Here is a 57,671-nt window from a genome sequence, read left to right as displayed (position 1 = left end):
GGTTGGAGGACAAAGTGGGTTTATTGATAATCCACAGAAATCGCAATTGAAATGGATAATGCTGGAGCTATTGTTCGATCCGTCTACTTGTAGACGGTTTTTTAAGTTGAGCCAGCAGGAAAGGGGAGATTATCTCTTATTGCACTAATAGATGAAGTCACTCTGACTTCATTAAGGAATAACGGCGATTGTGATTTATGCCAAATTCTTAGGTTTATCACCGATCAAGCCCATCAAAAACATTTGAGAATAAGCGTAGCCTTTATAAGTCTTGGATAAACACGAAGGAATCGTAAGATCCAGATCCATATAGGTAGTCAAGATCAACTGCGTGAACTCCTTCTGATTCGTCAAGGAATGCTCCTGCAATTGTTTAGCGAATTCCTTGGTGACATGATCCCTTCCTCCAAGTGCTTGCTGCAATTGGAATCCTGCCAAATATAACTCGGCAGCAGAATCTTCATCCGTCTTTCGATGCTCCGCTACATAGTTGCCAATCCAGTCGCGAACCAGAGAAGAAGGGTCCGTATTATTGCCCTTCGCTATCTCTTGAAAGCTCTCCTTAAGTTCTTTGTTTAGACGGATGTGCAGATTAGTGTCCATTGGCAAAAGCCTCCTTAACGTTGTAGATCAATTGTACTCTAAGTGACTACATATTGTAAACACAATGTATACACAACAAATACACAATGCATATACGATTCAAACAAGATAGCCTAGCGGATGCTCTCATATCCTATCAAGGTCTGATGCCGACTGAAACCCCGCGTATCTTACAGTCGTATATGATACATTGTCATCTCTGACATCGTTAACAGGAGGAGATAAACCCGTGGCCATGAAGCGCAAAGATAAACCCAGTCGTACAGGTATCCATACATATAAGCAGAAAGCGAGAAAACAACGTAAACGATCCAAAGACACCCGCTTCGATCGGTTCTGGTTTTGGATTATGGAAGCGATCGGATGGATCATCCTGCTCGGATCGCTTCTAATGTATTGGGATTCCGCCCGGCTCACGACCATTATAAACAAAGCTCAGCCGGTCCAGCAGTTGACATCCGAAACGACTGGCTATGTACGTCTCGAAGGTCAGGCAGGAGGAGAAGCGGCATATACGGATGAAGGCAAGCTTCAGGGTCGTTACGCTCTGCTCCAGAAAGAGCCATTCCGCTGGGAATGCGGCAAGGGTGGTTGCGATTACAAGCTGGATGATAACGGAAGCCACCAATCTTGGGGAAGTTCAGAGTTAAACGGAGTAACGGTTCAGGCGGAACGGATCAGGTTTTACACGGACTGGCTTCCGCTGAATGTTGCGACGGTTGATCCTAAACATGTCTCCCTGATTTACGAAGGAAATTCATCCCGACCGCTGCTGATGGAAAGTCCCAAGGGTACGGCTTACGGGTATTATGCCGTCTCCCCTGGAGATTGGGTGACGGTAATTGGCAGGGCTAGCAAAGGTCAGCTGGAAGCCTTCAACTTACCGGGGGACGATGCGAAGCAGCCTGTCCTGCTCATCGGTACGAGTGTAGAACAGATGTTGTCGGAAGAGAATGGAGTCCAGATCGTGTATTTGATCATTTCTTGTATCGTCGCATTGATGCTGCTCCCTAAGATGATCGGAAGAGCCAAGCGAATCACTCAATGGATAAAGACTAGAAGATCGAGATAGTATGAAGCCGAGGAGCATGGCTGCGGCGAAGGCCGCGGCTCTTGATCCAAGGGTGCAGACACATTTGACATGAATAAAAACGAGGAGTAAAATGAATTCGCAGCTGCTTGAACAATTGTTCAAAACGAACGTTCAAATTAAAGAATCAACTTAACGAATAATTGGAATAGCAAATACATGTAGACAGGTAATGGATGTCAAATGGTAAACGAAGAACAGGTACAGGATCAGGAAAAGGACGTAAAGCAGAAGATTTTAGACGCAGCGAAGAAGCTATTTGCCGGAAAAGGGTTTGAAGGCACCAGCGTCAGGCAAATTTGTGACGAAGCAGGCGTTGCATTAGCGCTGGTATCCTACCATTTCGGAGGAAAGGACAAGCTGCTCTATGCATTGTTCGAACCGCTTAATGAACATTTTGCTAAGCTGTCCTTCAACTTGGAGGAGCCGATCAAAGCGCTTGAAGCGTTTATCCGTGGTTTTGTTGCATACCGTTACGATAACGAAGAGCTGATTCATATCCTGCAACAGGAAATGATGATGCAAAGTCCCCGGCTCAAGATGCTTTCAAATGCCTATTATCCTTCTTGGGTACATCTAAGAGCCATACTGGAATCAGGGAAGAGCCAAGGCGTGTTTCAGTTCGAATCGATTGTGCATGCCGTCCATTTTGTAATGGGGGTCGTTATCTTTTCCAGACAGAACCCGTTCCTCGAGCCAGTGTTCAGCGATTTGCCCCCTGCGGAGGACAATGCCACGCAGGCAGCTGAGCATATCATTCGCCTTGTCTTGAACGGTTTGCATTCATCGTGAACAGCAAAGGGGATAACATCATGAGAGCTGCGAAAATATACGGAACTAAAGACATCAGGGTTGAAGAAACAGCCATTCCTCCTCTTGAAGCGGGAAAGGTACTCGTCAAAGTGGATTATGCAGGCATATGCGGAAGCGACATGCATGAATTTGTAGCAGGTACATTTCCAATCCGCACGCAGCCGGTTCTCGGACATGAATTCTCCGGTACGGTCGTTGAAGTAGGAGAAGGCGTAACCACCGTGGAGCCCGGTGATCAGGTGGCCGTTGAACCACTCATCGCTTGCGGCCATTGCTCCAATTGCCGAAGAGGGATGGCGAATCTGTGCTCGAACAGTGGCGGTTACGGTTATTCCATTTCTGGCGGGTTCGCGGAATACGCCGTAGTTAAAGAGGAGAATGCGTTCAAGCTTCCAGCTGAAATGGACGTTAAGCTAGGAGCACTCGTCGAGCCTACGGCCGTAGCGGTTCATGCGGTACGGCAAAGCACACTGCGCCTTGGCGATACGGCAGCTATCTTTGGAGCTGGTCCGATCGGTCTTTTGCTCCTGCAAGCGGTGAAAGCGGCGGGAGCAAGCGAAATAATCGTCGTTGAAGTATCCGATGACCGCCGGGAGAAGGCGCTGGAGCTAGGTGCAACCCACGTGCTTAACCCGGTTGAAGTCGATGCAGTTGCACGAATCAAGGAGCTGACGGACGGAGGAGTGGACGTAGCCTTTGATGCGGCGGGTGTGCAGGCTACATTCTTGAGCGGCGTAAGTGCGGTGAGAAAAGGCGGGGAATTCAAGGTTGTGAGCTTGTGGGAACAGCCGGTCACCTTTAGTCCGAACAGCTTTGTAAAGACCGAAGCCAAAATCACCGGTTCATACGCTTACGCAAACCTGTTCCCCGAGGTGATTCGATTACTCGCCGGAGGCATCATTGATGGGAACAAGGTCATCACAAGCCTCATACCGCTCAGTGATATTGTCGAGAAAGGCTTTGAAACATTGGCCAATGATCGAAAACAATGCAAAATTTTAGTTGATATGCACTTGTCCTAATGAATCAGCCCTACCAAGATCTTGGTAGGGCTTTTCTATATTGAACCTTACGCCGAATTTAATGAAAGATAGATATATTATCCAATCAGCCTTCAACCAATGCGCTTTATTATATATAATTAAATTCTTACATATTTCCATAAACCACTCTTAGGTTAATAAAAGCAGAGCGAGGTGAGCGTGATGGAGGATACCATCAACATTGTAGAATATGACCAAAGCTGGGCGGAAGCTTTTGAATCCGAAAAAGAAGCGCTGCTTTCGGGACTTGGTGCCGAAGCGGTAGCCATCGAGCATGTGGGGAGTACCGCGATTCCCGGGCAGGCATCCAAGCCGGTGATCGACATTTTTGTCGGCTTGACGCCGCTCCGGCCGGTCGCCTATTACGAATCTAGGTTTGATCCGGCTAGCTATACGCATATTCCAACCGGAATGCAGGGGAGATATTTATTTGCCAAGCGTACGGAAGGAAAGTGGACCCATAATGTTCACCTTATGATGTATGATGCGTTGTTCCCTACGAGAAATGAAATTTTGCTGCGAGATTATTTGCGTAGACATCCGGAGCTTGTCACGCAGTACGGCGCAGTAAAAAGGGCGGCTGCCCTAAACGCAAGTTCCATGGAAGCCTACACGAAGGAGAAAACCGCTTTTATTCAGATGGTTGTGGACGCGGCCCGAAGTGAGCTGGGCCTTCCGCTGCAGAATGTATGGGAAGATTAAAAACAGCGCGACCAGCGCTATCAAGGTATACACTGGTCGCATGAAATTTAATGGGGATATGCCGTATCAAATTCGACGCCGCACGGACCGCCATTCGGATTGATGTCGAGATTGACTTCCGTGCCGTCCTCCCGGAATAATGGCCGATAGAAAGCACCGATCTTGACAGCCGAGGCGTTGGCGTAGTGGCAGATGAAGGCTCGGCGAAAACGGTTGGATTTGTTACGGTAGGAGCCGTGGATCAGGTTGCCGTTAAAGAACAGGACATCGCCTTTGTCCATGATCGCCGGGAGGGCCTTGCTGTCCTTGGGCGGCTTTACGAAATGGGTGGTGAACGACTCGTTCGAATCGGCTTCCTCCGGGCACACCAGAGCATAATCACTTGTTTTCGGAACGACGAGCAACCCGCCGTTCTCTTCATTAGACGCATCGATTGCGGTCCACGCCGCGATACAGTTACCCGGCTCGACCTGCAGGTAAAAGTTGTCCTGGTGCAGCGCTTGTCCGCGGGAACCCGGGGGTTTGTAATAGAACATGCTTTGAGCCGCGAGTGCCGGCTCCCCATACAAATCGGCCAGTACATCCATAACAGGCTTGTGCAGCATATATTTCTTCGCGGTCGGATTAATGCGGTGCGGATGCATCACACGGGGATAACGCTTCAGCGGTTCGACAATTTCCTCATCCAACACCGGCTCAAAGTGGCCAGGAACGGTGGTATGACTGATCTCCTCAAACGTTGCTTCGATTTCCGACACCTCCTCCTGGCGGAAGAGCCCTTTTACGATTAAATAACCTTCCGTTTCGAACAATTGTAACTGTTCTTGAGTCAATACTCTTGGCTGTTTTTGCATGGGAATGCCTCCTGTACGTTTATTGTTTTTCCTATTGACAATAGAATATCGCCTGCTTAACTTGAGAGGAAGTCAGTATTCTGCTTATTAATACCGGGATTCTGCTATTCTGTTATTACAGGTACAAAAGGAGGAGAGATTCATGCGAACGCCGGCGGGCAGGCACGTGAAACCCTTAGAAAGTACCGGCACCATATTCGGCGACCATTTCGACCAAGACGATGCTTATCGCTTACGTCGCCCTCATGGCATGAAGGACTGGCTGCTTGTTTATACGCTGCATGGAGAGGGTTATGTCCGGACGCCTGCCGGAGAGAAACGCTGCGGGCCTGGACAGCTTGGCCTACTGCGCGCCAATATCGCGCATGAATACGGAACTGTGCAGGGGAAACGCTGGAATTTCCTGTGGATTCATTATCCCGGACTTCCAGAAAACAGGATGCTGCGACATGAGGAGTTTCTGGTCGAAACGCTGCCCGATGAACGTGTCCGTGGGCGAGTCGAGCAAACATTTCGGAATGTACTTCAAGATTCGCTGGATCGTTTGGATCTATGGGAGGCACTGTGTGAGAATTCGGTGCGTGAAATTTTGCTCTTGCTTGCGCAGCGGATGAACAAAAGACTCGATCCCAGAGTCGAGCAGACCCTTGGCTTGCTGTCCCGATCGTTAAAAGAAGATATTCGAATTGATGCGATATCGCGAGAGGTCGGAATATCGGGGTCAAGGCTGGCCCACTTGTTCAAGCAAGAAACGGGGTACACCATTGTAGAGCATCTGAATCAAATGAGGATTCGCCATGCCGCCTTATTGATGACCCATTCCGGCCGTACGGCGAACGAAGCCGCGCAGGATGTAGGGTTTAACAGTTACAATCATTTTGCCGATCAGTTTCGCAAACAATACGGGGTTTCGCCGAGGCAGTACCGCCAGGCGTGCAAGCCTACATGAAGGCTGCCAGGCTTACGTTATCCATGAATCGTACAAATAGAGCTGCCTGCAAGAGCGCTGTGTAGAATCACGCTGTACAACCTCCATGATGAGATGTTAACTTATAAGGATGTCCCTAATATAGAAAGAAGGTATTAAGTTGGCACGATCCTTATATGTTTCACTCATCCTCCTAAGTCTCATATGGGGAGGTTCGTTCTTTTTCGTCAAAAATTTGCTGCACGATTTCGGCCCGTGGGGGATCGCCTTTCTGCGATCAACCTTTGGATTTCTCTTCATCACAGTCGTTATGCTCATCATGCGAAAGCCGTTTGCCCTGCGGCAAATCCGCTGGCTGCCCACCATCGTGATCGCGATGATCAATATGGCCCTGCCATGGACCTTAATCGGGTTTAGTGAGACCAGGCTGGCCAGCAGCATGGCTTCGGTATTGAATGCAACGACGCCGATCTGGACCATGATCGTCGGGTTGCTGTTCTTCGGCTCTGTGTTTAGGCGGATTCAATGGATGGGCATGGGCGTCGCGCTTGTCGGACTGATCATTCTGCTCGGCATTCGACCCGGATCATTTATTACCGTCGATTTCATTGGGTTTGCGACGATGATAGGTGCTACTTTATGTTATGCCGTTGGTTCGCAGTTATCCAAACGTTTATTGGGCGGACTGAGTATGTATCAGTTAACGTTCGCAACATTGCTTGGGGCAATGGCAGGGAGTGGAGTAATCGCTCTTACAACGGAAAAGGTTGAACTTGCCAAGATCGCGGAGCCTGCCAATATAGGTTCTCTTGTTGGCCTGGGCATCTTTGGCTCTGGTGTAGCATATATTCTGTTCAATTATATGGTCTTGAAAGGGAGCCCCGAGTTCGCGACATCCGTCACTTATCTCGTTCCTGCAACGGCGATGATCTGGGGATATACACTGCTGGATGAACCGATTGGATGGAGCCTGATCCTCGGCCTAATTCTCATTTTATCCGGGGTGTTTATCACCAATCGTGGCGGACGAACACAAAAAGAAAGAGTTGCTGCTGTACCTAAGTAACATTCAATAAGACCAAGAAGGACTGCTAAAGAGGCAGTCTTTTATTTTTTTATCCCCGCGTTGTACCTTAACTGAAGCATTCAAGTAATTAAGGGAATTTCGATATAAACGAAAATGAAGAATTTCCTAAAGAGCTTCCTAAAGAAGGAAGGATGCCGCGTGTGATACGAATTTATACTTTGCTCCGGGCCGCTTAAATTGCGGCTTTTTTCTTGTTAACCTTCGGGTTTAGTTATTTATCTATTGGGTTCTAAGCTTGAAATTTTCGATGAAGATTTTGCGATTATTCTACCACTTTTGCAAAATCCACTTTGACCGATAACGAGATAAATGTAAGAAAACAAAATAAATATCGATTGACACCACCTTGCTATTTGCCTAATATACGGGCCAGACGACCCGGGTCCAAGTTCTGGATTCTACTTACAAGGGCTTGTCAATGCATTGAAAAAGGAGGATCCGTACACAAAAACCGAGACCAAGGCCCGTTCGATACCCGCATGCATGCGCAGTGGTCTTTCGGGAAGACAACGATTGATTCCAAGGAGGTTATTTATGAGATTTAGAAAAGGTGGCAGGTACCAGGTCTTGATGCTTGCAATTTGTTTTATATTGGCATGCTCGGGAGGCAGCGGTGTCGCAGCTGCTTCCGGGGAGAGCAGGCTGGCTCAAAAAACATATGGAACACCGGAAGAAATTCTGGTCCCTAACAACTATACGGTGGCCGTGTTCAACGGTACCACTGGCAAGGAAGAGGGCCGCAACGTGCTTTACGCGACCAGTAAAGGAAAACCGGGGCATCTTAATGTCATTGATCTGGAGGATTATAAACTGCTGCGGAGCATTCCGATCGGACCCTCCGAAAGCTCATGGGCACATACGACGGCACCGGACGGAACATTGTTCCTTGCGGCTGACGGTGGCGGGGCAAGGCTGTGGAGTTACTCACCGGTTACTCATGTCCCTGTGCAAGTGGCACAGTTCGACGGCCAGTCGGTTCCGAACAGCATTACCACGGATGAACAGGGCCGCGTGTATGTCGGAACCTATCCCGGCGGCAAAGTGTATCAGTATGACCCGGCTACCAAGCAAACCAAAGATTATGGCCGCGTCATCGGGCTGCTTGACCAGGAATATGTACGCTCCATTGCTTATCAGGGCGGCAATATATATGCAGGTACCGCGCATAAGCAGATCGTACGCGTGAATCTAGCCACAGGTGAGAAAACAAATATTGCTGCTTCCCTGCCGGTTAAAGAAGACACCGTATATGACCTGAGCACGATTGATAACCGTTATTTGTTTGCCCGATATACGGACGGAAGCGGCATTCCTGGAGAGGCGTTTATCTACGATACGCAGACGGAAAGCTGGCTGGATGTTGTGCTGGAGAACGTAACGGGGCTGCACGCAACGGACTCGCTTGACGGAAAACTGTATTATATGTCCGACAAGAAGCTGAAAACGTTTAATCTTGCCACGCATGAGGTCGAGTTAACCGGAATGGAGTACAACAGCGGATTTCGGGGAGTAGATTGGGTTGAATTTCCCCATAATCCGGAATACCCGGGCAAAAATCTGGTGACCGTCCGTTATGACGGCGGCGTTACAATCATGAATATCGAAACGAAGCAAGTGCACCTGTTGCCGCCGGTCATTCCAGGTCTGCCCGGGGTTGTCAACCGGTTGAAAAGCGTATCCCATACGGAGCTGATCACCACCGGCTCGCAGGCGCGATCCTCGCTCGTCGATCTGACGGATAACATCGCAACGCCGTTCAGCATCGGCCAGGCGGATAGCGTTCATGCCGTGGGCAATAAAGTCTATATGGGCGTGTATCCGGAGGGCGGACTGTACGAGTTCGATTTATCGACGGAGCCTGGAATGAACAATCCGATGCGACTGGCCGTACTGGGCAACGATCAGGAGAGGCTGGTGGATATCTCCAGTTCCAAAGGCAAGCTCTACATTTCGACGATATCTGGCTACGGCACATTGGGCGGCTCATTGACCGTTTATGATACCGTCACCGGAGAAATCAACTTGCATCGCAATGTCGTCCAGAATCAGAGCGTGCTCAGCACGACGGTTCATGACGGCAAGGTGTTCGGCTCCACCACGATTCGAGGCGGACTGGGTTCTGAGCCGACGGAAGCGGAAGCGAAGATTTTTGTCTGGGATGAGGAGACACAGCAAAAAATAGCAGAGTTTCCGCTCCGGGTTCCCGGTCTGGATAAGCCGATATTCATCGGCGATCTTTCCTCCGGTCCGGACGGTTTGATCTGGGGGGCTTCCTATGAGTATATTTTTGCGATCGATCCCGATACGTATCAAGTTGTGAAGAGCAAAAAAGTGTATCCAAGCTTAAACTTCAGCCAATGGGCTCACCACCCGCTGCGTTGGTCGGAGGATGGACTGCTCTATGTGCTGTTTAACAACAAACTGACGGTCATAGACCCTGAAACGCTGGAACATCGGACATTGGCCGACACCTCCAGATTCGATTTGCATGCTGACGGGAACCTGTACTTCACAGATATGCAAACCAATACGATCCTATATCGGATGGAAGTTGACGGAGAGGTTATTGAAGAACCGCCGCATACGGCTGTTCCGGTTACCAATCCGGGCTTTGAAGAGGAATTAAAGGGATGGAGTCCATTATTCGCTCCAGGCAACGGGTATCGCTATGATCGCAGCAGGGAACGCAGTTTCACGGGAACACACAGCTTGAAGATTACGGACACGCTGAGAACGGCATCCGTTGCCGTTCAGAGTGATCCGATTCCCATCATTCCGGGAGAGGAATATACGGCAGGCATGAATCTTTATATTGAATCCGGTCAGCCTGGCTTTATGTTCCGTTTCTTTGATAGCAATAACGCGACCATCTCCACCTTGGAAACCCATTTGGATGAATCGCGATTGGCACAATGGCAGAAAGTGACGCTAAGAGGGAAGGCTCCGTCTAATGCAGCTTACGCGAAACTGATTGCGGTAACTTCCAGATACAATGTGGCAACGGCCTATTATGACGATTTCTTTGTAACGGTAAAAGACAGTGTGCCGCCTGTCTCCACGGTTAGTCTATCGCCTTCTCCCAACGAGAACGGCTGGGTGAAATCCGATGTGTCCTTGTCCATTTCTGCCGACCGCGCGTACTCCATTGCACACGCTGCGGAAGGGGCACAGCCGATAGAGAAGACTACAACAAAAGGGAATACGGCCCAGCTTGAAATCACGAAGGAAGGCGTCACGACGGTCACCTATTCCGCCACTAACTTCTCAGGCGTGACTGAGGTTCCGGGGACGCTGAAGGTGCAGATCGACAAGACGGCACCTGTCGTTGAATTCACCGGTGAGCGTACGTACACAGTAACCGACTCTGTATACGTTTCGTGCAGTGCCGTCGACAGTCTGTCCGGGTTAGCTGACAATCCTTGTTCTCATGCACTAATTGAACGTCCTGCCTATTTCTTCGAGCCGGGATCCCACGATATCTCGGTCACGGCAATCGATTTGGCGGGAAATAAAACGGAAGCGGTCTTTCGTTTCGAGGTGATTGTAACGTACGATAGCTTGTCCGAGCTTGCAGCGCATTTCGCCGCGAGCGATCCAGGACTCGCACGATCGCTCTCAAGTAAACTCCTCCAAGCGAAAGAGGCCGACAATAGAGGTAACACCTCTGCCAAGGAAGGCATGCTGAACGCTTTTTCCAATCAAATTAGCGCACAATCCGGCAAAATATTGACGGGTGAACAAGCAGAAATACTTACCAAACTGGCAGGTTACCTGTAAGCAAACGAAAGCTTTAGCCATTTTAATAGCACGACACTTTTCTTCTATATCAATGTCCATATTGTAGGAACAGCCGCGTGAATTACGCGGCTGTTTTTGTTGTCCACCACATGTATGGAATGGATTGTTTCTCATCATTAAGAATGGCTGTACCGTCGAAATTTGTCATAACAAAAGTGCAATTTATACTTCTAAAGTAGCAATTTTTCGATGTCATATTGACTGGAAATTGAATGCTAACTAGAATGTGTTATAACAAATAATCAATACATTCAAAATTGTCAATACAAGTAAGTACGAGCAGGAGGTGGTGCATTGCCAACGGAAGCCGATATTAGTCGTCCACCGTGGCTAATATTCACTTACGCAATTTGATCGAGAAAAAGGAGGTCATGACAAAGCATGGACGCCCGATTAAACTCGGCATCCCCACAGCCCGCTCCAAAGTCCAACAAATGGACGCATGTTAAAAGGCAGCTTAAGCGAAATATCGGGTTGTATATCATTATCTCGCCGGCGGTGCTTTATTTTTTGATCTGGCATTATTGGCCGATGTACGGCGTTCAGATCGCCTTCAAGGATTTTATGCCTGGCCTTGGCATTTGGAACAGTCCATGGGTCGGGTTCGAGCACTTCGAGCGGTTATTTGACGCTTATTATTTTTGGACGATTCTGAAGAATACGATCGGGATCAGTTTATACGGTCTGTTGGTTGGCATTCCCGCTCCGATCCTGCTTGCGCTTTTGTTCAACGAGATTCGAAATCGTAAATTCCGCTCATTCGCCCAAAGCATCTCCTACGCACCGCACTTCATTTCGGTTGTGGTCGCGGTCGGTATTCTGTTCTTCTTTATCTCGCCGACGAATGGCGTCTTCAACTCCATCCTTGTTTCCTTGGGGAGGGAACCGGTCGATTATTTGGCAGAGCCATCGAAATTCTGGCATCTGTACGTCTGGTCGGGCGTATGGCAAGGAGTTGGCTGGTCTTCGCTCATCTACAGCGCTGCCATCTCGGGCATCTCGCCTGACCTGTACGAGGCGGCTTATATGGACGGGGCCAGCAAATTTCGGCGAATTTGGCATATAACGATTCCCGGTATCGTTCCGACCATCGTGATCCTGTCCATCTTGAGCGCCGGCGGCATCATGAGTGTCGGCTTCGAGAAAATTCTGTTGATGCAAAACGCGATGAACCTGGAAACCTCCGAGGTGATCTCCACTTACATGTACAAGAGCGGACTGCTTAACACCCAATACAGCTTTTCGGCGGCAGTCGGCCTGTTCAACAATGTGATCAATTTTATCATCCTGATTATCGTCAATGCGGTTGCACGCAAAGCGGGGGAGACCAGCTTATGGTAGAAGTCGTCGATGCAGGATTAAGGAGGGAATGTAAGAAGTGCTGCTGAATATCAAACGAACGCCTGGAGAAAAGCTGGCCGATATCATCATTCTAGTGCTGTCCATTCTGGTAATCATCGTCATTTTGTACCCGCTTCTCTTTGTTTTGTTTGCTTCATTTTCCGATCCGCGCCAAATTTGGGACAAGCCGCTGCTGCTGTTCCCGGCAGGCTTCAATCTTGACAGTTATGCCAAAGTGTTCGAGAACAGCGAGATCTGGAGAGGGTATGCCAATACGCTTCTGTACGCATTCATAGGGACGGCGATCAATATTATGATGACGGTATTTGGCGCTTATCCGCTCTCCAGAAAGCGTTTTTACGGCAAGGGACTGTTTACGCTGCTGTTTGCTTTCACCATGTTTTTCGGCGGTGGACTGATCCCTCTTTATTTGGTAAACAAGGAGCTCGGACTTCTGAATACGATGTGGGCCTTGGTACTGCCTGGTGCGATCAGCGCCTACAACATGATTATAATGCGAACCTACTTCCAGACCCGGATTCCGGTGGAGCTCGAAGAGAGCGCCTACGTCGACGGCTGCAATGATTTTCATATGCTGTATCGAATTGTGCTGCCTTTGTCGATGCCGATCATTGCCGTAATGATCCTGTTTTACGGGGTCGGCCATTGGAACTCTTATTTTGACGCTATGATTTATTTGACGGATCGAAATAAATTCCCGCTGCAGCTGATTTTAAGAGAAATACTGGTTCAGAACGACTTCAAGGAAATGGCCGGAATATCGGTCGGTGCCGAATATGCGGATCAGATGATGGTCAAGGAAGGCTTAAAATATGCGATCGTCGTATTATCCGCGCTGCCGCTGCTCCTGTTGTATCCGCTGTTGTCGCGTTTCTTTGAGAAAGGCATCATGGTGGGAGCTATCAAAGGGTAAGCCGATATAGAGGGCGGTCATTACCGCTTGGAACTCATAATCATGAAAAGAGGGGATATGGATATGAGAAAAGGAATGAAACTTCTGCTTGCCTTAACGATGTCATTTTCGTTGACGCTTTCCGCCTGCGGCGGTTCAGGGGGTAAGGCGGAACCGGAACCGGCCGGAACGGATGGAGATCCCGGGAACATCAAGCTAAGGATTGTCAAGCGCGGGTATACCGATGTGCATCCTCCGGCCGATCAATTATGGATGTGGCAAAAATACGAAGAAATGTCCGGCATTCAAGTCGAATTTGAGGAGCTGGCGGGTTCCGCCGTCAACGAACGAAAAAATGTCATGCTCGGCTCCAACGACCTGCCGGATGCATTCTATCGCATTGCTTTCGGCACCGATGAGCTGATGAAATACGGCAAACAAGGTTTATTTGTTCCGCTCGAGGAGCTGATTGAGCAGCATGCTCCGAATTTGAACAAACTCCTGAAGGACAATCCGGACATTAAGGGAGCCATCACGATGTCGGACGGGCATATTTATGCCCTGCCTTACGTCGATTTCTCTAAAGCGTTCAATTCCGTTCGCCTGTATATCAATAAGGATTGGCTGGATGAAGCGGGGCTTGAAGTGCCCAAGACGACCGAGGAGTTCCGACAAGCGCTCATGAAGGTTCGGGAGAAGGACAGCTCCCGTCTCGGGTGGGTGCTTGAATCGCAGTATTGGACTTTCCTGGAGAGTTTCCTGGCTGGCAGCTTCGGCATGGGGGAAGGTGGTGCCAAGGCATTCGGTCAATATCTATATAAGGACGCGGACGGACAGGTCAAGACAACGTTTAATGATCCGAAGTACAGAGAGCTGCTCCGTTACATGAGCGATCTGTACAAGGACGGGTCACTGGGCCAGCAAAATTTTACGACAGGCTATGATTATGCGAAGTGGTCTACGGACGGCTCCAACAATCTGATCGGTTCGTTTGTATGGGAAGGACCGGGATATATCGGTAAGGATGCAGCCGAGAACTATGTAGGCATTCATGCCCTCGAGGGGCCGAACGGGGATAAAGTCGCCGGGGTGCTGGGGCCGCCTGCCAAAGGGATTTTCGGTTTCGTTATCACCAACAAAAACAAATATCCGGTTGAAACCATCAAGTGGATCGATTATTTCTATGGGGAGGAAGGGATTAACTTTGCCACCTTTGGACTTGAGGGCGAAACCTATGATATGGTTGACGGCAAACCGAAATACAAGGACGAGATTCTAAATTACAAGGGCGGCGTGCAGCTGGGCGCTTTCCAATATGTTGATAATGTGTATGGTGCTTATTATCCATATGTTGAGCCAGACGACGATTTGCGGATGGCGGCGCGTGGGACGACGGTAGCCGCCGAGATTAAGGCGGATCCGGCTGAGCTGGATCAGTTGGCGCCCAAAGAGCTTTGGCCAGATTTTGTTCCTACGGATGAGGAAGCCAATCAAACGAGCGCGATCCTGACCGATATTAATAAATACATTGAGGAGATGCGTGTGAAGTTTGTGACGGGGAAAGCCAGCCTGGACACGGACTGGGATAACTACGTAAAGACTCTGGACAAAATGGGAGCCCAGAGCTACTTGGATATCAAACGAGCGCAGTATGAACGTTATACAAATGTAAAGTAATCGAAATGACTCGAAGTAGGAAGATAGGAGCGGTTTACATGCCAATGATGCAAACGCTATAATTTTAGTACGACAAGATTTACACTGGAAAATAGATATAGATGGGATGAGAACCAAGTTGACCAAAGACAATAAACCACCGCTGTATCGCGTGATGATGGATGAGCTGAAATCGCAAATTTCTTCAGGCCACTATGCTCCTGAAGCCCAGCTTCCTACGGAGGCCGAGCTAAGCTCCACCTTCGGCGTGAGCCGTATTACAACAAGAAGAGCGCTTGAGGAGCTGGAGCGGGACGGGTTTATCTACCGTGTCAAGGGAAGCGGCAGCTTTGTTAAACCCCGGCAACGTGGCCAGGAGCAGCGGTCGGTTGGAATGGATAAAATGATATCGCTGATCCTGCCTTCCGAAGACGATCGCGGCACGATGGGATATATTCGCGGAGCTTCGGACTGGCTCAACGCGAACGGTTACTATTTGAGCATTCACCAAAGCGACTACGATTCCCAGAAAGAACGCGATCTGCTGGAAATGCTGATCCGAAAGGGCATTGCGGCCATTATATTGTATCCGCGGAACGATCAGACGAACTACGACATTCTGCATCGACTTTGCCTTGAAGATTATCCGATCGTGACGATCGATAAATATTTTGACAGTCTGCCGCTAGGGGCGGTGGTTTCTGACAATTTCAGTGGATCCTATCAAGCCGTATCCAGGCTGATTGAGCTCGGTCATCGAAAGATCGCGTTTCTTACAGCAGTCAGCATTGAATCAACCTCTTCGGTGCGCAACCGGTATTTCGGATACTGCCAAGCGCTGAAGGACCATGGACTTCCCGTTGATAGCCGTTATATCAGGCTAAATATGAAGGATTATCGGGAGAAGGTTGGCTTTGAACGATTTTATAATGAGCTGCTGGACTCTTACCGGACGGAAGGGGTAACGGCTGTTCAGACGGAGAATGATCTGATCGCCGCCAACCTGTTGAACCGCTGTTTGGAACGAGGGATCCGTATTCCGGAGGATATTTCGATCATAGGTTTTGATAATAATCCTGTCACAGAGCATGTCATAATTCCGCTGACCACCGTTGAGCAGAATTTTTACGAGATTGGACGCCAAGCTGCCGAACATGTTGTAAACTGGCTCGAGAGAGGGAAACAGACACCGGACCGGACACTGATCCCCGTCAAGCTGGTGGAGCGTGATACAACCGCAGCTGCTCCTAGAGGGAAAGTCACGGAGTAGATAGGATATGAAAGGATGATATGAAGGCTGATTGCCGGGAAGGGCTTCTTACCTGCTGCAATCAGCCTTTTTATAGGTATGTAAAAGTTGAGTATAAAAATTCTCTACTTACTCAATCACTCCGCAAGGATGGTACATTATTTAGAGGCACGGAGGAGGTGAATAACATGTGTACCATTCATATGCTGGTGGGGATACCCGGCAGCGGAAAAAGCTATTATGCCAAACAATTATGCAAAAGCGAGCGGGCCGTCATCGTTGCGACGGACTCGATCCGTGAAAGACTGTTCGGCAGCGAATCCAAACAGAAAAATACGTATCTGGTATTTGATGCAGCTTTCGCCGAGATCGAACAGGCGCTTGCGTCCGGACGAAATGTCGTTTTTGATGCCACCAATGTCAGCCGGGAGCGGAGACAGAAGTTCCTGAAGCGATTTGGCGATCGATCGGTGGAATGCCATATCTGCACAACCCCTTATGAAGTGGCTCTGGAAAGAGTCAAGGGACGCAAACGCCGGCTCGACGAGAAGATCATGACAAAATATGCCAAGAACCTTGAATTTCCTGTCATGAGAGAAGGATTCAGTGATCTGCATCTCGTTCATGAGCAGAGCGAAACGCAGCTTACAAGAGAAGAACTGGAGGTGCTGTTAACACGCAGACCGGGTCATGATGAGTTATTTCTCTACTTGTCTCAATCTCCCTATTTCAATGTGATGCTGGGATATGATCAGGAGAATCCGCATCATTCCAAAACATTGTCGGAGCACACGTATGCCGTGCTGGAATATATCAATGCTTTCTATGAAGGCGAGCATCTGCTGGCTATGCAGTTAGCAGCACTGTTTCATGACGCGGGCAAGCCGTTTTGCAAAGTATGGAAGCAAGCAAGAGGGTACTATTCCTATTATGGGCACGAGCACGTATCGGCAAGCATAACCTGCCATACATTGCAGGACCTTGGATATGATGATGCATTCATTCAGCACGTCGTTCAACGTGTGAGCTTTCATATGGAAATTTTGCATGGAGGGGATGCAGGGGCATCCAAAATCTATCATTTGTTAGGCGAAGATATGCTGGCAGAGCTGTATTTCTTCGCGGAAGCCGATACCTTCGGCAAATAAGGAGGTGAACAACGATGAAAATAAAGTATCCCAAAACGATGCATTTGCCTTGGTCCAGAGGATATACGGATGACGATAAGATTTTACGAAACACGGACCATTTTACGGGACAGGAGGTCGTCATTACCGAGAAAATGGACGGGGAGAACACCACGATGTACCCCGGTTTCATTCATGCTAGATCGCTGGACAGCAAGGATCATCCTTCCCGTCATTATGTGAAGACGCTGCATGGGGGCATCAAGTATTTGATTCCGGAGGGTTATCGTCTCTGTGGGGAAAACGTATATGCCAAGCATTCGCTTTTGTACTCGGCGCTGCCGTCCTACTTCATGCTGTTCTCCGTGTGGAATGAGTTGAATGTGTGCCTGTCATGGGATGAGACGGAGGAATGGGCGCAACATTTGGGGCTGGTTACGGTTCCTGTCTTGTACCGGGGCATCTGGGACGAGGATGTTGCCAAGGCTTGTTATACGAAGCAGTCAGACTGCGGCGGGGAGCAGGAAGGTTATGTGGTTCGGCTGGCTTCCGTATTTGCATATGACGACTTTAAGGGCAGCGTTGCCAAGTTCGTTCGCAAGAATCACGTACAAACCGATGAGCATTGGCTAAGCAAACCGATCGAACCGAATCGTTTGGCTGCTGCGGAATAGACGATGGGTGATTGTAATAAACACTAAGTTTTAGAAAATGAGGTGCTGATCATGTAATTCCAGATTGCTTTTTATATGAGATAATGTAAATAGATAAAGACAGGAGCTGCCGCTTAAATCGGGGCTTTTTTTATTGTTGTTTGTACATAGGGTTACCACATTTTGTTAGTTCAAGTATAATGAACCTATACATATGGATCAGAATTCAGACCCTCATTATTTCATGATAGGAGAAAAGATGAATATGAAGATGTTTCGAGTTTCTGCTCCTTCAGGGATCAGATTGATGATTTCGATGTTGATTTTAATCGCTATTCTTCTTGGTAATATAATAAGAGGCCATGAAGAAAGGGACTTCTTTTATTATGCCTGCATGGTGTGGTTAGTTTTTTGTTTCGCCGTATTCCTAATCTCCGTATATCGAACCTATCTGATGAAACCAGGCGTGTTGGAAATGACCCAAGACGGAATCGTCATAAACGGTACAGTCATTAACGTTGAAGCTGTGAAATGTTTGCTGATCAACCATGACAGGAAACCGGTGGTCGGGATCAAGCTGAAAGGGCGTGCAATCGTCCCTCTAAAGTTATGTTTTACGTTTGCGGAGGAGCAGACGGAGGGAATCAGGCAGCTGGAGTTTTGGGCACGCGAAAGACGTGTGAAGGTTTCTAAAGGTTTTTTTATGAGATGGCTGTAGAAAGCACTTACTTATTATTCCACCTAAAGGAGGATGATAATGGAGGGGTTATACTCATTTATTATCCTTGTTATTTGTGTTGGTCAATGGGTCTTAAGGAAGATCATCGACGTAGGCGAGGAAGAGATGCGTGACACACCGGTGCATAAATGGTATCTTCTGGGCTCATGGGCTTTATTAATTCCGATACTCATCCTTATATGGACGATGGATAGGAGCAGACCCTATCCCATATGGCCATTCTTATTATGCGTAATCTTCTGCTTTCGCGGATATATGGAGTGGAAATACATACGCGAAAGCGGGCACCATCAAGTTTCAATCCTATTGGCTGCAGTTTCACTTTTCTTCACAGGTTTGATGATATTAATTCTATTATTAAAATATTAAAAAAAAGCAATCAAAAAGAAATGTCCCGGAGATGGGTCAACTATAATGTAAACATGTATTTAGACATGGATTTCATTATGGGGAGAGGCAAACATGAATAATATGTTCAATCATTTAGATATGACTCAAATATTAAACCGAATCGACACATTAAACGCTCAATCACAACCGTTATGGGGAAAAATGGATGCTGCCCAAATGCTGTCTCACTGCTCCGCGTTCCAAGACATCGCCATGGGCATCACAAACCCGCCAAGAGGCTGGTTAGGCAGGTTGGTAGGGAATCTCGCGAAGCCTGTGTTTTATAATGAAAAACCGTTACCCCGCAATATGTCTACGATCCCGGATATTTTGATTACGGATCCAAGAGAATTTGAAACGGAAAGAGAACAATTGAAAGAAAAAATTATAGCATTCCAAAAGAACGGACCTGAGAGATGTACCACGCATCCTCATGCATTCTTCGGTAAATTGACTCCGGAGCAATGGGGGAGGGGATTATACAAGCATCTGGACCATCACTTGAAACAGTTTGGTGTTTAAGGCTCAGGAAACCTGTGCAGTATTGATGCGAATATCCCTCCGTAGAGCCAGCATACAACGTACGTTGACTCTACGAGGCAGGAGGGTTTGCAGCAGATTATCTATTGTTCTTTATAACCAATCCGCGTATTTCTCCATTGTAAACTCGCCTTCCAGCTCCAGCCGGATATCCGGCATACTGCCGTCATAATAGTTGACGTCCATCGTTGTTCCCGTCCAATATACGTAAAATACACCATTTCCTCGATATTCAATGCGTCCCCGGTTATTATTCACTTCTTGGTGTTCAAAATAATACAACCTTGCATCCAGGCTTCTGGAGTTCTCGTTGTAACCCTGGGTTATCGTAAATTCCAGCGGTGCAAACTCATCGAGTTTTAACGTATCCAGATAAATCGTAAGCTCCGCGTCCGGATTGTTCAGTAATTCATCCGAGTCCGGTAAAGACTGGAGCGGCTCAGGTTCCGTCTCCGTCTCGAACCAGAGCATGATTTGCGGCCGTTCATAGGCTTGGCTGCGGGTTGCATAGGCTTTGGATTCGGCCAAAGCGTGTTTTTCGGTTCCGTTATACCGGATTAAAGTTAAAGTTCCTGTCATGCAAATCTCCTTATCCATCTCTCCTTAGTATTCTTGAAGCGATAAATATTCCAGCAGGGCATCCATTTGCTCGCTCCCCAAAAGATCAATCAGTGATGGCATCACATGGGCGAGAAAATCCGGTTTGGTCTCATAGGTTTCTTCGTCGCTGGTTTCACCTTGGAAATGAAGAGCACCTTGAATGAGAATGGACAGCGCGTGAAAGCAATCTGCAAGCGAATTCGCGATCAGCTTAGGCTCGCCACCTTCGAATGCGGCATATACGGGCGAACCACTGGCTTGGACGTCTACAATCAGCGGATCATCATTCACATTGGCAATCACGACGTGATGAACAGGCCAAGTGCTCGATTCCACGATTCCACCATCGTCGCTAATCCAGCGATAACCCAATTGCTGCCGGGTCAGATGCTCAGGAGAAACAAAGTAGATAACCGCCGATTCTCCGATCTCAACCGCCGCGTTTTTCATTTTATGGGTTTCTTCGGCCATAGCGTCAATCATCTCATAATGGCTATATAGATAGGTCAGCTCAGGGGACAGCGTGATACGTTCATCCACGGGTGGCATCCGGACCTCGGACCGCTGTCGTATTTCATGATCGGTGAAGAGCCCGAAATCCCGATTATATAAGTCCTGTTGTTCTATGAATCTCGTTAGTGCGGCTTCCAGTTCCAGCATTTATTTCATCCCTTCCAGCATATTAACCGAATTATAACACGCCAAGTCACCGTGGTTAAGCGAGGGAATACGAACTCAGGAATGAAATATGGTAGAATATCCCGTATGAGGGGGCTACAAGAGATGAAATATGAATTCAATATTACAGCGTCGATTTCCGAGCTCGTATGGTATCCGGATGAACGCTCTGACGAGTATAAGGTCCACCCGAATTTCCAAGCGGTGATGGATCGGCTTGGCATAACGATTCCCGTAAGAAATATATATGAACGGTACTTTGATAGTCCGGTGAATAGCGGACATGTTCTGGTATTCCACGAGGTAGAGGATTCGGTTTCCTGCATTGTGCTCGACACGTATCGCGATCCGCTGGATCAGCTGGATATGATTCAGCTGGGTTGGCGAAGCCATAGTGGGGATAACGAGATTCGCAATCTATCCCGCAAATTTTATGATGAATGTGAGTTTGCGGTCCGCTACCAGGAAGGACAATCGGTATTGTACGAAATGCTGCGCGAAGATCGATATCCACTGCAATTCCGCTATGATACGGTATTTGAGCAGAAGATGAAACGATACGTAAATTTCGCGGGTTCCCCTAAATCTAAGGAGTGAGCAATTCGGGTTTATGTCGGATGAAGCACAGCGGAATTTGCCGGAAGAGGGGGAATCTCTTGAGGACTGGCTGAGCTTCGAGCAGACCAATCTGCTGCATGTGCCCCGTACTAGGCAATGTGACGAATGTCCAGGTTAGAAATACAAGCAGCCTCGTGAATGGAAGGCTGCGAGATCATTCTTGTCGATCCGCCTCTAAGGCCCATTTCGCTCGATAAGCGGCAGGGGGGATGCCCTTGAACTTGGTGAACAGCCTTGTGAAGTAATGAACGGATGAGAACCCGGTTCGCTCTGCAATCACCTTGATGGGTTCTTGGGTGTGCTGGAGCATTAACTCGGCTGCCCGGATCCGTTCGGTGCGAACCATTGAGGTAAAGGATTCATGGATGCTCTCCGCAAATAATCGGGATAATTGCCGCTCGGACACATTCAGGTAAGCCGCTACTTCGGGTAGTGACACAGGCCCGCTGAGGTTGTCTCTTATGTACAACTTTGCCTTTTGAATGAGTTGTAATGTGGATGATAGGAGTGGAGCGCTTTCGAAGCTGCCGGAAGCCCCGAGCAAACCAGGAAAGGATTGCAGGAGTACATGTGCCAGCTTGGGCAGAAGCGATGAAGGCAGCGAGTCATCGGATTCCGACCGGATCAGCATGGATTTCCATATTTGGGTGGCGGGTGATTCGCCCGCATGCTCGGTCCAAACAGCACATCGATCAAGCGCTTCCATGTATTTCACCGATACATCGGGAGCTGATGGTTTCTCCATCGCTTCGAACGCAACGAACAACAGATTCAGATCGTGAACGTCTTTAATCTGATGTAACCGACCTGGGCGTGTACAGAAAGCTACCCCCTCATATAAGGGATAAGTCTGATTTTCGTCCGTATATACACCGGTCCCACCGTCCACATAACAAATCTCATAGAATGAATGGCGATGTATGGAATTGGCCGTCAAATGCCGGACGGTCCCCCAGTAATGGACAAGGAATGAGAGGCTTTCACCCTCAAGCCGTCCGGCATAACGATTAAGGCGTTCCTCGCTTTTGCTCCAATGATACAAGGCAGTTTACAGCTCCTTTGGCGTAAATTTGCAAAACGTCGTCATCCCCGTGCAAATACGATTTGGCTTGCCCTTACTATAATTAAACTAGAAATTCCATAAAATATCGAGAGGGTGCATGGTGATGATTGACGAGAAGGATGTGCAATTTTACAAAGAGAATGGGTACCTGCTGGTCCGGGGCGTTTATAATCAACAGGAAGTTGAGGATATGAGAGCGGCAGTTGATGGGATCATCCAGAGGGCGGCACGCGCCAAATCGGATCAAAACCATGCCTGGCAAGGTGACTTCCTGCCGCCTGAGCAGCTTAAGAAGCTGGTCCTGAAAGGTTTTCACGATGTGCACTATCATGATGCCGCGTTCATGCGAGCGGCAATCCATCCCCGAATGACAGAAGTTTTGAACGGAATCATCGGTCCGAATGTGCAGCTGCATCACTCGAAAATGCTGGTGAAGCCTCCTGCTAACGGGGCCGCGTTTCCCATGCATCAAGACTATCCGTATTTCCCACATCGCGATCACACCATGTTAGCAGCCAGCGTTCATCTCGACGATGCCGATATGGAGAACGGCTGCCTATGCGTTGTGCCGGGGTCCCATAAACAGGGCGTTTTGCCGCATATCGGCGCTTACTATTTGAACCACAAGGAGTATCCATTATCTTCGGGAACCCCGTGCCCAGCCAAGGCGGGCGATGTGCTCTTCTTTAATTACCTGACCATTCATGGCTCGGACGTGAACCGGAGCGATCGTACGCGGAGAAACATCCTGTTCCAATATCGTGATGCAGCCGATGTCCCTACAGCGGATGTTCACTTCGATTGGGGAATGGGCCTAATGGTCAGCGGAACCAATCCGGATTTCAACAACGTGAAGCCAAAATATGAAATCATCGGTTCGAAATGACCACATCATAGTGCTGATCCCTTTGCTGAATTCAAAGCAGCTTAAAGCCCCCTGCGGGGCTTTTTTTTATGCCTGAAACTCATGGCTTGTCATGTTCACAACGAACATGTAAAAATATTTCGTTGTAATGTCAGCCAGCCCCCCTATACTAGATGATAATGGGTCGGTTGATACAAAATGGGGGGAACGCATGAAACTTCAAGCTCCAGGCAAAGCATCGAAATGGTTTGTATATCAGAAAATCGTCATCGTTTTTGTTCTATTATTACTTCCTCTCATCTCGATGAATATTTGGTTGAATTATAAGGGGATGTCCGTTACGAAGGAGTCCCTCTTGAACTCCGCGACGGCAGGCGCATCCTTCTATTCCAAACAGCTCGATAAAGAGATGTATTTTATCCGGAATTTACAGCTGCAGCTGTTAAATGACAAGGATCTGCAGAAGCTGAGCTTTCGGGGCAGCATGCTGGAAGACTATGAAGAGGTGGAGCTTATTGATCAGGTCAGGGATCGGCTTGCAACCCTCATGGTCTCCAGTGAGTACATTGTGAGCGCCGGTGTTTACGTAAAAGATATCGGGAAAACGATCTCCACCACAACGGGCGTAACCAACACGCCCAATAAGGAAATGGAACGGATATCTTCCATGATGTCGGTTATGCCCAAGCCTTCTTTTTACCGCAGCGGTGACCGGATTTTTCTGATTGAAACCGAAAACAACGGCGGCATCTGGTCCTACATCGAAATTTCCAGATCCAAGCTGCTGGGGGCTTTAAGCGAAATTGCCAAGCTGTATCCGGAATCCGAAGTATTACTCGGGAGTAAAGAAGGGGGGACCATATTAACGACAGCTTCGCGGGATGATGAGTCATCCGAGATTTTGAGTCATATCCTGGACAATCCCAGCCCGGAACAAAGTGTATCGGGGACGGGGGAGCTGGATGGCGCAGACTATTTTATCATCCAGAATGAAGTTAGCGCGCTGCATCTGTCCCTGGTCATGTATGTGAACCAAAATGAAATCACGCGGCCTTTAAGCCAATTCATTACATGGTTTTATACGTTGTTTATTCTGACGGTGACCGTCATGGTGCTCTATTCGTTCTCGGTTAATCTGATGATCCACAGGCCTCTGTCCAAGCTTGTCAAAGCCTTTCATATGATCGAAACCGATAATTTGAACATCATGATCGATTCCAGAAGCAAAGATGAGTTTCATTACGTATTTAACGGGTTCAACAGGATGGCGCATAAGCTCAAACATTCGATTGAGGAAAACTATGAGCAAAAAATAGCACTGCAGCACTCGCAGCTGAAACAGCTGCAGTCCCAGATCAATCCGCATTTTCTATATAACAGCTTCTTCAATATTTATATGATGTGCAAGGTTGGAGACTCAGACAGCGCAGCGGAGCTCTCGCAAAAGCTCGGAAGCTATTATCAATACATCACGAGAAGCGGCTCCGACGAGGTTCCTTTCTATACGGAATACAAGCATGCGCTCGATTACTGCGAGATTCAAGGCATCCGCTTCTCGAACCGGATAACATATGAGCATAAGGAGACTTCGGACATCCCTCCGTTCATTACCGTTCCGAGACTCATCATACAGCCTATTGTAGAAAATGCGTTTGAGCATGCGTTCGAAGACGGCATGGAGGATGGGAAATTATACATCAGCAGCGATTACCGGGAAGGCCAATTGCGTGTCACGGTGGAGGATAACGGGAAGCTGCTAACGAATGACATGCTGCAGCGTTTGCAGGATAAGCTTGCGATGGATTCGAAGCATATTGAAAAAACAGGCTTGGTCAACGTGAACAACCGGCTTCAGCTTAAATACGGGCCAGGCAGCGGATTATTCATCTCGCGCAGCGCCTATGGCGGCTTAAAGGTGGATCTGATCATTATCATCGATGGGATAGAGGAGGCATCATCATGTATAGACTGTTGATCGTGGACGACGAACCTGTCATCGTTAACGGCTTGGTTCAGCTATTTCAGGAGCATGCACAATTGGAACTGGATGTATGCAAAGCTTACTCCGCCAAGGAAGCGCTGGAAATTGCCATGAAAGTGAAGCTGGACATCCTGGTCAGCGATATACGAATGCCCCATAAGAACGGGCTTCAACTGATTGATGAAATTACATACTATTGGCCGCATTGCCGAATCATTTTCTTGACCGGTTACAGTGAATTTGATTATGTGCATGAAGCACTGCGAAAAAACGTGGATAACTACATCCTGAAAACCGAAGGAATCGATCCGATTTTTCGAGCTGTTCAAGAGGCCTCCTCTAAGCTTGATGAGGAGAATCGTCGCAGAATCCAGGCGGAAAAGGCAAAAGTGCATTTTCAAATCGCCGAGCCTCTGCTGAAACGGGAGCTGATACGAAAGGTATTGAAAGGAGAACCTGTTCAGCGTCTATTGTCCGAGCCTCGCTATGAAGAAGTGGAGTTCCGCATTGATGTAGACCAGCCGGCATTCTTTATCATGGGCAGGATCAGCGGTGCAGCGGAGACGAAAACAAAGGATGTGGCGCAAGCTGTTCAGATGACGTTTATTAACGATTTGCCCTCCTCATTTGCATATGAGCATGCTGTTCTGGATGACGCCTTACAGGTATGGCTGCTTCAGCCGGATGCGGAGCTTCGGAATCGTTTTCGCGGGGACGAGCCGGAGTATGAACTTCATTGGGACAGGTTTATGTCCTATACGAGGGGCATCCTGGAGCTGGTCCAGAATGAATGCGAGGAACTGCTCGGTGTTCTTGTTTCTTTCGGGATATCGGGCAATCTGCTACATAAGTGGGATACCTCGGGGCAGCAGCTTGATGTTATACAATCCATGCTGCAGAGCAGGGCTGCGCTTGGTCAAAATATGGTCATTGTGGACATTGAAAAGGCTAAAGAGCTTGAAGATAACGTGCGAGATTACGACCGGTTCAAGCAGGATGATATGAAATTCGATGTGATTGACCAGATCCATAAATATATTTTGGAGCATTTATCCGGGGACGTCTCCTTGACCGCGATTGCGGAGGAAGTCCATTTTAACCCGTCCTATCTGTCTCGCTACTACAAGCAGCTGACAGGGCACAACCTGCTGGAGTATATCCAGGCGAAGAAGCTGGAGGGGGCGCTCCATCTGATGTTGCATACGAATATGAAATTGCAGGAGATTGCCACTCGGCTCGGATTCGAATCTCCTTCTTATTTCACGACATTTTTCAAGAAAAAGATGGGGGTTTCCCCTCAGGAATACCGAAATACCCAATAAGTAAAAAAAGTGAAAGAGATGTAAAGAACTTAAAATTGATAGCGCTTTCGGGCGGAATCTATAATGAGACGTAAGCAGCAAAGATATGAAGATTACGCCAGATAAAGGGGGAAGCAATCATGAGATGGATCAAGCTAGCGAAGATGATGTTGATTAGCACGATGACGCTTTCGGTAATGGCTGCATGCTCGAATCAGGTAAAAGAATCTGAAGGGACGCCGGCTAAAACCTCTACCGAGGATGCAAAAACCAATACTGCACCTCCTGAACCACTCGGCAAATATCCTGAAACGGTGACGGTCACGCAAGTGCTCGGCTACAATCCGCCGGAGGACCCGCGGACGCCGCAAGGGATTACACCTGAACAGAATGCTTACTTCAAAGATCTTAAAGACATGCTGAACATTGAGGTTCAGTATAAATGGACGGTGCCTTCCAGCCAGTTTGAACAGAAGTTTTCATTAGCCATGGCTTCGGCGGATCTGCCGGATATTATGGAACTGGACCAGAAGAACTTCGAGAAGCTGAAGAAGCAGGGGATGCTTGCCGATCTTACCCAAGCTTACAACGACTTTGCTTCACCAGCACTGAAAAAGTACATGGAGTCTGACGGCGGATTTGCGATGAAGACGTTTACGTCGGAAGGTAAACTGCTCGCAATTCCCGGATTTGAGGATCCTTTCCTGTCTACCCAGCTGCTCTGGATCCGGAAGGACTGGCTCGACAACCTGAATTTGCAGCCGCCGCAAACCATGGATGAGCTGGAACAGGTTGCAAGGGCTTTTGTGCAGCAGGATCCGGACCAAAACGGTAAAAGTGACACGTACGGTATCGCGATGCAGAAGAATCTGTTCTTCTGGGGCTTTGACCTGAGAGGCTTCTTCAATGGATTTGGCGCTTATCCGTCCATCGGGGACAATCAGTCGGCCTGGATTAAGGACGACAGCGGCAAGCTTATACCTGGACTCATTCAGCCGGAAGTAAAGACCGCGCTGGGCAAGCTGCAGTCCTGGTACAAGGAAGGAATTCTGGATAAGGAGTTTGCCTTGAAGGACGAGAACAAGTCCGTTGAAGATATTACCGCAGGCAAGGTCGGCATTTCTTACGGCGAATGGTGGTATCCGAACTGGCCATTGAATCTCAATGTCGATAAAGATCCTAAGGCAGAATGGATTGCCCTTCAAATTCCTGGGCTGGATGGACCTGGGAAGTCCATGGTGCCCAAGATTCGCAGCAACAAGCTCGTGGTCGTGAACAAAAAAATGAAGAATCCGGAAGCTGCTATTAAGATGATCAACTTCTACATCGAGATGGGCAACAAAAAGTACATGGATCAGAATAAAGCGGAAAAAGGATATGTATACAATTGGTTCAACCCACGGATTTATAATCCGGCCCAAATCGATACGATCTATACGGAAGTAAACAAAGCGCTTGACGCGAACCAATCGGAAATCACGCTGGATGACGAGAACTACAAAAATGTGGCCGACGTCTTCAAAGCAACAAAGGATTACCTTGCCGGTAATACCGCAGATGCCTCGAAAGGCGTGAATTGGGGCCAGTATTTCAGTCGGGCGGCGAAAGACGGCGGCTGGGGAATGACGCGTCAAATCAAAGAAAATCAGGCTTATGTAAACAATGAATTCTACGGCCTTCCCACGGCAACGCAAGTGGAGAAGGGATCCCAGCTCGATAAACTGATGCAGGAAACCTTCACCAAGATCGTCATGGGGGCTTCACTGGATGAATTTGATAAATTCGTTCAGAGCTGGAAGTCGCTTGGCGGCGATCAGATCACGCAAGAGGTCAACGATTGGTACGGCCAGCAGAGTGCCAAATAATCTTTGAATGATAGAACGGGAGGATAAGCCTTTATGAAGTTGGCAGATTCCTCCCGTTTTAAATGGACGGGGAGGTTCATCTGTGAGAACGCTAAAAAAAGAATATCTGCTGCATTTGATGTTGCTGCCTGGAGTTATCGTCACGTTAATATATGCTTATGGGCCTATGGCCGGCCTCGTGATGGCTTTTCAACAGTTTGAGCCGCTCGCCGGGTTCTTCCACTCGGAATTTGTTGGCTTTGATAATTTTCGATATGTATTTGAACTGCCCGATTTCAAGCAGGTACTGTGGAACACCATTGTCATTTCCGTATTCAAAATGATTTTGTTTTTACTGGTGCCTCTAATTCTGGCACTGCTTCTCAACGAAGTCACCCGAAGATGGTTCTCGCGGTTTATCCAATCCGCTATCTTCCTGCCATTCTTTCTGTCCTGGACGGTGCTTGGCGGCGTCATCATCGAATTGTTCTCCTTGAATGGTCCGGTAAACGGCTTGCTGGGTGCGCTCGATATGGAACCGATCATGTTTATGCTGGATAACCACTGGTTCCGTGGGATCATTATCGGTTCGGACGTATGGAAAGGGATGGGTTATAACATGATTGTTATGCTCGCAGCCATAACAGGAATCCATGCAACGCTGTATGAAGCTGCAGAAGTAGACGGAGCGGGAAGATGGAAACAGATGATTCATATTACGCTTCCTGGCATGGCACCGATTCTCATCCTGCTGGGTGTATTAAGTCTTGGCGGAATTCTCAATGCCGGTTTCGAACAGATTCTGATTATGTACAACCCGACGGTTTATGAAGGTGCGGATATTATCGATACCTTCGTTTATAGGCTCGGAATGTTCAGTCAGCAATTCGGACCTGCCGCGGCAGTCGGCTTCTTTAAATCCGTCATCTCCCTGGCTCTCGTGGCTGTGACGTACTATGCGGCTTATAAATATAACAATTATCGGATCTTTTAGGCTGGAGTGGAGGTAGGAAAATGCACAAACCAACGATCAGCAGAAGGCTGTTTGTAATCTTGAATACGCTGGTTTTATCCGCAATCACCTTGCTCGGTATCATTCCGTTCATTCATTTGCTCTCGATTTCGTTAAGCTCGAATACAGCGGCGATGGCGGGAGAAGTGAGGCTCTGGCCCGTCGGCTTCAACCTGGATGCTTACCGGTATTTGGGTGAAAAGGTGGAGTTTTTTCGATCGTTTCAGGTTTCGCTTACGCGGGTTGTGTTAGGAACGGCAGTGAATATGTTTTTGGTATTCATAACCGCATACCCCTTATCGAAATCAAATCATCAATTTAAGTTCCGAACGCCGTACGTGTGGTTTTTTGCCATTACGATGTTTTTCGGCGGTGGCTTGATTCCCACGTATATGATCGTAAAGAATACCGGCTTGATTGACTCCGTATGGGCGCTGATTCTTCCTGGGGCGCTCAATGTTTGGAACATGGTCCTAATGCTGAACTTCTTCAGAACGATCCCGAAGGAGCTGGAAGAGGCTGCAACGATTGACGGCGCCGGACACTGGAGAATATTATGGCGTATCTACCTGCCGGTTTCCCTGCCGTCCATTGCAACGATCGGCTTGTTTACCATCGTGGGACACTGGAATGCTTGGTTTGACGGAATTCTATACTTGAATTCACCGGATAAATATCCGCTGCAAACCTATTTGTCCACGCTCATTATGTCAATCAACTCCCAAATGACTTCGATATCGATCGAGCAAATCAAGGCGATGGAGAATTTGAGCGAGAAAACGCTCCGGACTGCCCAAATATTCATGGGAGCGCTGCCGATCATGGTCGTCTATCCGTTCCTGCAGAAGTATTTCGTTAAAGGGATGACGGTTGGCAGCGTTAAAGAATAAGTACTTGCAAAAAGGAGAAGAAACGGATGAATAAGGTTAAGGTTGCCCTCATCGGAGCAGGACTGCGAGGCATCAATTATATGGAATATGCCCTGCTGCATCCCCATGAGCTTGAGGTGGTTGCCGTCGCGGAACCGAATCAGCAGCGGAGGGAACAGTTTAAAGCTAGGCATGGCCTTGAAGATTCGGCGTGCTACGAGAATTGGAATGATTTCTTTGCAGGGCCCAAGCTGGCGGACGCGGTATTGATATGCACCCAGGATAAGCAGCATTTCGAGCCGACGATGCGGGCGCTAGAGGCCGGTTACCATGTGCTGCTGGAAAAGCCGATGTCTCCAGATCCCGAGGAGTGCATCCGGATGGGTGAGATGGCTTCGCAGGCCGGGCTGATTTTTTCCATCTGTCACGTTCTGCGATATACGCCGTTTTTCACAACTTTAAAGGAACTGCTGGAGCGCGAGACCATTGGCCAATTGATGTCGATCCAGCATAACGAGAACGTGGGCTATTGGCATCAGGCGCACAGTTTTGTCCGGGGGAATTGGCGTCGCAAGGAAGATTCCAGCCCTATGATTCTCGCCAAATCCTGTCATGATCTCGACATTTTGCTTTGGCTTGCCGACTCGGATTGCCTTCGTGTATCCTCTTTTGGCTCGTTGAGTCATTTTACGGCTGCGCAAGCACCGGAAGGCGCACCCAAACGCTGTTTGGACGGATGCCCGGTCTCGGACCAGTGTCTCTATTATGCGCCTGATCTGTATTTGACAGAGGATACGAATTGGCCAACGTCGGCGATCAGCGACGATATGAGTTATGATGCCCGATATAAAGCGCTGCTGGAGGGGCCGTACGGCAGGTGCGTATACCATTGCGACAATGATGTGGTGGATCATCAGGTTGTCAATATGGAATTTGCCAACAGTGTGACGGTCGCCTTCACGATGAGCGCGTTTACGCGAGATGTCAGCCGCACGATCAAGCTGATGGGAACCCGCGGGGAAATCCGCGGCGCCATGGAGAAGAATGAAATCGAGATCATTCACTTCGGCAGCGGCAAGATCGAGCGAATATATTTTGAGGATAGAGGCGGGCATGTCGGACACGGCGGCGGTGATATGGGCCTGATCAAGGATTTTCTGAGACTGGTGCAGTCAGGGGGAAGCGATCAAGGGCTGACTTCGGCAAGCCGTTCCGTTCAAAGTCATCTCATGGCGTTTGCGGCTGAGCAGTCGAGAGTGGATGGAAAGGTCATCGATCTGAAGGAGTTTGCGCAGCAGATCAGCCGATCAATGAGTACGAAGTCCGGGAACTAATATGTAGATACTCAAGCCTGGTTGCTGCTGCAATCGGGCTTGTTTTGCATTACAGAAAGGTAAGAGATATATCTGATATATCTGAGCAAGTCGCCGCGCCGAGTGGCTCGCTATGGTAAAATAAACCTAGAAATTTAGCCGAATTTCTTGAACGCTTGCTTTAACCGATAGGAGATGACGATTATACGATATCTAAAAGATGTTCAGGAACCGGGAATGGGGACCTGGTATTTTGAAGTGGATAACGACGGAACGGCTTACAGGCAGATGGTTCATAATGAGGACGGCAGTTGGATCACGTCGAACCGGAAGCATGAATCCCGTCATTTCTTGCTGGCGGAGCATCCACTTGATCCGAAAGAACCCTATTACGAAGAAATCAGTCAAGCTGCATTCGAAGAGCTCTGGCAGAAGCAGCTTCTAGCATGCATGGAGGACTGGCAGCGGATCCAGCGCTTGTTTCCGATCGGTGCACGAGTGGAAGGCTGGATCGAGGTCTTTTTTCCGCAAGGCACATTGATTAACTTGTTGGAACCGCGGGCCGTAGGCTTGACGGACACGTCCGCTCTGGAAGCCGGTACTCCTGCCGAATGGATGTACCCTCGTTTTCGTGTGCTTGCCGAGGTATCCGGTTACGATGAACTAAACCAATGGGTGCTTCTTGCCAATGCTGAGCTTCTGGGAAGTCAGTTGGACGAATCTGAATCCGGTAAGTAATATAACCGAAGGGAGCGTTTCTCTCTCAAAAACCACGTGAATCGTGGTTTTTTTATTTTTCGTATGTTTTTCCATGTGATTTGGTTTGAATTGGATATAATTTGCTATGCTCGGGTTATCCTAATCTCAAGAGTATGTCTTTGAACGAATTCAAAATGCCCAGGGAAGGGTAATCATGTTTAATTCCAAGACTGCAGGAGGTTTGAGCATGAAGCAAACAAACGGTAGATCCGATGTCGCGATTCTCGGGATGGGCACGGCATTGCCGGTGCATTCCGTAGCTCAGTCGGATATTGCAGAATTAATCGCATCCACGCTGCAGGACAGACCCGATCTGGCCCGCTTTGCTCGAAGAGTATTTCGATCCTGCGGTGTCGAAACTCGTTATACATGCGAATCCAACTATCTGGATCCCTTGGAGAAGTCCCGATATTTGCATTCCGATGACCCGTCCGTCATTCCGACAACCGAAGAGCGAATGGATACATACAAGCGGGAGGCCCTCCCGCTTGGCATAGAAGCAGCCGAGAAGGCATTGAAAGATGCCGGCCTGTCACCGGATCGAATTACGCATCTCATTACGGTCAGCTGCACGGGTCAATACCAGCCGGGGATGGATGTGCTGCTGATCCGGAAGCTGGGGCTTTCTCCGCGGGTCAATCGCCTGCCGTTGATATTTCAGGGATGTGCTGCGGGCCTTAAAGCAATTCAAATGGCAAGGGATGTTGTGAGTGGGGCTCCGGGTTCGCAGGTGTTGGTTATGTGCGTGGAGCTTTGCACGCTTCACTTCCAACCGGTTCAGGAGAGGGAAGCATTATTTGCGGCCTCATTCTTTGGCGACGGCGCCTCGTCCTGTGTCATCGGCCATCCGGAAGCGGATCATCAACATTACTTGGAGCTCGGCACGGGATATTCCGTTTTGCTCCCCGATTCAACGGAGGATATGACGTGGGAGGTAGGCAACACGGGCTTTGATCTTTTCCTGTCGCCGCGCATTCCCAAACTGCTCGGTACTCATCTGGAGGATGAACTCCGTGTCCTGCTGGGAGGCGACAAACTTCCGGAATTATGGGCGATCCATCCGGGCGGCCGGGGCATCGTGGATTCTGTGCAGGAAGTCATGCGCCTAACCGACGAGCAAACCAAATACAGCCGGGAGATTCTAAGAACCGCAGGGAATCTCTCCTCCGTGACGATTATGTTCGTGCTGAACGCGATGCGCCAAGAGATGAAAGAACGGAATGAGGCTTCCACCGAAGGAGTAGCCATGGCTTTCGGACCTGGCTTGACGGCGGAACTTATGCGTTTTACCTATGTGAAAGCCTATGCGGCATCGGTTAAGGAGCAGGACCATGTCCTTCTTTAGAACGCTGTCCATCCGGGCGCAGGAAGATGAGCTTATGGATGACTTTTCCATGGGAGGGGAAGAGTTGATCGAAGCGCTGAAGCACTTAAGGCGGCTGAATCGGATCTTCGCGGCGCCTGGTCCTACCTTAGACGGCGTAGAGAAGCTTTGGAAATCGATGGGCAGCCCGATTACACTTAGCATCATGGACGTAGGGGCAGGTTCAGGCGATGTAAACCAGAAGCTGCTGCAATGGTCGGATCAAAGGGACATCAAGCTGAATATCACCTTGGTCGATATGACAGAAGAAGCCTGCGATGAGGCTAAGCGATTGTTTACGAACGAACCGAGGATTCAAGTTCGGCGTGCCGATGTTAGAGATTTACCCGATGCATCGGCTGATATCGTGACAGGTTCCCAGTTCCTCCATCATTTCCAGGGCGAGCAGCTGGTGGAGATGGTGACGCATATGCTGAGAGCTTCTATTTACGGGGTCGTGATCAATGATATTCATCGGCATCCGGTACCCTACACGGCAGTCTGGCTTACGACGCGCATCATTTCCCGCAATCGTTATATTCGCCATGATGGTCCGTTATCGGTTGCGAAGGGATTTAAAGGGAAGGATTGGAGAGAGTTGAAAATGCAGCTCAATCACGACACCATGACCTATAAATGGAAGTCGCTGTTCCGTTATTCCGTTGTTATCCCGAAACAGGGGACTCGCTAGTCCTCTACACGTTACCAAATGAATGTTCTTCATGCAAGCTATGAGGCAGGTGTTCATATATGTCAGAGCAAGCGGATGTCATCGTCATTGGAGCGGGAGTAGCCGGCACAAGCTGTGCACTACAGCTTGCTAAACAAGGACATCGTACGATATTGCTGGACCGGCAATCCTTTCCGCGCCATAAAACCTGTGGCGAATTCATGTCCCCAGAGACCAAAGAGATGCTGGATTATCTAGGGGTCCAATTACGTGGAACGGTTGAGCCTAGTTCCATGGATCACGCCAAAATCGTAATGCCGCACGGCGGTGAGATTAACGCTCCGTTACCGGGGCAAGCAACCGGGATCAGCCGCTATGAACTGGATCGCCTGCTGCATGAGCATGCAGTGACCGCGGGCGCGGACATTGTCACGGGAACAACCGTAACCAACATTCAGAAGCTGGATAATCATCGGTATGAAGTCGATGCAAGGCTAGGGAATGAGATCGTTCGATATGAGGCAAGGGCCGTTATTGGTGCGTACGGTACAAAAAGGCCACGCGGCGTTGCCTCTGCCCAGGCGTATCGGGATGATACCGTGTATGTTGGTGTAAAATCGCATTATAGCGGCATTACGATCCCTGCTCAAGTTGAGCTGTATTTTTGCGAGGGGGGTTATGTCGGAATTTCGCCGATTGAAAATGGGATGGTCAATGTAGCCGCGTTGCTGACCTTGAAATCAGTGCAGGGCAGCGGCAAATCGGTGCCAGAAATTCTACGGGCCGCTTCACGTACGAACAGAAGGTTAGCCGAACGAATGGCTGAAGGGGAGCCTGTTACGGGAACCCAGGTATCGATTGCCCCGCTTCATTTATCCAATACGCCACATCCATGGTCGGAATATCCGCATATCGGCGATGCGATGTTGATGCTTCCGCCGCTGTGCGGGGACGGGATGTCGGTTGCTCTGCGATCATCATGGCTATGCTCCGGCTGGACACACAAATATTTACATGGAGAATTAACCTTCGAACAATGGCGAGAGCAATATACGCTTGAAGCTAATCGTACGTTTAAGGAGCTTCTCAGAAGGGCAAGGAGAATTCAGAACCTGGCTTTTGCCAAAACCAACCGCTTCTATCCAGGCATCGCCCGGATGATTCCAGGATTGGCGTCCTATATCATAAAAGCTACCCGGTTATCCGAATCGGGCATAGGTACCAGATAATAGCCGCATGATTGCGGCTTTTTTGTATTGTCATTCTATGGATATAAGTTGACTGATAGCAAACAATTATTTATTATGTTTATAAAATAACAGTCATACATATAAAACGTTTATTATATTGGAATGGAGGGGCGTTATGCAGGATGGAAAGTATTCGCCTAATCCGACCGGGGTTATTCGAAGTACTCTTGATTTCCAGTTCCAAATCGCTTGGCAGATGCTCGACTTGCATCTTACGGGGCTTCACGATGAGGAGTTCCATTGGCGACCTGCTGCGAAGGGGCTCCATGTTTACCGTGAATCTGGAATCTGGCTGGCGGAATGGCCTGAATCCGAGGAGTATGGAATTGGCCCGCCGAGTATTTCTTGGCTGACATGGCATATCACATACTGGTGGTCTATGGTACTGAATCATTCGTTCGGCAGCGGGACATTGGTCCGTGAAGACATCCATTCTCTGGGTAACATCCAAGAGACCAGAGATCAAATACATGAAATGAGCTGCGAGTGGAAACGTGAAATGTCGGCTTTGACAGACGCTGCGTTCCTTTCTACGGAGCGGACTTTGTGGCCTTTCACGGATAAGCCTTTTCATGAATTGGCGGCCTGGCTAAATCTAGAACTGATGAAAAATGCGGCCGAGATCGGTTATTGCCGTTTCCTATATGCTGTTCACAAGCAATAATACATGTATCCATGGGGCCATAGCATGATCTTTACCTGGGTATCCCTAAGAGGGATTCGAAATACGATGTAAAATGAAGGGCTGCTAAGTTGCTTTGTGCAACCGGGCAGCACTTATATGTAGATTAATTAAGAATCGGTCACTCCGTTATTGATGACGATGCGGTCCAGTTTCAAATTTACCGGCGCCGCTATCGTATCGCCTACAGGGCACTTACGCTCCAGGAATTCAACGAATTGTTCAACCTTATCGGCGGACGAAGGGGTTTTGATGTAGAAGGTGTATCGAATATCAGAGTACCCTGGGCGTACGTCAGAGCGGTTAAAGAATCCGTCCAGGTCAAGATCTCCTTCTACGTCAACCCTGAAATCTTCAAGGATCACATCGAATTTTGGCGCATATACACGGGCCACGATCGATTGGCATGCCCCAAGGGAGGCAAGCAGAGCTTCAACGGGGTTCATTCCGGTATCCGTACCTCCAAGGCTTTTCGGCTCATCGATGACTAACTCGAACTGCCTTACATTAGCAACAACTTTTACCCCTTCTTGCAAATGGGCTGTTGCTTTGAACGTTTGGACACTTGGCATATAGTACCATCTCCCTTTGTCTGGACAGCCCCATTAAGCGTAAGTGGACTGTACTATATTCAAATACATATTATTTAACTTGGATTAGTAAGGATTATAATTCTATTTAACATGATCTGTCAATATAGTATGAAGAGACCAATATGCCGTTCGTGTGTATTCCTATGGGTGAGACATGGAAGAAGGTAAAAAAAGAGCGTGTGCTCTCATAACGAAAACACACGCACTAGATCAGTTCCATATTATTATTCGGAAGCCTTATTTTGTTGTTTCAGCAAATCGCGAATTTCAGTCAACAATAGTTCTTCCTTCGATGGAGCCGGCGGCTCTTCCGCCTTCGTTTCTTCCTTGCGTTTGAAGCGGTTAAGTGTACGGATGAACATAAAGATCGAGAAGGAGACGATCAGGAAATCTACGACCGTCTGTAGAAAAACTCCATAAGTAAGCGTTGCATCTCCGATTGTCGCATCTAGTCCTGATAAATTGACTCCGCCAAGGAGCAAGCCAATTACCGGCATAATGATATCGCTCACCAAGGAGGATACGATTTTGCCGAATGCAGCACCAATGATAACCCCAATGGCTAAATCGAGCACGTTACCCTTAAGCGCAAAGGTTTTAAACTCTTTTAATAAATTCATAATACGTCACCTGCTTTTCAATTCAAAATGTAGGGCGGCATTTCATCTACCACTCGAAATATCCTATCAGCAACTAGTGAAATGCGCAAGATCGTTAAGCCGTATCATTTTACGGAAAATGCCAACATCGAGCTTTGCGCAGAAGAGGTTATATCCATGAATACTTTTTCGCAGCTATCAATTCTGGACGAACAGCGACATTGCAGATGAACTTGCTAAAGGCATTGCACCACACTGACTCTATTATTGAAAGTGGGGAAAAGTTCATTCAAAGCGTTAGGTAGGATGATTTTTTGCTCAATCGTACGCTTTCTTTGAAGAGAGCCTACTAGACATTAAGAGATTGAAGTTTTTTAGTTCATAGAAAAGATCGCACCAATATTGATGCGGTCTTTTCTGTGAACTATTAAGATTGGATGGAGGGGGGCTAAAAAATAAACTAGAACACGTACACCTTCTCGTATGTTACCTTTAGCATTCTCATTTGATCCGCCCGTATTTTAATCAGCTCAATTGTCACAGTGTAACAACAAAATAACAATCATTTCGCGTTCAATAGCTATTTTTCTGTCATTACACTACAGCCGTAATATCAAAAAAAGCTGTCCGCTTATTAGCGGCAGCTTTTTTACGTTTTGTTGTCATATCCAACAGATGCTCTTACAGTTTACTTAGTCCTTCCAGTAGCCTGTCAAATAAAGCCCTTCCATCGCGTGATTCCAAATGGATTCATCATTAGGACGGTCGATGGGAACCTGGAGGGTGCAAACGCCGTCGATCCCCCAATCCAATTCTTGCACATCTTGAATATCATGCATGGTTCGAAGAAAAAGTATATTACACGTACCGGCTACGAACGAGGATAAGACGACATGAAGCAGAGCAGCCTCCGGGGCATTCACTTCCCCCCACCTGATAAATAAAACGGATCGGCTGTTGTTGAGAACTTCATAGAATCTGTGAATGCGAAGATTTATCTTCTCTTTATAAGAAGCATACGATTGCGTCCAATCTTGATTGGGCCAAATCGGGAAGTCATGTACGGAGATCATATCATATTGCGTATCCAGTATGAAATGAGCATCATGGTACGGTCTTCCTCCAGCAGGCGTGGCGATTCCATCCTCCAAAAGAGCGGAAGTGCCTTCAATCTTCCGCATATGCTCAAGTTCCATAAATCCGATGAAGCGGTTGCTCAATAACCGGGTTACATCTGAAATGGAGTTCGTGATCATCCAATCAAGCGGGAAAGAAAAACGTCTTAGTTGACGCTGCCGCAAATTGATCGATGGCCCGCACCAGCTGCCCAAGCTGATGATCACATCATAGGCGCCTTTCACATCTACCAGCTTCACATTTGTCACCACTCTCTCATATACGTCTATGATTATCGTATTCAGCCTCTTTTCGGGACGTATGGACATCTATAGGTAGGGAACTGTTTGTTTTGATCGGAGTGTCTTACAAAAATGTAAGCTTGTAGAAAGGTTAATCGATAAGTGAATCTTTCATTATGGTTTAGACTGGGGGTAATGAACATATAAGAAGGTGATATATGATGAGAAATGTGATGATCATTTTATTTGCAATTACAAGCATTATGCTGATGGGGACGTGCAGGGAACTGGAGTTAGAACAAGCAGAATGCGGGGAGATGCATTGAATTGGGGATCAAGCGAAGGTCGAATACATGTAACATCATACGTACCTAAAGAAAAGAAGCCGCAAAGCATGCAGCTTCTTTTCTTTGAATGATTCCACGGACAGATTCCAATGTGAAGAGACAGAGAGGGCTAGGGCTTCCTTGGTTATCCTCTCAATTACTTTCTAGAATCAACTGCTGTAGTTGATTGGTGTAGAAAGTCAGCTCATTCTCCGAAGACAGATCCTTAAGCAGCGCTTGGATTAGAAAGGAACGTGGACGTTCAGCGGTGAACTCTTCCCGCAGCATCGCGGATACCTCAGACAAGTCTTTTTTTCTGGAGTTCGTGATGGACATATCCGGGATAATCGACTCAATCGTATCCATCAACGCTGTTCTTCGTATTTCTTGCGTATGAGTAAGTGCCTCTAAATCAACCATCGAATATTCCTTCATGAGTTCATCGGTGAGCAGGGGACGGGGAGCACGTTGTCCCAATCCCAGCATGAGATCATCCATTCGCTCAGCAATGAAAACAGCCAATTCCTTCTGAATGAGTGGTTTGAATCCAAACAAAACATGAAAGGTATACTCGCGGATCAATCCGTTAAAGACGGCTGTAGCATCCCATTTCCATTCCGCTATCGAATCCCCGTAATGACGGAGCAAAATATCCTGGTAATAACGAAACATATTCAATTGAAGCTGATGGATGACGGTACCGATCTTGTCACTGTTCGCCGGCGGGAGTTCGTTATGATCACGCGATATGTAATATCCATGCTCGATGAAAAAATCGAACTGATAAGCGATCTCCTCAAGAAATGTTTCCCTGCGGGATAAACCTTTTTTGCGGATCTGTTCTACGGCATCAATCATATCCTGCTGTCGTTTCTCCAGAATACGGATGTATAGCTCTTCTTTGGAACCATAGTATTTATAGATTGAGCCTTTAGCGATGCTGCAATCATCCGCGATATCTTGAATCGAAGTCGCTTGATATCCTTTTTCGGCAAAGGAACGAATAGCCGATTGCAATATTTTTTCTTTTAACAAACTCATAGCGCGGCCCCCTTAACGATGCACAAACAAACCGGATTCGATTACTATCATATCGTTTTTTGCGGAGCTAATCCACAGGCACAAGAAAGGTGCCTCAATCTTGAACGAGCTCGATATCCGGATATTTCTTCGCTAGTTCATCCATGGCGTTATGCCGTATTCCCTTGAGATGCTGGTCAAAGAAAGCAACGCTTACCTCGTTTATGATGCGATGAACCGCTTCTGGATCCTCTCCCGGGTTAGGCAGCAGCGGAGAGAACAGATGAAAATCCGTATAACTCATATGGGAAGTATGTGGAATCGTCATCGCGTATCCGCCTCCCTGCAGAGCATTCATGCGACGCTTTACCGTTTCCTCCCAAAAATCTTCGTAATACTCCCTTGTATGGCCGCTTTGCACGATAGCTTGATCCAGCGAGTTATCGAATTTCGACTTGTCGATACTCTTCTCACCATTCATCTGTAGATATGGCTTATTAAGTCCCGCGCTCGGCATGGGTTCTCCATATAAGGTCCCATCCATATTGATCGCAGCCTTGATACGAGAATCCTTCAGCAGCATCTGGGCTGCAGTCGCACCGCCGTAAGAATGCCCGAACATGCCGATTCGTTCCAGATCAAGACGGCCGGTAAAACGGTCCTGTTCATCCTGTCTATTCAATTGTTCCAGCCGATTCAAAATAAAGGATACATCCTGAGTCCATAATGTCATATGCTCGTCAAGCGCTTCAAAACCTGAAAGCTGGTGCTTGTTGATCAAAACCTCCCGGCCGTCCGGGTATACGGTTGCAGCCGCATCATAGGCATGGTCGATTCCAACCACGATATATCCATGGCTGGCCAGCTCTTCGATCTGGAAGGTATTCTGGTTGCGGAAACCCGTCATGCCATGTGAAAAGATCAAGATCGGATATTCCTGCTCCATGGAGGACAGCGGGGCATTGCTGTAGGCATGGGTCTCCACGAGACCCAGATGGCTTAACGTCCAGGCTGGGAAGGACAAGGCCTGTTCGAGACCTTGTGTAATCGCTGCTACATTGCGGATATAGGGTGCGGCTTCTTCCCCCGTTTCGGGCTCGGAAGGATACCAGAACTGTACCATCAGCTCACGGTGATCCGTCGGATCGACAGAGTACTCATCGGGCCGGTCATTGTCAATAAAATGGTATACCGCAGTTCCCACAGGATAAGGTCCCTGAGGTTGATGAAATGCGAATACAGGGAGCAGGAGAGGGAGTGCGATCATGACTGATGCGTATAGGAACAATACCGTGGTCCATAACCAGGCTAACCAACTTCTCCTGCTATTACTGCGTGGTTTCTTTTCGGGTTTTCTAAAAATGATGCAAACCGTCAGGATAACGGAAGCCGCGTAACAAGGAATCATTTGCCACCGGCAATCCTCAACGATGATCTGCACAACCGTAACGATATATAGCGCGATTAACGAGTAAATCAGCCGGCTTTTCTTCGATTTTGGTCCCCAAATCGTAGCTGTAGCCAGAGCGATAATGAATAGTATGATAACCAATTCTCCGAATCTCAAGTAAGCTCCTCCTATGTGTAACGGTTATTGTGGTTTATTCGATGTCTGCTGTTCAATGGAACGAAGATTCATCGGTTATTTGTTTGGGTTTTCTAAGAAACAAGCTGAGAACCAGTCCTACACAAGCAATGCAGGCAGCCAGGAAAAAGGTGTCCGCAAAGGATGCAGCATGGGAATCCATAGGGTTGGCTCCAACAGGGTTACTCGGCAGGCTTGATGTCATCCGGGAAGATAAATATCCCGTGAAGCCGGCTACGGCAAACGAAGCGATGACCTGCTGTGATGCACTTGTGAGCGGAGTAACCCGGCTTACAAGGTGCTTAGGGGTTGCATTTAATACATGCGTATTCAGGGACATCATCGATAACCCCATGCCGGAGCCCATGAAGAACAATACGATCATGATGATTAGTAAAGGGGTATCGGTTCGAACAAAGGACATCGTGAACAACGCAGCCGTCATCAGCGTCATTCCGGCCACAAGCGGGGGACGTGCGCCCACCTTATCAAAAAGCTTTCCTGCCAGAGGCATAAAGATCATGGAACCGACTGCCTGCGGCAGCAGGATGAGCCCGGTCGTCAGCGGAGTGAAACCTCTAATCTGCTGAAGAAGCAGCGGGAATAGTAGCACGGAGCCGAACATCGCTGCCTGCATGATCCAGGAGATGATGATACCACGTGTAAAATCAGCCGATCTGAACGCACGCAGCTCAAGCAGCGGTTGTTTATGCCGTAAACAGGACCATATGAAAAGAACAAGTGCTAACCCACCGATGATAAGACCTGATAAAGTCTTGGTGGAAGTCCAGCTTACCCCTCCCTCACTGACTCCATAAGTAATCATGGCAAAAGCTATGGGCCCAAGTATCATGCCAACAATGTCCAGAGACGGAGCGTCCTTTCCTGGAAAGGAAGGCAGATGTTTGATGCCCACGAATAATCCAATCATGCCAATGGGGAGATTGATCAGAAAAATCCAATGCCAGCTGACAAACTCAATCAACCATCCGGATAATACGGGACCGAGCGCTGGGGCAAGCAGCAGTGGAATTCCAAACATTCCTATAATGGAACCTCTTTTATCCGGAGGTGCCAAACGGTACACCATGGCCATTCCGATCGGCGATACCATGCCGCCACCCATGCCCTGAATAACCCGGAAGGCGATGAGCTGCTCGGCTGTCTGGGCAAAAGCACATAACACGGATCCTATTGTAAACAATCCGATCGATATGAGAAACACCCGTTTGGGCTGAAATTTATCCGACAGCCATCCCGCTAGAGGGATGACCGCGGACAATGCAAGCGTGTATGCGGCGATCGACCATTGAATGGTATGCAGGGGGCTATCAAAATATTGAACTAGCGTAGGTACGGCGACATTGACGACCGTGCTGTCCAACAGGACCATGAAGGTGCCGATGATGACGGCAAGTAATGGCGCAAGGATGTCTTTAATTGCAAAAGCTCTTTCTTCTGAGGTGTTACGGATAATTGCAGATGGATCTGACATGATGGTGAACCTACTTTCTTTTAAAAATTTCGAGATTTGTACTATATAGTTTTTTAAAAAACTATTAAGTCATTTATAATAGTAACGATGAACGTAATTTGTGTCAAACGGGCATCCATCAAGTTTTTTATCGAAAAATATAACATTTCGGTATACTCGTCCATCTAATCTTATAGAGGGCCCTCAAGAAGGAGATGAATATCGTGCGAGAATTGGAACATGAAGTCAAGAGAGCGCAGCGAGGAGATCGTGAAGCGTTTATCCGGCTCTTCCGGAGGCTGGAACCCGAACTGTATGGCTTGGCGAAGTCCATTCTAAAACGCGATGAAGATTGTGCGGATGCTTTTCAGGAGACAACACTTAAAGCATATAAATCTTTATCTACATTACAAAAACCAAAGTACTTTAAAACCTGGGTGATTCGGATTCTGATCAATGAATGCAATCAGCTGCTTCGAAGCAGAGAGCGTACCGTAGTCATGGCAGAAGTGCCTGAGCACATACGAACATCCAACTATTATGAGGACAGCCACAAGCTGGATCTTCGTGAAGCGGTAGAACGCTTAGATGAATCGCTTCGAATCGTTATACACTTGTTCTATTTTCAGGATTTGCCCATTAAGGAAATCGCAAGCGTGCTGGATATCACGGATGGAGCGGTAAGGGCACGACTTCACAGAGCACGGGGAATATTGTTTGATCAGGTAAAACAAAATCGGAAGGGGAAGCTGGCCTATGAATCCTTTTGACTTGGACAAAGAACTTCGGGAGATAGGGAAAGTGCCTCAGCGCGAGGTTCCGGATATAATTCGCCGTCATCAGGACGAGGTTTACGCTTCTCTGACTAATCTTCCGATGTCAACGAGAACGAACCAGCAACAGCGTTCCACTAAGAAACGAAGAATGGTAGCAGTTGCTGCCGCGGTTGCCATGATTGCTGTGATAAGCAGTGCTTATGTATCACCGGCAGTGGCAGAATCACTAAAAAAAATTCCGCTGATCAGCAGCATTTTCAGGTTGGCTGATGATCTGGGGCTCCAAACAGCGGGGGAGCGAGGGTTGGCAGCTGAATCGAATGCCAGCGTAACGCATGAAGGTGTGACCCTTCGAATACCGCAGGTTGTATATGACGGGACTCGTTTGTCCTTAGCCGTGAAGCGGGAGGGTGAAGGATTTACCGGGAGGATAACGGATGTGGAAGTTATTAATGAGGACAAGGGCACATCGCATCGATTTCAAAGAGGAGCCATCACCGATGTGGAGATGCTCATAGATGGCACCTCGATCCATGATCTCAGCCTGAGCGATAAACCCGGTCTGATTGGTAAGCCGACTTCGGATCCTAACGTCGTAATGTACGAACTTATAGGCTTCTCTCGATTAAATCATAGTCCATCCATACCGGATCAATTCCAGTTAACGGCCAAAATTTCGCTTAAAGGAATTGATGCACCCTATATCTTCCATATACCTGTTCGGAAAAATACAGATCAAATTATAGTCTCCTCTGGAGAAACAAGAGAATGGAACGGACTTCAAATTTCGCTGGAGCAGCTGAAATTCACACCAATCACAACTGATCTCATCATGAATCTCGAACGGTTGGACAAGTCCGGGAAGCTTGGTGACCATAATCTGCTGTTCGAGGTTTGGGATGATCGGGGGAGAGAGCTCGGCCGGATTTCCGGGAAGGGAGTCTACCGGGATGATCGACAACAACAACAGCAGCTGGAGTTGATATTTGACCGGTTTGAAGTGGCGCCAGATTCCATAACGATCAAGCCATTCCTGCCCGTCTTTCAAGATCCCATAGCTAACAGCGGCTTGTACAAAGTCGATAGTAAGGGAGAAGTGGTCAAGACGTACCTGAAGGAATTGGAGATTACCATTCCAGTCAATCATCTCGGTTTGGATAAGCTGTATGACGTTCAATGGTGAAAATACAAAAACCGGCAGCTTCGACAACATTGCAGCTCATATTGCAAGGTTCTGATAAGATAAATCCGGATCAGGAAAGAGCGACATAAAAAATAGAAATCAATTTAGGAGGAAAAAATATGAAAACAATATATAAAGTAATGAGTTCCGTAGCATTGACAAGCATGCTTCTGGGAGGAGCAGTATGGGGAACAGCCCAGGCGGCGAGCATAACGGCAACTAAGCCTCAAGCGTCAAAGAGCTTGCTCCAAGACGAATTCAAGGCAGCTAGTGATACCCAACAAGGGATTACCCTTGGAGTATCCAAAGCATTATACGACGGAAACCATGTTAAGGTTGAACTAAAGCGAAGCGGTAAAGAACTTCCCGGCAGTTTAACCGGAGGCAAGTGGGATGAGCAGATGGGTGAGTATGTTCACGATAAAGGTTCTATCCGCCAAATGGACGTCTTCATTGACAACAAATCCATACACGAATATGGGGGAGGGGATTTGGCAAAAAGACCAAGCGTAAGCACATCACCGGGTACAGATCCGAATCATGCGGTTATCATACTGAGCGATGCATCCCTGCTTGGAGACGACCTTGAAGCTTTTCCTGATAAGTTCAAGTTAACGGCTAAAATAGATCTGGAAGGTGTTCAAAAACCGTTCACATTGGAGATACCGATTCAAAAAATGATGAACAAACCGGTTGTTCTTCAGCCTAACATAATTAAAAAAATGGATGATCTCCGCTTGACGCTAAAGCAGGTTCATTCAACAGCTCACTCCACCCGAATTCAGTTCGTTCTGAAGGGCGGACATGATTCAACGATCCTGTATGATTACTTTGATGATCAAGGTAATGAACTGGAGCGAATTTCGGGAAGAGGCACCGATGAGAACAACAAGAACGGTGATTACTATTACGACTTTATTCTGGAGGCTCCGGAAGCGAACGCAAAATCGATTGTCATGAAGCCGTTCACGCCTGAATTCAAAGATCCCCATGCAGCTTCAGGCGAATTCAAACTGGATAAGAACGGAGAGATCGTCAAAAATCACTTGAAAGATCTTGAGTTAATTATTCCTATAAAATAATTCACTAGACTACCCTTTTCACAGCAAATGAAGAAGTGTCCGCACAATATTTGACGGGCACTTCTTTTTTCATAGCATTTCGTATGAAATTAAACCAATATTTAACCTGAAATCGCAATGGATAAGAAATATACATGCATCTGACATGCTATGATCAGAAGTGAAAGGAAGTCTTAGAAGCAAGCCAGTATTGACATTTAATTTACTTATACGAGGGAGTGTAACAATCGATGGTTAGCAAAGTTGGTCAAATTATGGTGTATGTGAATAATCAGGATCAAGCCGTAAAGTTTTGGACTGAAATGGTAGGATTTCAAGTCATAGCTGAAGAGAACAACGGCGAAATGAGATGGATTGAAATTGCTCCAACAAAGGAAGCAGAAACTAGCATTATTCTGCATGATAAGGAGTTCGTAGCCAAAATGTCGCCAGGATTACATTTGGGCACACCTTCTTTAATGTTTTTCACGGAAAATTTCGATGCGCTCCACAGCCATTTAACCAGCCACAATATCACGGTCGGCGAAGTGGTAAATATGCCCTCCGGCAGAGTTTTCAACTTTGCGGATTATGAAGAAAACTATTTTGCTGTCATGGAAAAATAAGAATAACCGATTCATAAGATCAACCATAGATCATATGAATGCGAAGTCGCCTATTTGGCGGCTTTTTTGTATGTTCTTTTGTTGGGAAGAAAATGCTCCCGCTGACATACTTTAGCGCTTGATTCAAACCACTGAGATGATGTGCGTTATACTTTTTCCCTGCATTCGCTATAATGGATACAGTGATTTAAGGAAAGGAATGTCATGCATGAAGAACGTGATCGTCATTGGTTCGGGAATACTTGGGGCATCGACTGCTTATCAGTTAGCCAAAATGGGAGCCGAAGTGCTTATTATAGACCGCCATGATAAAGGACAGGCTACGGATGCCGCGGCAGGCATCATCTGCCCCTGGCTATCGCAAAGACGGAATCAGGCTTGGTACCAATTAGCCAAGGCCGGCGCGCGTTACTACCCTGATTTAGTGAGAGAACTCATCAGCGAAGGTGAGACAGAAACGGGCTACGCACAAGTCGGGGCCCTTAGCATTCACGAGGATTTGGATAAAATCCGCAAGATGGAGGAAAGGGCTCATGACAGAAAAGCGGATGCTCCTGAAATCGGTGAGATAACCCGGCTGAATGAGGAAGAAACGCATAAGCGTTTCCCATTGCTCCGAGATGGCTATCATTCCGTTCACATTAGCGGCGCCGCCCGTGTCGATGGTCGTGCACTGCGCGATGCGCTGATCCGGTCCGCTCAGAGGAACGGGGCCAAGCTTATAAACGGGGATGCCGCATTGTTATATCAAGCTAATCGTGTAACCGGAGCAGCTGTCGGAGCAAGCAGCTTTGCGGCAGATGAAGTCATTGTTTGTGCTGGTGCATGGGCTAATCAATTGCTTCAGCCGCTAGGCATTCATTTTCAGGTTCGTTTTCAAAAAGCGCAAATCATGCATGTGCAGGCGACTGACCGGCAAGATACAGGCACCTGGCCGGTCGTCATGCCGCCATCGGATCAATATTTACTCTCTTTTGATAATGAGAAGATTGTGATCGGAGCGACTCACGAAAATGAAGTCGAAGGCTACGATACGAGAATAACAGCCGGAGGCATGCAGGAAATCCTGAATAAAGGATTGGTCTTGGCGCCGGGACTAGCTGACAGCACGTTTCAGGAAGTACGTGTCGGATTTCGTCCGTTTACCCCCGGATTTCTTCCGGTAATAGGTGCTGTCCCTGGCTGGGAAGGCCTTATAACGGCAAACGGCCTGGGCGCGTCCGGACTGACGATGGGCCCCTTTATCGGTAGTCAATTGGCGAAATTGGCTCTTGGAATACCACTGGATATCGACATCGATGCTTATGATATTCGTACAGCGATCGAAGAGCGTTGAAGCATGGCGGCTAAATCGATTCTGAGCAAGCAATTGGTGAGCGGAATCTTCAGTCACTATAAAGAAAGCCGCGAAATTCGCGGCTTTTGTTGTTGAGAGAGATTGGACTCCAATCGATTATACAGCAGATAATGATTCGTTCACGCGTTTTGCTTTCAACCTGCCAAACAGGAAGCGAACGGTCGGGCCTACAATGAGGAGTTGAAGCGGCAGCGCAAACACGAAATTTTTAATGAAAATGGAGAAGTAGCTTCCAAGCAGTGATTCCCCTCCGAGTCCGTTTGCATAGTAGGAGGAAGCTAGCCCGTACATGGACATAAAAGTAACCATGCCGATCACCATACAAAATGCCATCATCACAATCATAAGGATTTTACTGGATTTATTACGCAATAAGGAAAAAACAATTTTCTTTGCTATGGGTCCGACAACAAACGATTCCAATAAGAAGGCAATCACAAAGCCCAACACCAATTGCAGGAGTATGGCCATAAACGATAATTTCCCAATTAATCCGTTTGTGATCAAATTGTAGGAGGTCATCATGATAACCATCCCCAGACACATCATCAAACCAAAATAAACATTTTCTTTTTTTGTTGCTGGCAATTTCATCATCCTTTCTAGTTACCTTTGTAATTATAGAGATCGGAGAAAGTCTCTTGTAAGTGAAAATTCTGTGAACATTTTCTGAAAACATTCCTTTGCAAAGTACAAAAATGACTAATTTCATTGCATTTCAGGGTGGGAGATCCTTTATTTGGTTTTATAGTCCTAAAGGACCTACGGCTGATATGCGTGACCTTCATATCGTGATAGGGTAAAGGCTAGGATAAGACAGCCAAGCGAAGTGGAAACTAACGAAGCCGCCGTCAATCCTCCTTTTTTATCGCGAAATGACCACATTACGATATTGGTCAATTAGTACTGGATACGAATTCACCCGTCCGGACAAAGGGACGCATACTAAAGAAACTATGGATCATGGAGGGAGATCGAATGTCGCATATGAAGCAAGTACCTCAACCTAAAACTTACGGACCGCTCGGCAATCTGCCGCTGCTGGATTCTGCTGCTCCGGTCCAATCGCTTGTGAAGGTCGCCTCGGAACTTGGGCCGATATTTCAATTTCAATATCCGGGTGGACGCAGGGAGCTGTACGTCTCCGGCCACGAATATGTCAAGGACGCGTGTGATGAGAAGCGTTTTGATAAACGAATCTGGGCGCCGCTTCAGAATGTCCGTCCTTTTGCAGGTGATGGATTGTTTACGAGCGCTACACACGAGCCCAACTGGAAAAAGGCACATAACATCCTGCTCTCCAGCTTTAGCCAGCGTGCGATGCAAGGCTACCATACCAAAATGGTTGATATCGCGATGCAGCTCATCCAGAAATGGGCTCGGCTCAACCCCGACGAATCCGTGGACGTTCCTGCCGACATGACTCGTCTGACGCTGGATACCATCGGCCTGTGTGGTTTTAATTATCGCTTTAACAGCTTCTACCGGGAAGACAATCACCCGTTTATCGACAGCATGGTGCGGGCCCTTGATGAAGGCATGAATCAGCTGCACCGTCTGGGCATACAGGACATGTTTATGATTAAAAAGAAGCGGCAGTTTCAGGAAGATGTCCAGAACATGTTCTCGCTAGTTGACGAGCTCATTCAAGATCGCAAGAAGTATGGCGGTGAAGAAGGGGATTTGCTCGCGCATATGCTGGAAGGCGTCGATCCTGATACAGGCGAGCGCCTGGATCAAGAGAATATTCGTTATCAGATGATTACGTTTCTTATCGCGGGGCATGAGACGACAAGCGGATTGCTGTCCTTTGCTATTTATTATTTGCTGAAAAATCCGGATAAATTGCATAAAGCGGTAAGCGAGGTGGACCGCGTTCTGAAAGATCCCGTGCCGACTTACAGCCAGGTACGGGAGCTAAAATACGTCCGCATGGTTCTTAGCGAGTCGCTGCGTTTATGGCCAACTGCGCCTGCCTTCTCGTTATATGCGAAGGAAGATACGGCAATCGGAGGAACCTATCCGATTCAGAAGGGGGACAGCGTAACGGTCCTGATTCCGGGACTGCATAGGGACTCCCGCGTGTGGGGAGACGACGTGGAGACGTTCAGACCGGAGCGCTTCGAAGATCCCAGCAAGGTGCCGCATGACGCGTACAAACCATTCGGCAACGGACAACGCGCATGCATCGGGCAGCAGTTTGCGCTGCAGGAGGCAACCTTGGTGCTTGGCTTGGTGCTCAAATATTTTGAATTGATCGATAACCAGTCTTATGAGTTAAAGGTTAAGGAAACCCTCACGTTGAAGCCGGAAGGGTTCCATATTCAAGTTCGAAGCCGTCAGGACGGGGCTGCACTGTTGGTTCCGGCAGGAGGCAAGACGGGGGCAAACGATTCGGAGAAGCAGGAATACGCCACGTTGTCCGATACAACCGGGACTAATGCTCATCATACGCCGCTCCTCGCTTTATACGGGTCCAATCTGGGGACGGCAGAGGGGATTGCCCGAGAGGTGGCGGATGCTGCGAAGCACCAAGGGTTCGACAGCCAGGTGGGCACACTGGACGATTATGCCGGAAAGCTTCCGAAGGAAGGGGCCGTCATCATTGTAACCGCCTCGTACAACGGACAGCCGCCTTCCAATGCCAAGGCATTTACGGAATGGCTGGAGAATGCCGCTGAATCAGAAATTGAGGGTGTGCGATATGCGGTATTCGGCTGCGGAGACCACAACTGGGCAAGCACCTATCAGCGGATTCCGCGCTTGATAGACGATCAGCTTGCAATCAAAGGGGCGCAGCGACTGCTTGCGCGTGGTGAGAGTGATGCCAGCGGAGACTTTGAGCGTGAAGTCGACGAATGGACGGAGCATTTATGGCCGGATCTGATGCAATCGCTAGGACTCCCTCTTACGTCCGTCAATGTGGCGAAGCGCAGTGCCCTGTCCGTCCAGTTCGTGCAGGGAGCGGCCGCCGTGCCCCTGGCGGAAACCTACCAGGCTGTAACCGGGCACGTTGCTCATACCCGCAATCTGCAGCATGCGGACAGCGGAAGGATCACGCAGCATATCGAAATCTCGCTTCCGGCGGGAACGGATTATCGTGAAGGAGATCATCTGGGGGTACTTCCGGTCAATCCGGTGACACTGGTTCAGCGAGTGCTCCGAAGTTTCAAACTGGATGCAGGTGCTCATCTTATCTTGTCTGCTGAAGGAAGAAGCGGTGCCCATTTGCCGACAGGCATTCCTGTCCGCCTGGACGACCTGCTGTTCCGCAGCGTGGAGCTGCAGGAGCCGGCCACAAGAGCCCAAATTCGGGAGATGGCCGCTTACACGGTATGCCCGCCGCATGCCAAAGAGCTTCAAGAACTGCTTGCCGAAGCGACCTATCAGGCTGAAGTGCGAGCCAAACGGATCACCATGCTCGACCTGCTGGAGCGGTATGAAGCCTGCGAGCTGCCGTTTGAACGGTTTCTTGAGCTCCTGCCGCCATTGAAGCCGAGATATTATTCGATTTCCAGCTCCCCGAAGGTTAGCCCGAATACGGCAAGCATCACGGTCAGTGTCGTACGAGGCAGTGCTTGGAGCGGTCAGGGGGAATACCGGGGCGTGGCTTCCAACTATTTGGAACAGTTGGGGACGGGCGCAGAGGTTCTGATGTTCATTCGTTCTCCGGAGTCGGGCTTTGCGCTGCCGGAGGATCCGGCAACGCCAATCATCATGATTGGTCCGGGCACGGGCGTGGCTCCGTTCAGGGGGTTCATCCAGGCGAGACAAGCGCTTCGGGAGGCTGGGCAGGAGCTGGGTGCTGCGCATCTGTACTTCGGCTGTCGGAATCCGGAGCAAGACTATCTTTACCGCGAGGAGTTTGAGCAAGCGGAGAGAGAAGGCCTGGTCACCTTGCACACAGCCTTTTCAAGGATAGACGGTGTAGATAAGTGCTATGTCCAGCATTTAATGACACAAGACGGAGCGTCATTGCTGTCACTGCTTGAGGCAGGGGCACGAATGTACATTTGCGGTGACGGTTCTCGGATGGCCCCGGAGGTAGAGCACACACTAATGCTTTCCTATCGGGAAAGACATGGCGTTAGTGCAGAAGAGGCTGCCGCCTGGCTATCCGGGCTGGAGGCGTCGGGACAATATGTAAAAGACGTCTGGGCGGGATGATGGTCATTCCAGCGAATTTTGTTCTCCAGATCTCCTTTCGATCCAGTACTGTTTTTATGTTAAGATGATCAGTACATGAGTAATGGAAGAGATTCGAAGGAGAGTGTGACTTATGCGCGAAACTGAAACCTGTGTTCCGACTGGCGTGAAACCTCAAGACACCGGCTTTGGTTATACGTTATCCTTGATCGGCGGTAAATATAAAATGATCATCTTGTACTGGTTGTCTGAAAATAAGGTAATGCGGCATAATGAGCTGAAGCGAAGCATTGGTTCCATATCCTTTAAAACGCTAAGCATCATGTTAAAGGAGCTGGAGACAGATGAGCTTATCGTTCGCACGGAATATCCCCAGGTCCCTCCAAAAGTCGAATACACCTTATCGGAACGCGGACTATCCCTCATTCCTGTGTTACATATGATGTGCGAGTGGGGAGAGAAAAACAGTTTGCCGGCTATGGAATCTGTGCAACTGGAAGCATGATGTTTTGTTATATTCAAAGAAGTATTTCCTGAACAAGGAAATACTTCTTTTTTTAACGGCTTCATTCGGTTTATTAATCACATGTTGTCTATGAACTTCAAATAGTCACGTGCACTTATATCCAGTGCGTTATCAGGAGGCGATAGGTCCATGTCAGGCGTGTTGCCGCCAGGAGCAGCCTCTTGTCCATAAAAGGCAAAGAACGAACGATAATCTGCATCGCAGTACAGGAAGGTCGTTTCAAAAGGAGTTAGGATCTGGGCAAGCGTGTAGCGATACCTTCCGTCTTCCCGATAATCTTCTTTCTTGATGCCGGCGGATACAGCTAAAGCCACTTTCCGATTCTTTAATTTATCGCCTCTTGAACCGTAAGCCCAACCATAAGCAAAAACATCGTCAAGCCATTTCTTGAGGAGTGGTGGGCAATTAAACCAATAGATCGGAAACTGCAGAACGAGATGGCTATGCGATTCAATAAGCTGTTGTTCTTGTTGCACATCAATGTTTCCGTCGGGGTAAACCTTATGCAATTCGTGTACCGTATATTTTTCCGGGTATTGTCGGAGTTCTTCTACCCACCGCTTATTAATGACGGATGTTTCCAGGTTTGGGTGTGTAACGATAACAAGTGTTTTCAATGATGTATCCTCCTTGAGCATGATTGATTTTCTTGAGTATAAAGCGCGCACTGCAATTATGTAAGTATGCACTTTTAGTACAGGTACTTACCAAAAGGTGAGTGTTGGCGGAGGATAACGTAGATTCTAGATTGTAGGGTTTTCTGAAAAATAAAAGACAACCATAATCGCATATTATGATATATAATAATTTGCACTGGCTGCATTAGAATGAACTCTCACGGGTACATAATTTCTAGATCACTGTCTGAATAACCGTTAAATGTATGTAAGGTCTATATTCGGAGATATTATCTGGTATCATATTTTTTTCATAAAGGAGTTCTTGTTTAATGGTAGATTTTTTTATGAAATTCAATCCCATTATCCAAGCATTACTAGCCACCTTGTTTACTTGGGGAATGACGGCGTTAGGGGCGGCTCTTGTTTTTTTTACAAAAACATTGAACCAGCGCCTGCTGGATAGTATGTTGGGTTTTGCCGGCGGTGTCATGATTGCGGCCAGTTACTGGTCCTTATTGGCTCCAGCCATCGAGATGTCGGAAGGCAATGCGATTGGAAACTGGTTTCCGGCTGCCTTTGGATTTTTGCTAGGTGGAGTCTTTATATGGGGAATCGATAAGGTATTACCCCATCTTCATCCCAATTCTCCGATTGGAGGAGCGGAAGGATATAACCCCAAAGTGAGAAAACGGAGTACGCTGCTGGTACTCGCAATTACCCTCCACAACATTCCGGAGGGATTAGCGGTCGGGATCGCATTCGGTGCGCTTGCCAATGGAGGAACTGAAGCATCGCTGGTGGGGGCTTTGACACTGGCCTTGGGCATCGGTATTCAAAACTTCCCGGAGGGCGTTGCAGTTTCCATGCCATTACGAGGTGACGGAATGTCTCAGAGAAAAAGCTTTTTCTATGGACAGTTCTCGGGTATGGTGGAACCCATTGCCGCGGTAATCGGCGCGGTAGCCGTCGCCTTTATTGAACCCATGCTCCCTTACGCATTGAGTTTCGCGGCAGGTGCGATGATTTTTGTTGTAGCCGAAGAGGTTATTCCAAGTTCGCAAGAAAAAGGGAATAAGGATTTGGCTTCCATGAGTTTAATGTTCGGTTTTGTATTGATGATGATTCTTGATGTGGCGTTGGGATAGCGACGAGAACAGCCAGCCGGGTGCGGACTGGCTGTTTTGTCGTTCACTCCGGCTAAGCTATACTGGACTAAAGTCGAGGTTCCCGTCTCATTCGCGGGACCAATGCTCAAGTCTCTAAATGGATGCTATACTGAATAGGACTTCAGGATTTGGCAGGAGAGAGACAAAAAGGGACGACGGAAGGAATGGGAACACATTATGCAAAAGAAAACAGGTATATTGATCGTAGTGGCCGGCGTACTGCTGTTGCTCTTTACGATGAACCCGATGAACATTTTTTCGGATGTTCAATTCGGATTTTCCTTTAAGACCAAAAAAATTAATGAAGAGAAAACATTGGCCGCTGATGATTTCCGGGATTTGTCCCTACAGACTGGAAGCTCCGACATTGAAATCACAAAAGGAAATGCAGACGAGATTAAAATCCGGTTGAACGGAAAGGTAAGCACGAAAAATGCAGACCAAGTGAAATTGAAGGTCGAGCCGAACGGAGATACGTTGGAAATCGGGGTTGATGTTCCTGACGGTATTGAGTTTGGCGTGAATATTATGGATATCGTTTTATCCGTGGAAATACCGGAAAAGCAATGGACTGCGGCCCAAATCGAAAGTGGAAGCGGCGATATCGAGATCGGAAATATGCGTGGAGATGCTGTCACCGTTAAGGCAGGCAGCGGGAATATCAATATTCAGGAAGTAAATGCAGGTTCACTTACGGTGTATACCGGCAGTGGTGATATTGAGGCAACGGAGATTGAAGCCGAATCCTTCATGTTGGAATCAGGCTCCGGCACTATAGAGGCGGAACGCTACCATGCCACAACGGTGAACTTTCAGAATGGAAGCGGCGACGTGGAACTGAAAGACGGAGAGTCGGCCGTACAAGGAAATACAGGCTCTGGAAACATACACCTGGAATCGGAGCGGTTGATCCATAATACCGACCTCCGTGCCGGAAGCGGGAACGTAACCATCGATTTGGCTCAAGAGCCATCCTCCCTGGAAGTTGATTATCAAGGAAGCTCCGGTGAAGGGAAAGTCGAGTGGGACGGAATACAGTATGAGGTAAAAGACGAAGACGAAGGCAGACTGAAGGGGAAGTTCGGCAATGGCGACATAGTGCTGAAAGTTCGCACGGGCTCTGGAAACTTCAAGCTGGAATAAAGTTGATCACAATAGAATCGATGATTTGAAGAGAAGACACCCCGAGTTGGTATTCTCCCCTCATGGCAGACAACGAAAAAAGACATCTGTTAAGATGGCTTTACATGTTGTCTGCCGGAGGGGATTTTTTCATGGGAATAAAGGACGTGCTAACAAGAAACTTTCAGTCGGACACGCAGCTAAAAAAACGGGTCAAGGATATTATCTACGTTCGTGCGGGGGAGTGCAAACTCTGCAAACTCACGGAGACTGTTCAGAAAAACTAAACGACCGCTTCCCATTGGAGTTCCGGGAAACGGTCGCAGCTTAAAGATGTCACTTTATTCGCGTCAACTTGACAGGGTTATGACCAACTTCGGTGTTTCTTTCATTAAAAACCAAAAGCTTGTTGAATCAGTCTCGCATAGATGGCGGCAGCTTCCTTGCGCAGAAGTTTGTCGGACGGCCGGTAATCGGCGGCCCCGTTTGCGTCCGTTGTCACCTCGGGTCCATGCATCCCGGATCCGACCATGAACTGTACGGCTTCGTCTGCCCATGCAGCCGGTTTTGAGCTGAGTTTGGCCGGAACCGCCTTGGCGCCAAGCGTGTTTTGTGCCACACGCCATATTATAGCAGCTGCCTCTTGGCGCGTGATCGGCTGATCCGGTTCAAAGTTCTGGGCTGGTGTGCCCGTGACACCTCCCATGTCCGCGACATTCTGCACATAACCAGCGAGAGAGTGCCCTTGCATATCCTTAAACGAACTCGCGCTTTCGCTAGGCTTCATCCCAGCCAGACGGCTGATAACACTGACAAACTCTGCCCGCGTAATCGGTTCATTCGGTTGGAAGGTGGATTGCTCATTCTCTCCAAAAGCCTTGAGGGACTGCATGAAGTAGATATCCTTGGCATAAGGATTCTCTTCCGGAACGTCGCTGTACGCAGCAGGCTCCGCTAGCTTCTCGGACATGCTGTCTATCGCCGTATAATACATATACGCCACATTGCCGTTATCATCTTCCTTGAAGGTGGCAGGCGTACCGTTCTCATCTACGAATCGCAGCGGACCGACCGGCGTGAGTTTATGTTCGCCCAATGCATCCGAGACTAACAACTCACCTTGGCCGGCCTTCACCTGTGTGGCGATAATCGGTGTTCTCAAACTTCTGAACATGCCCTCGAATTTCTTGAGCTGCTCCTGATTAAGCGGGAAGTCGTTCGGCTGAACCTGCTTCTTCGGATAAAAATGATCCATAAATGCGGTGAAAAATTCGGCTCGGATCGATGTGCTCGCGTCACTGTTAACAACGATCAGGCCTTCGACATTCTGGTCGGGAAGGAGCCAAAGCCAGGAATGATAGCCATCCAAATCGCCACCTTTGCCAATCAGGGTTTGGCCGTTATGGCTGGTGTGCATAAACGACTCAAAACCGTATGACATCAACGGAAGACCAGCTGCATCATAATGCGTCTGATGCATCAAACGCATGGTCTCTTCCTTCATTATTCGAGAAGATCCGAACTGGCCCTTATTTAGATGGGCAGTGATGAAATTGGCCATATCGGTACCGGTGGCGAACATGCCGCCTTCCGGCGCGATGGTAGGTATGTTTTGGTACGGCTTAAACGGATGACGTTCGGCATTGTAGCCAGTCGCAAGGTTTGCGATGATATCCTCATCCATCCGAAATGCAGCGTGCTCCATTTGTAGCGGGGTGAAAATATGCTTTTTTACATAA

The 57,671-nt window shown here is 48.1% G+C and carries 52 protein-coding genes (1 of these 52 running past the window's edge); 38 read left to right on the top strand and 14 right to left on the bottom strand.

All coding sequences use genetic code 11. The annotated features are described in order from the left end of the window. Nucleotides 1-195 precede the first annotated feature (195 nt). Nucleotides 196-603 carry a hypothetical protein gene (locus M4D81_RS16470; RefSeq protein ID WP_260067339.1) on the bottom strand — a complete coding sequence of 136 codons (408 nt, stop codon included), beginning with the start codon at nt 601-603 and terminating at the stop codon, nt 196-198. Nucleotides 604-832: 229 nt separating this feature from the next. Here M4D81_RS16470 and M4D81_RS16465 point away from each other — a divergent pair, with 229 nt between their 5' ends. The 4 genes from M4D81_RS16465 (at nt 833) to M4D81_RS16450 (ending at nt 4,251) form a co-directional block, all read left to right on the top strand. Continuing rightward, complete coding sequence (locus tag M4D81_RS16465) at nt 833-1,675, top strand: hypothetical protein (protein WP_260067338.1); 843 nt, start codon at nt 833-835, stop codon at nt 1,673-1,675. 201 nt (nt 1,676-1,876) lie between these two features. Continuing rightward, nucleotides 1,877-2,485, top strand: a complete 609-nt coding sequence (locus M4D81_RS16460) for a TetR/AcrR family transcriptional regulator (RefSeq protein WP_260067337.1) — start codon at nt 1,877-1,879, stop codon at nt 2,483-2,485. A gap of 20 nt (nt 2,486-2,505) precedes the next feature. Further along, on the top strand, nt 2,506-3,528 hold the full coding sequence (locus M4D81_RS16455; protein ID WP_260067336.1) for a 2,3-butanediol dehydrogenase: 1,023 nt from the start codon (nt 2,506-2,508) through the stop codon (nt 3,526-3,528). 183 nt (nt 3,529-3,711) lie between these two features. Then, nucleotides 3,712-4,251 carry a GrpB family protein gene (locus tag M4D81_RS16450; protein ID WP_260067335.1) on the top strand — a complete coding sequence of 180 codons (540 nt, stop codon included), beginning with the start codon at nt 3,712-3,714 and terminating at the stop codon, nt 4,249-4,251. Nucleotides 4,252-4,298: 47 nt separating this feature from the next. Here M4D81_RS16450 and M4D81_RS16445 read toward each other — a convergent pair whose 3' ends face one another. Next, the gene (locus tag M4D81_RS16445; protein ID WP_260067334.1) at nt 4,299-5,105 is read right to left on the bottom strand and encodes a phytanoyl-CoA dioxygenase family protein; all 807 of its coding nucleotides are present in this window, start codon (nt 5,103-5,105) and stop codon (nt 4,299-4,301) included. Nucleotides 5,106-5,247: 142 nt separating this feature from the next. Here M4D81_RS16445 and M4D81_RS16440 point away from each other — a divergent pair, with 142 nt between their 5' ends. The 12 genes from M4D81_RS16440 (at nt 5,248) to M4D81_RS16385 (ending at nt 19,508) form a co-directional block, all read left to right on the top strand. Continuing rightward, nucleotides 5,248-6,054: a helix-turn-helix domain-containing protein gene (locus tag M4D81_RS16440; RefSeq protein WP_260067333.1), complete on the top strand. Its 807-nt coding sequence runs from the start codon at nt 5,248-5,250 to the stop codon at nt 6,052-6,054. A gap of 139 nt (nt 6,055-6,193) precedes the next feature. Continuing rightward, nucleotides 6,194-7,099, top strand: coding sequence for a DMT family transporter (locus tag M4D81_RS16435; protein WP_260067332.1), 906 nt, complete (start codon nt 6,194-6,196; stop codon nt 7,097-7,099). 555 nt (nt 7,100-7,654) lie between these two features. Next, on the top strand, nt 7,655-10,897 hold the full coding sequence (locus M4D81_RS16430) for a PQQ-binding-like beta-propeller repeat protein (RefSeq protein ID WP_260067331.1): 3,243 nt from the start codon (nt 7,655-7,657) through the stop codon (nt 10,895-10,897). Nucleotides 10,898-11,299: 402 nt separating this feature from the next. After that, on the top strand, nt 11,300-12,259 hold the full coding sequence (locus M4D81_RS16425) for an ABC transporter permease (RefSeq protein ID WP_071221841.1): 960 nt from the start codon (nt 11,300-11,302) through the stop codon (nt 12,257-12,259). Between the two features lie 37 nt (nt 12,260-12,296). After that, complete coding sequence (locus M4D81_RS16420; protein ID WP_260067330.1) at nt 12,297-13,193, top strand: carbohydrate ABC transporter permease; 897 nt, start codon at nt 12,297-12,299, stop codon at nt 13,191-13,193. Nucleotides 13,194-13,256: 63 nt separating this feature from the next. Further along, nucleotides 13,257-14,849, top strand: a complete 1,593-nt coding sequence (locus M4D81_RS16415) for an ABC transporter substrate-binding protein (protein WP_260067329.1) — start codon at nt 13,257-13,259, stop codon at nt 14,847-14,849. Nucleotides 14,850-14,967: 118 nt separating this feature from the next. Beyond that, on the top strand, nt 14,968-16,098 hold the full coding sequence (locus M4D81_RS16410) for a GntR family transcriptional regulator (protein WP_071221838.1): 1,131 nt from the start codon (nt 14,968-14,970) through the stop codon (nt 16,096-16,098). A 167-nt stretch (nt 16,099-16,265) separates the two neighbouring features. Then, the gene (locus M4D81_RS16405) at nt 16,266-17,225 is read left to right on the top strand and encodes an AAA family ATPase (protein WP_260067328.1); all 960 of its coding nucleotides are present in this window, start codon (nt 16,266-16,268) and stop codon (nt 17,223-17,225) included. A 14-nt stretch (nt 17,226-17,239) separates the two neighbouring features. Further along, on the top strand, nt 17,240-17,878 hold the full coding sequence (locus tag M4D81_RS16400; RefSeq protein ID WP_260067327.1) for an RNA ligase family protein: 639 nt from the start codon (nt 17,240-17,242) through the stop codon (nt 17,876-17,878). 244 nt (nt 17,879-18,122) lie between these two features. Continuing rightward, entirely contained in the window at nt 18,123-18,575 is a 453-nt protein-coding gene (locus M4D81_RS16395) for a hypothetical protein (RefSeq protein WP_260067326.1), read from the top strand. 33 nt (nt 18,576-18,608) lie between these two features. Further along, nucleotides 18,609-18,965 carry a DUF4181 domain-containing protein gene (locus tag M4D81_RS16390; protein ID WP_311200665.1) on the top strand — a complete coding sequence of 119 codons (357 nt, stop codon included), beginning with the start codon at nt 18,609-18,611 and terminating at the stop codon, nt 18,963-18,965. A 93-nt stretch (nt 18,966-19,058) separates the two neighbouring features. Continuing rightward, a complete protein-coding gene (locus M4D81_RS16385) occupies nt 19,059-19,508 on the top strand; it encodes a DUF1569 domain-containing protein (protein WP_260067324.1) in 450 nt (149 codons plus the stop codon). A 111-nt stretch (nt 19,509-19,619) separates the two neighbouring features. On the opposite strand, the gene M4D81_RS16380 is transcribed toward M4D81_RS16385, so the two are convergent. Next, nucleotides 19,620-20,105, bottom strand: coding sequence for a hypothetical protein (locus M4D81_RS16380; protein ID WP_260067323.1), 486 nt, complete (start codon nt 20,103-20,105; stop codon nt 19,620-19,622). Nucleotides 20,106-20,129: 24 nt separating this feature from the next. Beyond that, nucleotides 20,130-20,786, bottom strand: coding sequence for a hypothetical protein (locus tag M4D81_RS16375; protein ID WP_260067322.1), 657 nt, complete (start codon nt 20,784-20,786; stop codon nt 20,130-20,132). A gap of 123 nt (nt 20,787-20,909) precedes the next feature. Between M4D81_RS16375 and M4D81_RS16370 the strand changes: the two genes are divergently transcribed. Continuing rightward, a complete protein-coding gene (locus M4D81_RS16370) occupies nt 20,910-21,401 on the top strand; it encodes a hypothetical protein (RefSeq protein WP_260067321.1) in 492 nt (163 codons plus the stop codon). Nucleotides 21,402-21,576: 175 nt separating this feature from the next. Here M4D81_RS16370 and M4D81_RS16365 read toward each other — a convergent pair whose 3' ends face one another. After that, complete coding sequence (locus tag M4D81_RS16365) at nt 21,577-22,464, bottom strand: AraC family transcriptional regulator (protein ID WP_071221830.1); 888 nt, start codon at nt 22,462-22,464, stop codon at nt 21,577-21,579. Between the two features lie 124 nt (nt 22,465-22,588). Here M4D81_RS16365 and M4D81_RS16360 point away from each other — a divergent pair, with 124 nt between their 5' ends. The 12 genes from M4D81_RS16360 (at nt 22,589) to M4D81_RS16305 (ending at nt 36,376) form a co-directional block, all read left to right on the top strand. Further along, complete coding sequence (locus M4D81_RS16360) at nt 22,589-23,371, top strand: phytanoyl-CoA dioxygenase family protein (protein ID WP_260067320.1); 783 nt, start codon at nt 22,589-22,591, stop codon at nt 23,369-23,371. A gap of 190 nt (nt 23,372-23,561) precedes the next feature. Next, nucleotides 23,562-25,325 carry a sensor histidine kinase gene (locus M4D81_RS16355; protein ID WP_260067319.1) on the top strand — a complete coding sequence of 588 codons (1,764 nt, stop codon included), beginning with the start codon at nt 23,562-23,564 and terminating at the stop codon, nt 25,323-25,325. Then, nucleotides 25,310-26,653: a response regulator gene (locus tag M4D81_RS16350; RefSeq protein ID WP_260067318.1), complete on the top strand. Its 1,344-nt coding sequence runs from the start codon at nt 25,310-25,312 to the stop codon at nt 26,651-26,653. The genes M4D81_RS16355 and M4D81_RS16350 overlap by 16 nt, the downstream gene beginning before the upstream one ends. 119 nt (nt 26,654-26,772) lie before the next feature. Further along, nucleotides 26,773-28,497: an extracellular solute-binding protein gene (locus M4D81_RS16345; protein WP_260067317.1), complete on the top strand. Its 1,725-nt coding sequence runs from the start codon at nt 26,773-26,775 to the stop codon at nt 28,495-28,497. A gap of 82 nt (nt 28,498-28,579) precedes the next feature. Further along, nucleotides 28,580-29,470 carry an ABC transporter permease gene (locus M4D81_RS16340; RefSeq protein ID WP_260067316.1) on the top strand — a complete coding sequence of 297 codons (891 nt, stop codon included), beginning with the start codon at nt 28,580-28,582 and terminating at the stop codon, nt 29,468-29,470. A 20-nt stretch (nt 29,471-29,490) separates the two neighbouring features. Beyond that, nucleotides 29,491-30,378 (top strand): carbohydrate ABC transporter permease, encoded by an 888-nt coding sequence (locus M4D81_RS16335; RefSeq protein ID WP_071221824.1) that lies wholly within the window; start codon nt 29,491-29,493, stop codon nt 30,376-30,378. Nucleotides 30,379-30,404: 26 nt separating this feature from the next. Beyond that, nucleotides 30,405-31,691 (top strand): Gfo/Idh/MocA family protein, encoded by a 1,287-nt coding sequence (locus M4D81_RS16330; protein WP_260067315.1) that lies wholly within the window; start codon nt 30,405-30,407, stop codon nt 31,689-31,691. Nucleotides 31,692-31,907: 216 nt separating this feature from the next. Then, nucleotides 31,908-32,408 (top strand): hypothetical protein, encoded by a 501-nt coding sequence (locus M4D81_RS16325; RefSeq protein WP_260067314.1) that lies wholly within the window; start codon nt 31,908-31,910, stop codon nt 32,406-32,408. A gap of 208 nt (nt 32,409-32,616) precedes the next feature. Further along, nucleotides 32,617-33,774, top strand: coding sequence for a type III polyketide synthase (locus M4D81_RS16320; protein ID WP_260067313.1), 1,158 nt, complete (start codon nt 32,617-32,619; stop codon nt 33,772-33,774). Next, nucleotides 33,761-34,483 (top strand): methyltransferase domain-containing protein, encoded by a 723-nt coding sequence (locus tag M4D81_RS16315; protein WP_260067312.1) that lies wholly within the window; start codon nt 33,761-33,763, stop codon nt 34,481-34,483. The genes M4D81_RS16320 and M4D81_RS16315 overlap by 14 nt, the downstream gene beginning before the upstream one ends. Before the next feature lie 59 nt (nt 34,484-34,542). Continuing rightward, complete coding sequence (locus tag M4D81_RS16310) at nt 34,543-35,691, top strand: NAD(P)/FAD-dependent oxidoreductase (protein ID WP_260067311.1); 1,149 nt, start codon at nt 34,543-34,545, stop codon at nt 35,689-35,691. A gap of 136 nt (nt 35,692-35,827) precedes the next feature. Beyond that, nucleotides 35,828-36,376, top strand: coding sequence for a DinB family protein (locus tag M4D81_RS16305; protein WP_260067310.1), 549 nt, complete (start codon nt 35,828-35,830; stop codon nt 36,374-36,376). A gap of 128 nt (nt 36,377-36,504) precedes the next feature. Here the strand turns inward: M4D81_RS16305 and M4D81_RS16300 are convergent, their stop codons facing one another. From M4D81_RS16300 to M4D81_RS16275, 6 genes are all read right to left on the bottom strand, one after another. Beyond that, the gene (locus tag M4D81_RS16300; protein WP_260067309.1) at nt 36,505-36,966 is read right to left on the bottom strand and encodes an OsmC family protein; all 462 of its coding nucleotides are present in this window, start codon (nt 36,964-36,966) and stop codon (nt 36,505-36,507) included. Between the two features lie 245 nt (nt 36,967-37,211). Next, complete coding sequence (gene mscL, locus M4D81_RS16295) at nt 37,212-37,607, bottom strand: large conductance mechanosensitive channel protein MscL (RefSeq protein ID WP_071221848.1); 396 nt, start codon at nt 37,605-37,607, stop codon at nt 37,212-37,214. A gap of 671 nt (nt 37,608-38,278) precedes the next feature. Next, nucleotides 38,279-38,962: a papain-like cysteine peptidase gene (locus tag M4D81_RS16290; protein WP_260067308.1), complete on the bottom strand. Its 684-nt coding sequence runs from the start codon at nt 38,960-38,962 to the stop codon at nt 38,279-38,281. 461 nt (nt 38,963-39,423) lie between these two features. Beyond that, nucleotides 39,424-40,311 carry a TetR/AcrR family transcriptional regulator gene (locus tag M4D81_RS16285; RefSeq protein WP_260067307.1) on the bottom strand — a complete coding sequence of 296 codons (888 nt, stop codon included), beginning with the start codon at nt 40,309-40,311 and terminating at the stop codon, nt 39,424-39,426. 94 nt (nt 40,312-40,405) lie between these two features. Continuing rightward, nucleotides 40,406-41,857, bottom strand: a complete 1,452-nt coding sequence (locus tag M4D81_RS16280) for an alpha/beta hydrolase family protein (protein ID WP_260067306.1) — start codon at nt 41,855-41,857, stop codon at nt 40,406-40,408. A 52-nt stretch (nt 41,858-41,909) separates the two neighbouring features. Continuing rightward, a complete protein-coding gene (locus M4D81_RS16275) occupies nt 41,910-43,370 on the bottom strand; it encodes an MDR family MFS transporter (protein ID WP_260067305.1) in 1,461 nt (486 codons plus the stop codon). 203 nt (nt 43,371-43,573) lie between these two features. Between M4D81_RS16275 and M4D81_RS16270 the strand changes: the two genes are divergently transcribed. From M4D81_RS16270 to M4D81_RS16250, 5 genes are all read left to right on the top strand, one after another. Then, the gene (locus tag M4D81_RS16270) at nt 43,574-44,119 is read left to right on the top strand and encodes a sigma-70 family RNA polymerase sigma factor (protein WP_260067304.1); all 546 of its coding nucleotides are present in this window, start codon (nt 43,574-43,576) and stop codon (nt 44,117-44,119) included. Continuing rightward, nucleotides 44,106-45,308 carry a DUF4179 domain-containing protein gene (locus M4D81_RS16265; protein ID WP_260067303.1) on the top strand — a complete coding sequence of 401 codons (1,203 nt, stop codon included), beginning with the start codon at nt 44,106-44,108 and terminating at the stop codon, nt 45,306-45,308. Before M4D81_RS16270 ends, M4D81_RS16265 begins: the two co-directional genes overlap by 14 nt. 119 nt (nt 45,309-45,427) lie before the next feature. Then, nucleotides 45,428-46,390 carry a DUF5643 domain-containing protein gene (locus M4D81_RS16260; RefSeq protein WP_260067302.1) on the top strand — a complete coding sequence of 321 codons (963 nt, stop codon included), beginning with the start codon at nt 45,428-45,430 and terminating at the stop codon, nt 46,388-46,390. A gap of 230 nt (nt 46,391-46,620) precedes the next feature. Beyond that, the gene (locus M4D81_RS16255; protein ID WP_260067301.1) at nt 46,621-46,995 is read left to right on the top strand and encodes a VOC family protein; all 375 of its coding nucleotides are present in this window, start codon (nt 46,621-46,623) and stop codon (nt 46,993-46,995) included. A 208-nt stretch (nt 46,996-47,203) separates the two neighbouring features. Continuing rightward, complete coding sequence (locus M4D81_RS16250; protein ID WP_260067300.1) at nt 47,204-48,331, top strand: NAD(P)/FAD-dependent oxidoreductase; 1,128 nt, start codon at nt 47,204-47,206, stop codon at nt 48,329-48,331. 117 nt (nt 48,332-48,448) lie between these two features. Here M4D81_RS16250 and M4D81_RS16245 read toward each other — a convergent pair whose 3' ends face one another. After that, on the bottom strand, nt 48,449-48,940 hold the full coding sequence (locus M4D81_RS16245) for a DUF2798 domain-containing protein (protein ID WP_260067299.1): 492 nt from the start codon (nt 48,938-48,940) through the stop codon (nt 48,449-48,451). A gap of 390 nt (nt 48,941-49,330) precedes the next feature. Here M4D81_RS16245 and M4D81_RS16240 point away from each other — a divergent pair, with 390 nt between their 5' ends. Together M4D81_RS16240 and M4D81_RS16235 are read left to right on the top strand one after the other, a co-directional pair. Next, nucleotides 49,331-52,519 (top strand): bifunctional cytochrome P450/NADPH--P450 reductase, encoded by a 3,189-nt coding sequence (locus M4D81_RS16240; protein ID WP_260067298.1) that lies wholly within the window; start codon nt 49,331-49,333, stop codon nt 52,517-52,519. 112 nt (nt 52,520-52,631) lie between these two features. After that, entirely contained in the window at nt 52,632-53,003 is a 372-nt protein-coding gene (locus M4D81_RS16235; protein ID WP_260067297.1) for a winged helix-turn-helix transcriptional regulator, read from the top strand. Between the two features lie 77 nt (nt 53,004-53,080). Here the strand turns inward: M4D81_RS16235 and M4D81_RS16230 are convergent, their stop codons facing one another. Further along, complete coding sequence (locus tag M4D81_RS16230) at nt 53,081-53,641, bottom strand: NAD(P)H-dependent oxidoreductase (RefSeq protein ID WP_071221624.1); 561 nt, start codon at nt 53,639-53,641, stop codon at nt 53,081-53,083. Between the two features lie 332 nt (nt 53,642-53,973). On the opposite strand from M4D81_RS16230, the gene M4D81_RS16225 reads away from it, so the two are divergent. Both M4D81_RS16225 and M4D81_RS16220 read left to right on the top strand, forming a co-directional pair. Then, nucleotides 53,974-54,789: a ZIP family metal transporter gene (locus tag M4D81_RS16225; protein WP_071221625.1), complete on the top strand. Its 816-nt coding sequence runs from the start codon at nt 53,974-53,976 to the stop codon at nt 54,787-54,789. 198 nt (nt 54,790-54,987) lie between these two features. After that, on the top strand, nt 54,988-55,953 hold the full coding sequence (locus M4D81_RS16220; protein ID WP_260067296.1) for a DUF4097 family beta strand repeat-containing protein: 966 nt from the start codon (nt 54,988-54,990) through the stop codon (nt 55,951-55,953). 370 nt (nt 55,954-56,323) lie between these two features. Here M4D81_RS16220 and M4D81_RS16215 read toward each other — a convergent pair whose 3' ends face one another. Beyond that, nucleotides 56,324-57,671, bottom strand: the 3' portion of a protein-coding gene (locus tag M4D81_RS16215; protein ID WP_260067295.1) for a serine hydrolase domain-containing protein. It continues 698 nt past the right edge of the window; the window shows 1,348 of its 2,046 coding nt (coding positions 699-2,046); the start codon falls outside the window, past its right edge; its stop codon occupies nt 56,324-56,326.

Source organism: Paenibacillus sp. p3-SID867, assembly GCF_025142895.1.
Lineage (GTDB): Bacteria > Bacillota > Bacilli > Paenibacillales > Paenibacillaceae > Paenibacillus_AQ.
This window is presented reverse-complemented; position numbering and strand designations above follow the sequence as displayed.

Bases quoted from the DNA above. Each gene is read 5' to 3' on its own strand.
- M4D81_RS16445 (WP_260067334.1), bottom strand. From the start codon at position 5,105: ATGCAAAAACAGCCAAGAGTATTGACTCAAGAACAGTTACAATTGTTC.
- mscL (WP_071221848.1), bottom strand. From the start codon at position 37,607: ATGAATTTATTAAAAGAGTTTAAAACCTTTGCGCTTAAGGGTAACGTG.
- M4D81_RS16395 (WP_260067326.1), top strand. From the start codon at position 18,123: ATGAAGATGTTTCGAGTTTCTGCTCCTTCAGGGATCAGATTGATGATT.
- M4D81_RS16460 (WP_260067337.1), top strand. From the start codon at position 1,877: ATGGTAAACGAAGAACAGGTACAGGATCAGGAAAAGGACGTAAAGCAG.
- M4D81_RS16285 (WP_260067307.1), bottom strand. From the start codon at position 40,311: ATGAGTTTGTTAAAAGAAAAAATATTGCAATCGGCTATTCGTTCCTTT.
- M4D81_RS16390 (WP_311200665.1), top strand. From the start codon at position 18,609: ATGATAATGGAGGGGTTATACTCATTTATTATCCTTGTTATTTGTGTT.
- M4D81_RS16425 (WP_071221841.1), top strand. From the start codon at position 11,300: ATGGACGCCCGATTAAACTCGGCATCCCCACAGCCCGCTCCAAAGTCC.
- M4D81_RS16235 (WP_260067297.1), top strand. From the start codon at position 52,632: ATGCGCGAAACTGAAACCTGTGTTCCGACTGGCGTGAAACCTCAAGAC.
- M4D81_RS16350 (WP_260067318.1), top strand. From the start codon at position 25,310: ATGTATAGACTGTTGATCGTGGACGACGAACCTGTCATCGTTAACGGC.
- M4D81_RS16240 (WP_260067298.1), top strand. From the start codon at position 49,331: ATGTCGCATATGAAGCAAGTACCTCAACCTAAAACTTACGGACCGCTC.
- M4D81_RS16375 (WP_260067322.1), bottom strand. From the start codon at position 20,786: ATGCTGGAACTGGAAGCCGCACTAACGAGATTCATAGAACAACAGGAC.
- M4D81_RS16305 (WP_260067310.1), top strand. From the start codon at position 35,828: ATGCAGGATGGAAAGTATTCGCCTAATCCGACCGGGGTTATTCGAAGT.
- M4D81_RS16455 (WP_260067336.1), top strand. From the start codon at position 2,506: ATGAGAGCTGCGAAAATATACGGAACTAAAGACATCAGGGTTGAAGAA.
- M4D81_RS16260 (WP_260067302.1), top strand. From the start codon at position 45,428: ATGAAAACAATATATAAAGTAATGAGTTCCGTAGCATTGACAAGCATG.
- M4D81_RS16355 (WP_260067319.1), top strand. From the start codon at position 23,562: ATGAAACTTCAAGCTCCAGGCAAAGCATCGAAATGGTTTGTATATCAG.
- M4D81_RS16360 (WP_260067320.1), top strand. From the start codon at position 22,589: ATGATTGACGAGAAGGATGTGCAATTTTACAAAGAGAATGGGTACCTG.
- M4D81_RS16325 (WP_260067314.1), top strand. From the start codon at position 31,908: ATGGGGACCTGGTATTTTGAAGTGGATAACGACGGAACGGCTTACAGG.
- M4D81_RS16450 (WP_260067335.1), top strand. From the start codon at position 3,712: ATGGAGGATACCATCAACATTGTAGAATATGACCAAAGCTGGGCGGAA.
- M4D81_RS16315 (WP_260067312.1), top strand. From the start codon at position 33,761: ATGTCCTTCTTTAGAACGCTGTCCATCCGGGCGCAGGAAGATGAGCTT.
- M4D81_RS16275 (WP_260067305.1), bottom strand. From the start codon at position 43,370: ATGTCAGATCCATCTGCAATTATCCGTAACACCTCAGAAGAAAGAGCT.
- M4D81_RS16440 (WP_260067333.1), top strand. From the start codon at position 5,248: ATGCGAACGCCGGCGGGCAGGCACGTGAAACCCTTAGAAAGTACCGGC.
- M4D81_RS16255 (WP_260067301.1), top strand. From the start codon at position 46,621: ATGGTTAGCAAAGTTGGTCAAATTATGGTGTATGTGAATAATCAGGAT.
- M4D81_RS16250 (WP_260067300.1), top strand. From the start codon at position 47,204: ATGAAGAACGTGATCGTCATTGGTTCGGGAATACTTGGGGCATCGACT.
- M4D81_RS16345 (WP_260067317.1), top strand. From the start codon at position 26,773: ATGAGATGGATCAAGCTAGCGAAGATGATGTTGATTAGCACGATGACG.
- M4D81_RS16300 (WP_260067309.1), bottom strand. From the start codon at position 36,966: ATGCCAAGTGTCCAAACGTTCAAAGCAACAGCCCATTTGCAAGAAGGG.
- M4D81_RS16400 (WP_260067327.1), top strand. From the start codon at position 17,240: ATGAAAATAAAGTATCCCAAAACGATGCATTTGCCTTGGTCCAGAGGA.
- M4D81_RS16320 (WP_260067313.1), top strand. From the start codon at position 32,617: ATGAAGCAAACAAACGGTAGATCCGATGTCGCGATTCTCGGGATGGGC.
- M4D81_RS16430 (WP_260067331.1), top strand. From the start codon at position 7,655: ATGAGATTTAGAAAAGGTGGCAGGTACCAGGTCTTGATGCTTGCAATT.
- M4D81_RS16225 (WP_071221625.1), top strand. From the start codon at position 53,974: ATGGTAGATTTTTTTATGAAATTCAATCCCATTATCCAAGCATTACTA.
- M4D81_RS16405 (WP_260067328.1), top strand. From the start codon at position 16,266: ATGTGTACCATTCATATGCTGGTGGGGATACCCGGCAGCGGAAAAAGC.
- M4D81_RS16380 (WP_260067323.1), bottom strand. From the start codon at position 20,105: ATGACAGGAACTTTAACTTTAATCCGGTATAACGGAACCGAAAAACAC.
- M4D81_RS16415 (WP_260067329.1), top strand. From the start codon at position 13,257: ATGAGAAAAGGAATGAAACTTCTGCTTGCCTTAACGATGTCATTTTCG.
- M4D81_RS16220 (WP_260067296.1), top strand. From the start codon at position 54,988: ATGCAAAAGAAAACAGGTATATTGATCGTAGTGGCCGGCGTACTGCTG.
- M4D81_RS16265 (WP_260067303.1), top strand. From the start codon at position 44,106: ATGAATCCTTTTGACTTGGACAAAGAACTTCGGGAGATAGGGAAAGTG.
- M4D81_RS16370 (WP_260067321.1), top strand. From the start codon at position 20,910: ATGAAATATGAATTCAATATTACAGCGTCGATTTCCGAGCTCGTATGG.
- M4D81_RS16335 (WP_071221824.1), top strand. From the start codon at position 29,491: ATGCACAAACCAACGATCAGCAGAAGGCTGTTTGTAATCTTGAATACG.
- M4D81_RS16310 (WP_260067311.1), top strand. From the start codon at position 34,543: ATGTCAGAGCAAGCGGATGTCATCGTCATTGGAGCGGGAGTAGCCGGC.
- M4D81_RS16330 (WP_260067315.1), top strand. From the start codon at position 30,405: ATGAATAAGGTTAAGGTTGCCCTCATCGGAGCAGGACTGCGAGGCATC.
- M4D81_RS16470 (WP_260067339.1), bottom strand. From the start codon at position 603: ATGGACACTAATCTGCACATCCGTCTAAACAAAGAACTTAAGGAGAGC.
- M4D81_RS16385 (WP_260067324.1), top strand. From the start codon at position 19,059: ATGAATAATATGTTCAATCATTTAGATATGACTCAAATATTAAACCGA.